This is a genomic window from Curvibacter sp. PAE-UM, assembly GCF_001432305.1.
Lineage (GTDB): Bacteria > Pseudomonadota > Gammaproteobacteria > Burkholderiales > Burkholderiaceae_C > Hylemonella.
The window spans coordinates 110699-167297 of record NZ_KQ483358.1; the positions used below are offsets into that span (position 1 = coordinate 110699).

53 protein-coding genes and 1 tRNA gene (2 of these 54 cut by a window edge) are annotated in these 56599 nt (G+C 63.9%); 27 read left to right on the forward strand and 27 right to left on the reverse strand.

All coding sequences use genetic code 11. The features are described from left to right. The 11 genes from AO057_RS00570 to AO057_RS00620 form a co-directional block, all read right to left on the reverse strand. On the reverse strand, positions 1 to 502 hold the 5' portion of the coding sequence (locus tag AO057_RS00570) for a class I SAM-dependent methyltransferase (RefSeq protein ID WP_057673796.1). 443 nt of this gene lie to the left of the window's left edge; 502 of the gene's 945 nt are visible here — the first part of the coding sequence; the start codon lies at positions 500 to 502; the stop codon falls past the left edge of the window. Continuing rightward, positions 499 to 1116: a DUF1415 domain-containing protein gene (locus tag AO057_RS00575; protein ID WP_057673797.1), complete on the reverse strand. Its 618-nt coding sequence runs from the start codon at positions 1114 to 1116 to the stop codon at positions 499 to 501. Before AO057_RS00575 ends, AO057_RS00570 begins: the two co-directional genes overlap by 4 nt. Next, a complete protein-coding gene (locus AO057_RS00580; RefSeq protein ID WP_057673798.1) occupies positions 1113 to 2333 on the reverse strand; it encodes an MFS transporter in 1221 nt (406 codons plus the stop codon). Before AO057_RS00580 ends, AO057_RS00575 begins: the two co-directional genes overlap by 4 nt. Then, positions 2330 to 3502 (reverse strand): deoxyguanosinetriphosphate triphosphohydrolase, encoded by a 1173-nt coding sequence (locus tag AO057_RS00585; protein ID WP_240480702.1) that lies wholly within the window; start codon positions 3500 to 3502, stop codon positions 2330 to 2332. The genes AO057_RS00580 and AO057_RS00585 overlap by 4 nt, the downstream gene beginning before the upstream one ends. Further along, positions 3480 to 4574, reverse strand: coding sequence for a 3-dehydroquinate synthase (gene aroB / locus AO057_RS00590; protein WP_371258259.1), 1095 nt, complete (start codon positions 4572 to 4574; stop codon positions 3480 to 3482). Before aroB ends, AO057_RS00585 begins: the two co-directional genes overlap by 23 nt. A gap of 91 nt (positions 4575 to 4665) precedes the next feature. Further along, positions 4666 to 5187: a shikimate kinase gene (locus AO057_RS00595; RefSeq protein WP_057673801.1), complete on the reverse strand. Its 522-nt coding sequence runs from the start codon at positions 5185 to 5187 to the stop codon at positions 4666 to 4668. A 24-nt stretch (positions 5188 to 5211) separates the two neighbouring features. Beyond that, positions 5212 to 7356, reverse strand: a complete 2145-nt coding sequence (gene pilQ / locus AO057_RS00600; RefSeq protein ID WP_057673802.1) for a type IV pilus secretin PilQ — start codon at positions 7354 to 7356, stop codon at positions 5212 to 5214. Then, a complete protein-coding gene (locus tag AO057_RS00605) occupies positions 7353 to 7898 on the reverse strand; it encodes a pilus assembly protein PilP (RefSeq protein ID WP_057673803.1) in 546 nt (181 codons plus the stop codon). Before AO057_RS00605 ends, pilQ begins: the two co-directional genes overlap by 4 nt. Beyond that, positions 7895 to 8569 (reverse strand): type IV pilus inner membrane component PilO, encoded by a 675-nt coding sequence (locus AO057_RS00610; RefSeq protein ID WP_057673804.1) that lies wholly within the window; start codon positions 8567 to 8569, stop codon positions 7895 to 7897. The genes AO057_RS00605 and AO057_RS00610 overlap by 4 nt, the downstream gene beginning before the upstream one ends. Positions 8570 to 8581: 12 nt before the next feature. Next, on the reverse strand, positions 8582 to 9211 hold the full coding sequence (locus tag AO057_RS00615; protein WP_057673805.1) for a PilN domain-containing protein: 630 nt from the start codon (positions 9209 to 9211) through the stop codon (positions 8582 to 8584). Further along, positions 9208 to 10287 carry a pilus assembly protein PilM gene (locus AO057_RS00620; RefSeq protein ID WP_057677114.1) on the reverse strand — a complete coding sequence of 360 codons (1080 nt, stop codon included), beginning with the start codon at positions 10285 to 10287 and terminating at the stop codon, positions 9208 to 9210. Before AO057_RS00620 ends, AO057_RS00615 begins: the two co-directional genes overlap by 4 nt. A 318-nt stretch (positions 10288 to 10605) precedes the next feature. On the opposite strand from AO057_RS00620, the gene AO057_RS00625 reads away from it, so the two are divergent. Further along, positions 10606 to 13050, forward strand: coding sequence for a penicillin-binding protein 1A (locus AO057_RS00625; RefSeq protein WP_057673806.1), 2445 nt, complete (start codon positions 10606 to 10608; stop codon positions 13048 to 13050). Here the strand turns inward: AO057_RS00625 and cyaY are convergent, their stop codons facing one another. Further along, positions 13051 to 13380, reverse strand: coding sequence for an iron donor protein CyaY (gene cyaY / locus AO057_RS00630; protein ID WP_057673807.1), 330 nt, complete (start codon positions 13378 to 13380; stop codon positions 13051 to 13053). A 12-nt stretch (positions 13381 to 13392) separates the two neighbouring features. Between cyaY and AO057_RS18140 the strand changes: the two genes are divergently transcribed. The 3 genes from AO057_RS18140 (at position 13393) to AO057_RS00640 (ending at position 15839) form a co-directional block, all read left to right on the forward strand. Further along, on the forward strand, positions 13393 to 13659 hold the full coding sequence (locus AO057_RS18140; protein ID WP_082605353.1) for an LPS translocon maturation chaperone LptM: 267 nt from the start codon (positions 13393 to 13395) through the stop codon (positions 13657 to 13659). After that, positions 13656 to 14930, forward strand: coding sequence for a diaminopimelate decarboxylase (lysA, locus tag AO057_RS00635; RefSeq protein WP_057673808.1), 1275 nt, complete (start codon positions 13656 to 13658; stop codon positions 14928 to 14930). The genes AO057_RS18140 and lysA overlap by 4 nt, the downstream gene beginning before the upstream one ends. Before the next feature lie 93 nt (positions 14931 to 15023). Further along, positions 15024 to 15839, forward strand: a complete 816-nt coding sequence (locus AO057_RS00640; RefSeq protein ID WP_057673809.1) for an oxygen-binding di-iron domain-containing protein — start codon at positions 15024 to 15026, stop codon at positions 15837 to 15839. Here AO057_RS00640 and AO057_RS00645 read toward each other — a convergent pair. The 5 genes from AO057_RS00645 to AO057_RS00665 all read right to left on the reverse strand — a co-directional run bounded on the left by AO057_RS00645 (position 15780) and on the right by AO057_RS00665 (position 21771). After that, entirely contained in the window at positions 15780 to 16427 is a 648-nt protein-coding gene (locus AO057_RS00645) for a protein-methionine-sulfoxide reductase heme-binding subunit MsrQ (protein ID WP_057677115.1), read from the reverse strand. The two genes, AO057_RS00640 and AO057_RS00645, sit on opposite strands and share 60 nt — an antisense overlap. 28 nt (positions 16428 to 16455) lie before the next feature. Then, entirely contained in the window at positions 16456 to 17445 is a 990-nt protein-coding gene (gene msrP / locus AO057_RS00650) for a protein-methionine-sulfoxide reductase catalytic subunit MsrP (RefSeq protein WP_057673810.1), read from the reverse strand. 87 nt (positions 17446 to 17532) lie between these two features. Beyond that, entirely contained in the window at positions 17533 to 18855 is a 1323-nt protein-coding gene (gene ccsB, locus AO057_RS00655) for a c-type cytochrome biogenesis protein CcsB (protein ID WP_057673811.1), read from the reverse strand. Then, positions 18852 to 20969, reverse strand: coding sequence for a cytochrome c biogenesis protein ResB (locus AO057_RS00660; protein ID WP_057677116.1), 2118 nt, complete (start codon positions 20967 to 20969; stop codon positions 18852 to 18854). Before AO057_RS00660 ends, ccsB begins: the two co-directional genes overlap by 4 nt. Positions 20970 to 21150: 181 nt before the next feature. Next, on the reverse strand, positions 21151 to 21771 hold the full coding sequence (locus AO057_RS00665) for a c-type cytochrome (protein WP_057673812.1): 621 nt from the start codon (positions 21769 to 21771) through the stop codon (positions 21151 to 21153). Between the two features lie 72 nt (positions 21772 to 21843). Here AO057_RS00665 and yihA point away from each other — a divergent pair, with 72 nt between their 5' ends. Both yihA and AO057_RS00675 read left to right on the forward strand, forming a co-directional pair. Continuing rightward, positions 21844 to 22548: a ribosome biogenesis GTP-binding protein YihA/YsxC gene (gene yihA, locus AO057_RS00670; protein ID WP_057673813.1), complete on the forward strand. Its 705-nt coding sequence runs from the start codon at positions 21844 to 21846 to the stop codon at positions 22546 to 22548. Beyond that, a complete protein-coding gene (locus AO057_RS00675) occupies positions 22545 to 23453 on the forward strand; it encodes an alpha/beta fold hydrolase (protein ID WP_057673814.1) in 909 nt (302 codons plus the stop codon). The genes yihA and AO057_RS00675 overlap by 4 nt, the downstream gene beginning before the upstream one ends. Positions 23454 to 23457: 4 nt before the next feature. Here the strand turns inward: AO057_RS00675 and AO057_RS00680 are convergent, their stop codons facing one another. Both AO057_RS00680 and AO057_RS00685 read right to left on the reverse strand, forming a co-directional pair. Further along, positions 23458 to 24321, reverse strand: coding sequence for a lysophospholipid acyltransferase family protein (locus AO057_RS00680; protein WP_057673815.1), 864 nt, complete (start codon positions 24319 to 24321; stop codon positions 23458 to 23460). After that, a complete protein-coding gene (locus AO057_RS00685; RefSeq protein ID WP_057673816.1) occupies positions 24321 to 25151 on the reverse strand; it encodes a lysophospholipid acyltransferase family protein in 831 nt (276 codons plus the stop codon). The genes AO057_RS00680 and AO057_RS00685 overlap by 1 nt, the downstream gene beginning before the upstream one ends. A 172-nt stretch (positions 25152 to 25323) precedes the next feature. Here AO057_RS00685 and metK point away from each other — a divergent pair, with 172 nt between their 5' ends. Genes metK through AO057_RS00705 form a run of 4 tightly spaced genes read left to right on the forward strand, consistent with a single transcriptional unit; the run spans position 25324 to position 30067 of the window. Then, positions 25324 to 26508 (forward strand): methionine adenosyltransferase, encoded by a 1185-nt coding sequence (gene metK, locus AO057_RS00690; protein ID WP_057673817.1) that lies wholly within the window; start codon positions 25324 to 25326, stop codon positions 26506 to 26508. 22 nt (positions 26509 to 26530) lie between these two features. Further along, positions 26531 to 27775 (forward strand): glycosyltransferase family 9 protein, encoded by a 1245-nt coding sequence (locus tag AO057_RS00695; RefSeq protein ID WP_057673818.1) that lies wholly within the window; start codon positions 26531 to 26533, stop codon positions 27773 to 27775. After that, entirely contained in the window at positions 27772 to 28266 is a 495-nt protein-coding gene (locus tag AO057_RS00700; RefSeq protein ID WP_057673819.1) for a GtrA family protein, read from the forward strand. Before AO057_RS00695 ends, AO057_RS00700 begins: the two co-directional genes overlap by 4 nt. Before the next feature lie 37 nt (positions 28267 to 28303). Then, positions 28304 to 30067, forward strand: a complete 1764-nt coding sequence (locus AO057_RS00705; protein ID WP_156404440.1) for a glycosyl transferase family 39 — start codon at positions 28304 to 28306, stop codon at positions 30065 to 30067. On the opposite strand, the gene AO057_RS00710 is transcribed toward AO057_RS00705, so the two are convergent. Together AO057_RS00710 and AO057_RS00715 are read right to left on the reverse strand one after the other, a co-directional pair. After that, the gene (locus AO057_RS00710; protein WP_057673821.1) at positions 30064 to 30711 is read right to left on the reverse strand and encodes a hypothetical protein; all 648 of its coding nucleotides are present in this window, start codon (positions 30709 to 30711) and stop codon (positions 30064 to 30066) included. The two genes, AO057_RS00705 and AO057_RS00710, sit on opposite strands and share 4 nt — an antisense overlap. Positions 30712 to 30724: 13 nt before the next feature. Further along, on the reverse strand, positions 30725 to 31894 hold the full coding sequence (locus AO057_RS00715) for an exo-alpha-sialidase (RefSeq protein ID WP_156404441.1): 1170 nt from the start codon (positions 31892 to 31894) through the stop codon (positions 30725 to 30727). Positions 31895 to 32151: 257 nt separating this feature from the next. On the opposite strand from AO057_RS00715, the gene groES reads away from it, so the two are divergent. Continuing rightward, entirely contained in the window at positions 32152 to 32442 is a 291-nt protein-coding gene (gene groES, locus AO057_RS00720; protein ID WP_057673823.1) for a co-chaperone GroES, read from the forward strand. Between the two features lie 60 nt (positions 32443 to 32502). After that, positions 32503 to 34155, forward strand: a complete 1653-nt coding sequence (gene groL, locus AO057_RS00725) for a chaperonin GroEL (RefSeq protein ID WP_057673824.1) — start codon at positions 32503 to 32505, stop codon at positions 34153 to 34155. Positions 34156 to 34357: 202 nt separating this feature from the next. Here the strand turns inward: groL and pgi are convergent, their stop codons facing one another. After that, on the reverse strand, positions 34358 to 35917 hold the full coding sequence (gene pgi / locus AO057_RS00730; RefSeq protein ID WP_057673825.1) for a glucose-6-phosphate isomerase: 1560 nt from the start codon (positions 35915 to 35917) through the stop codon (positions 34358 to 34360). Then, positions 35917 to 36864, reverse strand: a complete 948-nt coding sequence (gene tal / locus AO057_RS00735) for a transaldolase (RefSeq protein ID WP_057673826.1) — start codon at positions 36862 to 36864, stop codon at positions 35917 to 35919. Before tal ends, pgi begins: the two co-directional genes overlap by 1 nt. Before the next feature lie 174 nt (positions 36865 to 37038). Between tal and AO057_RS00740 the strand changes: the two genes are divergently transcribed. Beyond that, on the forward strand, positions 37039 to 37887 hold the full coding sequence (locus tag AO057_RS00740; protein WP_057673827.1) for a MurR/RpiR family transcriptional regulator: 849 nt from the start codon (positions 37039 to 37041) through the stop codon (positions 37885 to 37887). 24 nt (positions 37888 to 37911) lie between these two features. Here AO057_RS00740 and AO057_RS00745 read toward each other — a convergent pair whose 3' ends face one another. Further along, positions 37912 to 38520 (reverse strand): DUF3047 domain-containing protein, encoded by a 609-nt coding sequence (locus AO057_RS00745; RefSeq protein WP_057673828.1) that lies wholly within the window; start codon positions 38518 to 38520, stop codon positions 37912 to 37914. A 270-nt stretch (positions 38521 to 38790) separates the two neighbouring features. Next, on the reverse strand, positions 38791 to 39813 hold the full coding sequence (locus AO057_RS00750) for a porin (protein ID WP_057673829.1): 1023 nt from the start codon (positions 39811 to 39813) through the stop codon (positions 38791 to 38793). A 294-nt stretch (positions 39814 to 40107) separates the two neighbouring features. Between AO057_RS00750 and AO057_RS18055 the strand changes: the two genes are divergently transcribed. Together AO057_RS18055 and coq7 are read left to right on the forward strand one after the other, a co-directional pair. Beyond that, positions 40108 to 40353, forward strand: a complete 246-nt coding sequence (locus tag AO057_RS18055) for a type II toxin-antitoxin system Phd/YefM family antitoxin (RefSeq protein ID WP_205629986.1) — start codon at positions 40108 to 40110, stop codon at positions 40351 to 40353. An 18-nt stretch (positions 40354 to 40371) separates the two neighbouring features. Further along, entirely contained in the window at positions 40372 to 41001 is a 630-nt protein-coding gene (gene coq7, locus AO057_RS00760; RefSeq protein ID WP_057673831.1) for a 2-polyprenyl-3-methyl-6-methoxy-1,4-benzoquinone monooxygenase, read from the forward strand. A gap of 4 nt (positions 41002 to 41005) precedes the next feature. Here the strand turns inward: coq7 and AO057_RS00765 are convergent, their stop codons facing one another. Then, complete coding sequence (locus AO057_RS00765) at positions 41006 to 41455, reverse strand: OsmC family protein (protein WP_057673832.1); 450 nt, start codon at positions 41453 to 41455, stop codon at positions 41006 to 41008. Between the two features lie 59 nt (positions 41456 to 41514). On the opposite strand from AO057_RS00765, the gene ilvA reads away from it, so the two are divergent. From ilvA to miaB, 5 genes are all read left to right on the forward strand, one after another. Next, positions 41515 to 43062, forward strand: coding sequence for a threonine ammonia-lyase, biosynthetic (gene ilvA / locus AO057_RS00770; protein ID WP_057673833.1), 1548 nt, complete (start codon positions 41515 to 41517; stop codon positions 43060 to 43062). A gap of 32 nt (positions 43063 to 43094) precedes the next feature. Next, positions 43095 to 43874 carry an enoyl-CoA hydratase gene (locus tag AO057_RS00775; protein ID WP_057673834.1) on the forward strand — a complete coding sequence of 260 codons (780 nt, stop codon included), beginning with the start codon at positions 43095 to 43097 and terminating at the stop codon, positions 43872 to 43874. Positions 43875 to 43905: 31 nt separating this feature from the next. Beyond that, positions 43906 to 43982, forward strand: a tRNA-Met gene (locus AO057_RS00780). Positions 43983 to 44059: 77 nt separating this feature from the next. Then, entirely contained in the window at positions 44060 to 44443 is a 384-nt protein-coding gene (locus AO057_RS00785) for a hypothetical protein (protein WP_082605356.1), read from the forward strand. Between the two features lie 80 nt (positions 44444 to 44523). Further along, positions 44524 to 45849 carry a tRNA (N6-isopentenyl adenosine(37)-C2)-methylthiotransferase MiaB gene (gene miaB / locus AO057_RS00790; RefSeq protein WP_057673835.1) on the forward strand — a complete coding sequence of 442 codons (1326 nt, stop codon included), beginning with the start codon at positions 44524 to 44526 and terminating at the stop codon, positions 45847 to 45849. A gap of 55 nt (positions 45850 to 45904) precedes the next feature. Here the strand turns inward: miaB and ffh are convergent, their stop codons facing one another. After that, positions 45905 to 47269, reverse strand: a complete 1365-nt coding sequence (gene ffh / locus AO057_RS00795; RefSeq protein ID WP_057673836.1) for a signal recognition particle protein — start codon at positions 47267 to 47269, stop codon at positions 45905 to 45907. Between the two features lie 72 nt (positions 47270 to 47341). Between ffh and AO057_RS00800 the strand changes: the two genes are divergently transcribed. The 7 genes from AO057_RS00800 to AO057_RS00830 form a co-directional block, all read left to right on the forward strand. After that, the gene (locus tag AO057_RS00800; protein WP_057677118.1) at positions 47342 to 48136 is read left to right on the forward strand and encodes a cytochrome C assembly family protein; all 795 of its coding nucleotides are present in this window, start codon (positions 47342 to 47344) and stop codon (positions 48134 to 48136) included. Beyond that, positions 48133 to 48360: a PP0621 family protein gene (locus AO057_RS00805; RefSeq protein WP_057673837.1), complete on the forward strand. Its 228-nt coding sequence runs from the start codon at positions 48133 to 48135 to the stop codon at positions 48358 to 48360. The genes AO057_RS00800 and AO057_RS00805 overlap by 4 nt, the downstream gene beginning before the upstream one ends. A 19-nt stretch (positions 48361 to 48379) precedes the next feature. Next, a complete protein-coding gene (locus AO057_RS00810) occupies positions 48380 to 50092 on the forward strand; it encodes a sensor histidine kinase (protein WP_057677119.1) in 1713 nt (570 codons plus the stop codon). Beyond that, a complete protein-coding gene (locus AO057_RS00815) occupies positions 50089 to 51591 on the forward strand; it encodes a sigma-54-dependent transcriptional regulator (RefSeq protein ID WP_057673838.1) in 1503 nt (500 codons plus the stop codon). The genes AO057_RS00810 and AO057_RS00815 overlap by 4 nt, the downstream gene beginning before the upstream one ends. Continuing rightward, positions 51588 to 52184 carry a 1,6-anhydro-N-acetylmuramyl-L-alanine amidase AmpD gene (ampD, locus tag AO057_RS00820; RefSeq protein ID WP_057673839.1) on the forward strand — a complete coding sequence of 199 codons (597 nt, stop codon included), beginning with the start codon at positions 51588 to 51590 and terminating at the stop codon, positions 52182 to 52184. Before AO057_RS00815 ends, ampD begins: the two co-directional genes overlap by 4 nt. 388 nt (positions 52185 to 52572) lie before the next feature. Further along, a complete protein-coding gene (locus tag AO057_RS00825) occupies positions 52573 to 55473 on the forward strand; it encodes a ribonucleoside-diphosphate reductase subunit alpha (RefSeq protein WP_057673840.1) in 2901 nt (966 codons plus the stop codon). Between the two features lie 127 nt (positions 55474 to 55600). Further along, positions 55601 to 56599, forward strand: partial view of a ribonucleotide-diphosphate reductase subunit beta gene (locus AO057_RS00830; protein ID WP_057673841.1) — the 5' portion only. The gene runs 192 nt beyond the window's last position; 999 of the gene's 1191 nt are visible here — the first part of the coding sequence; the start codon lies at positions 55601 to 55603; its stop codon lies off the right edge, out of view.

Sequence of the window (56599 nt, forward strand, 5' to 3'; positions counted from 1 at the left end):
AGGCCGTCACGATGTCGATATGCGCAGGCAATTCACCAGCCTGCATGGACTCGGCCACGCTGAGGTTGAGAAAAGACATGCGCCCAAAACCCAGACGCGCCGCCAGCTCGCGCGACTTCTGCACCAGGTCCGGCCGGGTCTCGATGCCGTAGACATGCCCGCTCGGGTTCTGCTTGAAAAAGAGGTCGTAGACGATGAAACCCAGATAGGACTTGCCGGCACCGTGGTCTGCCAAGGTGATCCCGCGCTCGTCCGACGCACGGTCTTTCCGCTGCGCCTGCAAGTCCAGCAAGATCTCTTCAATGAAGCGGAAGAGGTGGTAAACCTGCTTGAGCTTGCGCCGGGAATCCTGGTTGAGCTTGCCCTCGCGTGTGAGGATGTGCAGCTCCTTGAGCAGCTCGATCGATTGCCCTGGGCGGATTTCGGAGGCCAGTGGCTGCGCTGGCACCAGCTCACCCTTCGCTTGGCCGGGCTTGCGGTCTTTGACCTGTCCTTGTTTCATGCATCACCTCCGGTTCCGCCTTCGGGCTTGACGTCCTGGGCATGGCGAGCTATCCCCAGGTCGTTCCACCCGGCATGTCCTAGCTGCTCCAGGACCTGCATGTTCTTCTCATAGATCGTCTCCGCCTCTGGAAAAGCCTCGACGGCCCGGTCGATGCTGGCCTCGCGCAAGAGATGCAGGGTGGGATAAGGCGCACGATTGGTGTAGTTGCTGATGTCGTCGGCGGCAGTGCCTGCAAATTGGAACTGCGGATGGAAACTGGCGATCTGCAGTTCACCCTGCAGCCCCAGTGCTGTCAGAACCGCGTCGGCCTGCGCGAGGAAATCATTGAAATCAAGAAAATCCGCGAGACACAAAGGCAGCACCAACACGGTGGTGTCTCTTTGCGCCGGATCGCTGGCCTGCAGCTCCTGCAACTCGCGGACCAGATCGTTTCGAACGCCCGGCACATCGCGGGCGGGACTCACGACCCAGTGGATCTGGCCTTTGACGTGCACGCTCTTGGCAAACGGGCAGAGGTTGAGCCCGATCACGGCACGCTCCAGCCAGATCTGCATGTCCTGCCGGACAGCTTCTGCAAAGGCGGTGGGGAGAACATCCTGCGATGGCGTCATGCCCTGATCCTAAGGCCCAGGCGCCAGGCCAGCAGCAATCCCATGCCTGAGCAGGCGCCCGTCACCGTCCAGGTCCAGTGCCAGCCACCCGCGCTGCTGGCGACCCAGGCCACCAGAGGCGGCCCGACGAATTGACCCAGCGAGGCCCACTGCTGCATCCAGCCGACCGTGGTGGACACCGTTCCCTCTCCTGGCGCCAGGCGTACCGCCAGCGAAAACAAGGTCCCTGGAATCATGCCTCCTACCATCGAGAAGACCAGCACCGCAAGGAAACGTACCGTGACCGGCAACCCCGTACCCTCAGCCGCCAGCGGCCACACAAAAAAGGCCAGCAGTGTCCCCAGGCCCATGACCGCAAAGCCGGTGTAGAGCAGCACTTGCGGTTGCACACCGCGCGCCAGCAGACGCCCCGATGCAATATTCCCCACCATGTTCACGGCCGCAACCAGCGCGGTCAGCACCGCGCTGACACCACCGGCAACACCGGCCTGCGCGTAGATGGTGGGCAAAAACCCGATCACAGCCAGCCACTGCCCCGAGTACACGGCAAAGCTGAGCGCCACCAGCCAGGGACCTGGCGCACTGAGGGTCTGGCTCAGGCGCAGGATCCACGCGCGCTGTGTTGAGGCAGCGACTGAAACCGGGGACGGAGCGCGCAGTTGGTCCGAGGGAACGACGCGCCACACCCACCAGGCCATCCCCAGCGTCAGCGCGGCCAGACTCCACCACCAAAACTCCCACCCGCTCAGCGCGATGACCAAGGGCCCACACAACAAAGCAAGCGCCGTACCCAGCGGCATGTAGGTGCCCCAGAGCCCAAGCATGACACTCATGCGCTGCGGGTCCACCAGATGACGGATCAGGCTGGGCGCCGGCATGGAGACCAGCAGGAAGCCCAAGCCCTCCAGGGCACGCAATGCCAGCAGCGTGTAGGCATCCTGGGCCCAGCCGCCCAGCAGGGAAGCCAGCGACAGCAACAGCAGACCACTGAGCATGCTGCGCCGCAGCCCCAGGCCGTCGGCCGCAAGGCCGACCGCCAGCCCCAGGACCATGCCAGCCAGCTGCACGAGGGAAAGCAGGAAACCGGCCTGCAGCAAGGTCACACCCAGCGCCCGTTCCAGCACAGGCAGGGCCGGCGAAAGCTTGCCCACGTGCAGTGCAGCGGCCACGCCAGCGGCAATCACCACATAGGCCGGTTGAACTCCCTGGTGCTTCATCCCCACAACCTCTTGCCGGTGAGCCGCTCATGTTCACGCCCCGCAAATCGGTCGGTCATGCCGGCAATGTAGTCCGCCACCACACGCAATACAACTCCCTCCGAATCCTCAACACCCTGGGCGGCACGTGCTCGCGCAGCGTGTCCGGACTGCATTTCGCCAGGGAGCTGGCGGTAGCAGTCGAAGAGTTCCTGGATGACCTGCCGCGCCAGTCCGGTGGTCTGCATCACATTTGGGTGGCGGTACAGGTTCTGGAACAGGAATTTTTTGAGCGTCATTGAACGTTCGCGCATTTCGGCACTGAAAGACATCAGCGCAGGCAAATGGCGGACTTCAGCAACGCTCTGCGGCCGCAGGCGTTCCAGCTCCTTTTGAGTGGTCTCGATCACGTCGTAGACCTGTGCACTGAGCATGCGGCGTATGGTCTCGTAGAGAAGCCTGCGCCCCGCATCAGCCTCAGCAAGCCGTGGGTGCTCGCGCAGCGCCTGCAGGCGATACCCCTCGAAAAGGCTGACGGACTCCAGCTGTTCCAGCGTGATCAGACCCGAGCGCACACCATCGTCGATGTCGTGGGCGTTGTAGGCGATTTCATCGGCCAGATTGCACAGCTGTGCCTCCAGGCTGGGTTGTGTGCGATTCAGAAAACGCGCCCCCACCCCCCCCGGCTCCACGGCTTCAATCTGCTCGGCATGGGCGCGCGAGCAATGCTTGAGGATCCCCTCGCGCGTCTCGAAAGTCAGATTCAGCCCGTCAAAGGCCGGATAACGCTCCTCCAGCCGATCCACCACGCGCAGGCTCTGCAGGTTGTGCTCGAAGCCACCATTTCCGGCCATGCACTCGTTGAGCGCATCCTGCCCGACATGTCCGAAGGGTGTGTGCCCCAGGTCGTGCGCCAGCGCAATCGCCTCGACCAGGTCCTCGTTGAGGCCCAGGGAACGGGCGATCGAGCGGCCCAGCTGCGCGACCTCCAGCGAATGCGTGAGACGGGTGCGAAACAGGTCGCCTTCGTGGTTCAGGAAGACCTGGGTCTTGTAGACCAGGCGACGAAATGCGGTGGAATGAACGATACGGTCGCGATCGCGCTGGTACTCGGTCCGTGTGGGGGCAATTGCCTCCGGATACCGACGGCCACGCGTGTTGGCCGGGTCACTGGCGTAGGCAGCAAGCATCAATGACCTCGCGCACCAGCGCATCGGGCGCACCACGCACGCCGGCCCGGCCCGGAGCCTCGATCACGACAAAGCGGATTTCCCCGGCTTCGGCTTTCTTGTCCACGCGCATCAACTCCAGGTAGCGCCCCGCGTTATCCTGCCCGTCCAGCTGCGGACCCGCCACGGGCAAGCCGGCCCGGGCGATCAGCGCCTTGAGCCGCTGCACCAAGGCATGGTCGATCAGACCGAGCCGCTCCGACAGCGTAGCCGCCATCACCATGCCGCAGCCGACAGCTTCCCCGTGCAACCATGCGCCGTAACCCATGCCAGCCTCGATGGCATGCCCAAAGGTGTGGCCGAAATTGAGGATGGCCCGCAAGCCGGCCTCGCGTTCATCCTGGCCCACCACCGAGGCCTTGATTTCACAACTACGCCGCACGGCATGTGCCAGAGCCGACGGATCACGCGCCCGCAGGGCGTCCATGTTCACCTCCAGCCAATCCAGCAGCGCCATATCGGCGATCGGCCCGTACTTGATGATCTCGGCAAGACCGGCACTGAGTTCTCGTTCCGGCAGGGTCTTGAGCGTGTCCAGGTCACAGATCACACGCTGGGGCTGGTAGAAGGCGCCGATCATGTTCTTGCCCAGCGGATGGTTGATCGCCGTCTTCCCTCCCACGGAGGAATCCACCTGCGCCAGGAGCGTCGTCGGCACCTGCACGAAGGGCACGCCTCGCATATAACTCGCGGCAGCGTAGCCCGCCATGTCGCCCACCACACCTCCGCCCAGCGCGTACAGCACGGTCTTGCGATCACACGCCTGGGCCAGCAAGGCATCAAAGATCAGGTTCAGGGTCTGCCAGTCCTTGTGCGCCTCGCCATCCGGCAATTCAACCACTCGCACCTGGCCGTAATGCGCTTGCAGCGCCTGCCTGAGCTTGGCCACGTAAAGAGGCGCCACCGTGGTGTTGCTGACGATCAGCGCCTGTGCTGCGCGTGGCAAGCCGGCATAGCTGTCGGGCTGTGCCAGTAGTCCGCTGCCGATGAGGATGGGATAGCTGCGTTCGCCCAGCTCAATGAGCACCTGCATGAGCGCTGGCCGGGTCAGATCGGTACTTTGTGACATCCCCCGAGTTTAGGGCACCGGCCGAAGCACAAGCGGCCGGCACGGCTTTGGACCATCAGTTCTGGGGCACGATACCAGCCAGCTCCAACTGCATCACGATCATGTTGACCAGGGTGGCGACGGAGGGGCGGCCGGTATCAATGACAAAGTGCGCCGTTTCCCGGTAGAGAGGGTCACGCACCGCATACAGCTCCCGCAGTCGCTGCAAGGGATCACCGACCTGCAAGAGCGGGCGCTGGGTATCGTGCCGCAGCCTGCGCATCAACTCTTCAGGTGTCGACTTCAGGTACACCACCTTGCCACGCATGTGCAGGCGCTGCCTGTTGACCTCCCGGAGTACGGCACCCCCACCGGTCGACAGGACACCCGACTGTTGCGTCAACTCATCGAGCACCTGTTCCTCGATATCACGAAAGGACGTTTCACCTTCCCGCTCGAAGAACTCGCGAATCGGGCAGCCTATGCGTTGCTCGATGACCTGATCGGCGTCGTTGAAGGACAACTGAAGCCGACGGGCAAGCTGACGCCCGACCGTAGACTTGCCGGAACCCGGCAAGCCGACCAGACTGATGATCAAGACAGGACTCGCGAGTGTGGCCGTTCAGCGCAGGGAGGTACGGTCTGTCAGTGTCTTGGGCGTGATGAAGACCAGCATCTCCTGCTTGTTGGACACCCTGGACTTGTTACGGAACAAGGCGCCGATCCCAGGCAGATCGCCAAAGAACGGAACCTTGGTCGTATCTTCGCGCTCCAGCTGGGTAAAGATGCCGCCGATCACCACGGTACCGCCGTTTTCGACCAGTACCTGGGTCTTCACGTGCTTGGTGTCAATGGCAAAACCCGCCGGCGTGGACTGCCCCACCGTGTCCTTGTTGATATCCAGCTCCAGAATCACATTGCCTTCAGGCGTGATCTGGGGCGTGACTTCCAGCATCAGGTTGGCCTTCTTGAAAGCGATCGAGGTCGCACCACTGGCCGAAGCCACCTGATACGGAAGTTCCGTACCCTGCTCGATAATCGCCTTCACCTTGTCCGCCGTGACGACACGCGGACTGGATACCACCTTGCCCTTGCCATCGGCTTCCAGCGCTGATATCTCCAGGTTCAGGAATCGGGCCGCGTTCTCGCCGAAGATCGAGACAGCAAAAGTTGCCGCATTGAAACCGCCCTGCCCACCGCCCGGCAGATTGACAAACGTACCGGAGGTCGTACCGGCTGACGCTGCGTTGTAAGTCGGCCCAAACTGGGCCCCAGCCCCGGTCGAATCGGTACTCGCGTTCATACCCCCACCAAGCCTGACACCCAGCGATTTACCGAAGGTATCGGAGGCCTCGACAATGCGCGCCTCGATCAGCACCTGGCGCACCGGAATATCCAGCTTGCCCACCAGGTCCTGCACCTGCTCCAGCTTGCTGCCAACATCGGTCACGAACAGCTGGTTGGTGCGGGGCTCGGCGATGGCGCTTCCCCTGGGACTCAGGATGCGTGAACTGGAACCCGCGGCACCACCAGCCGCACCAACAGAACCAACAGCACCGACACCCATCAGTTGCCGGGCCACATCGACGGCCTTGGCATAGTTGAGCTGGAAAGACTGGGTGCGCACAGGCTCCAGGGTCTCAAGCGCAGCGTTGGCTTCACGCTCCAGCTTTTCCTTGGCCAGGATCTCATCCTTGGGCGCGATCCACAACACGTTACCGTTCTTGCGCAAGCCCAGGCCCTTGGACTGCAGGATGATGTCCAGGGCTTGGTCCCAGGGCACGTCCTGCAAGCGCAAGGTCACGTTGCCGGCCACCGAGTCGGAAGTCACCACGTTGAAGTTGGTGAAATCGGCAATCACCTGCAACAGGGCACGAATTTCGATGTTCTGGAAATTCAGCGACAGCTTCTGTCCGTTGTAACCGGGCCCCTGGGTCAATTTGGCAGTGTCGACACGCTGGGGCTTGACTTCAACCACGAACTGGTCATCACTCTGATAGGCGCTGTGCTCCCAGGCGCCCTTGGGCTCGATCACCATGCGCACACGGTCGCCCACCTGGAAGGCGGTCACTGTCTGCACCGGCGTGCCGAAATCGGTCACGTCAAGCTTGCGGCGCAAGCCTTCGGGCAAACTGGATTTCATGAACTCGACCACCAGGGTCTGTCCGCTCTGACGTATATCGACACCCACCTGGCTATTGGGCAAGGCGACGACCACTCGACCCGAACCGCTCACACCGCGACGAAAGTCAAGGTCCTTGATCGGCAGGGTTTCACGGCTCTTGCTTTCGGCAAAAGTGGAGGCGGGTGCAACGGGTGCTGTAGTCGCCGCTACGGGATCCAGCGTGACCAGCAGCGACTTGCCCTGCAACTCAGCCTTGTAATTGGTAGCCTGCTTCAGATTCAGGACCACGCGGGTACGGTCTCCGGCGGGAATGAGATTGACCGAGCGCAAATTGCCCTGATTGACCTCGATCGTGGAACGCCCCATGGCGTTTCCCACACCGGGAATATCCAGCGCAATCTTGGCCGGCGACTTGATGGAAAAACCATTGGGCACAGCCGTCAAAGGCTGTGACAGATCGATCTTGACGACTTCCGCCCCACTTTGCAGGGAGCCGGTCACGGCCTCGATGATGGGCTGCGTCGCGGTCGCGGGAACCGTCTCTGACGCTTGCGCACCAGCCGTCTGCGCCAACGCAGAAACACCCAGCATGGCCAAGACCATGGCGCCAGCCCAGCGCGTCCACATAATCTGATTTTTCATTTAGCTTTCTCCTGCAACTGCAGTGTGGCGGGACGCTCGATCCACTCGCCCACGGCGTCTTGCACAATTTCGCGCAAGATGACTTCGGTCTCGGTGATTTTGGTCACACGCCCATAGTTCATGCCCAGATAGCTGCCCAGCCTGACCTGGTAGAGCAAGCGGTCGACCCGGATCAAGGCGGCCGGCTGCCTTTCCTGGATCAGACTTCCAACCATGGACATGGTGTCGAGCGGGAAAGCCTCCAGGGCCTCCTTGCGCCGAGCCAGTTCCGGTGCAATCAGGGCACTGGTGATCGTAGCGGGCTGGACCACGTCCCGCTTGAGGGCGGACGTCAATTTATCCTTACTGAAAGGATCAACGGTCGCCATATCAACGTAATTTTCCGGCTTGTATGGCTTGGGTTCTGAAATCGGGGCGACCCGCGGACGCATCTGGTTGCGCTGCTCCAGCATCCAGGCGCGCAAATCGTCCTCGCTGGACGCCCCACAGCCCGCCAGCACCAAGGCTGTCATCAGCAAGGTCAAAAACCGGATCAGACTCATTTCTTGCCCCCTGCGGGCTTGCGCTGCGCGGCGATTTCGTCTTTGTCGAGATAACGGAACGTCTTGGCTGTTGCATCCATGACCAGTGTCGAACTGTCGCGCCCGGCACCCGGCACCATCGTCAGATTGTTCAGCGTCACGATGCGCGACAGATGTGCAATATCGGAGGTGAAGGAGGCCATGTCATGGAAACGACCGGTCACCCTGATAGCGATCGGCAACTCGGCGTAGTAGTCCCGGATCACCACCGAACCAGGTCGGAACAGGTCGAACTGCAGGCTGCGCCCCAGGCCCGCCTGGTTGATGTCAGACAGCAGCGCATCCATTTCCGCCTTGCTGGGCAACTGTTTCTCCAACTGTGTCACGTACTGCAGGACCTGTTCGCGCTGCTTGCGCAATGCATCGAGGTTGATGGCCTTGGCCAGCTTGGTCTTGTATTCCTCGCGCAGCTTCACTTCCTTCTCGCGCGCCTGGGTGAGGATTTCATCCTCGCCGCTGAGCCAGACGAACCAGAGCGCCACGACCACTGCCAATGCGATGGCGAGGAACAAACCGAAGCGCGGCAGCGGCGGCCAGACGACCGGATTGCGCGGGTCGAGATTGCTGAACTGGGACTGCAGCGTTGTCTTCCACTGCGCAAATTTCAGATTCAAGGATGATGTGCTTGCCATATCGGTATCCCCTTATGGCTTGGCGGGCTGGGAAGCCACCGCCATAGGCGCCGATGCGGCAGTTGCGGGGGGTCTCTGCACCTCGCTGGCACGCAACATGCGCACGCGCACGGTGAAATTGGCCACCCGCCGCTGGTCTTTGCCAAAGGTCACATTGGCTGCCACGATCTCAACCAGTTCCGGCTTGGAAAACCAGGGGGAGTGGTAGGCCAGGTTACGCAGCAGTTCGGAGACCCGCTCGTTGGACTGCGCCGTACCCTGCAAGATAATCAGCTGGTTGTCCTGACGCATATTGGTGATGTACACCCCCTCCGGGAACTGGCGAGTCAGTTCGGTCAGCAACTGCACCGGCATGTTGCGATCGGCCTGCAGGTTTTCCACGGCCTGCTGACGAGCACGCAAAGCGGCAATTTCCGCCTCAAGTGCGGCAATATCCTTGATCTGGTTGTCCAGCTTCCGGATTTCCTGGGTCAGCATCGTATTCAGCCCCTCCTGCGAGGATATCTGGCCCTGAAGCCAGAGAAACACGATGCCGGCGAGCAGGCCGCCGGTCAGAGCAGATGCGCCCAACGAAATGTTGAAAACATCCTGCCTCTTCTTGCGCGCGGCCTCGCGGTGAGGCAGCAGGTTGATCAGTATCACTGCAGAAACCTCCGCATCGCCAGACCACAGGACGTCAGGTAAGAGGGCGCCTCTCGGGTCATCTTCTTGAGGCGGACTCCGTCACCGATCTCCATGCCGTCAAAGGGATTGACCAGGCTGCACGGGAAGCTCAACTGCTGCGTCACGGCATCGGTCAGCCCGGACAAGGCTGCCGCCCCGCCCGCCAGCATGATGTAGTCCACCTTGTGGTGCGGCGTACTGGTGAAGAAGAACTGCAAGGCGCGTCCGATTTCCTGAACCATGCTTTCGATGAAGGGACGCAGCACGCTGCTTTCGTAGTCCTCAGGCAGCTCACCGCTGCGCTTCTTGGACTCGGCCTCCTCCAGCGAGAAACCATATTGACGCACGATCAGCTGGGTGAGCTGGGCACCCCCAAAGGCCTGGTCGCGCTCATACAGCACCTCGTCATCCCGGATCACCTGCATGCTGGTGGTCAGCGCCCCCACCTCGAACAAGGCCACGATAGCCCCCACCCCCTGCTCCGGCAGATTGGCGATCAGGCGCTTGGCCGCCAGGCGGGAAGCATAGGACTCCACATCGACGATGACGGGCTTGAGACCGGCCGACTCGGCCAGTCCCTGAATGTCCTGGACTTTTTCCCGGCGTGACGCAGCAATCAGTACATCGATATCGCCTGCCGTTGTCGCGCTGGGACCGATCACACAGAAGTCCAGGCTAACTTCCTCAAGAGGGAAGGGGATGTATTGGTTGGCCTCGGCCTCCACCTGCATCTCCAGTTCCACCTCGCTCATCCCGCCGGGCAGGACGATCTTCTTGGTGATCACAGCCGACGGTGGCAGGGCCATGGCCACGTTCCTGGTCTTGGTGCCGCTTTTCTTGACCAGGCGACGCACGGCCTCGGCCACTTCATCGAACTTTTCGATGTTGCCGTCCGTGATCCAGCCACGCTCCAGCGGCTCGATCGCGCAACGATCGAGCACATACTGACCAGCTTTGTTCTGGCTCAACTCGACCAGCTTGACACTGGAAGAACTGACATCCAAACCCAGCATGGGCTCAGGCTGGCGACTGAACAAGGATCCCAATGAGATCAAGAGCATCCCCTGAAAGAAACCGGCGACAGGCCGGCAAACCTATGAATTCACTTGAATGCTAGCAGTTAGGTCCTTGTCCTGCAAAGGATTTTTCCCAAATCGGCACGACTGAGCGTTGTCAAAAGCAGACGGTTTGTATGCGATTGCAACAAGCCGGAAGCGGGCGTTTCACTATGGCTGAGGAGCCACGCATGAATAAAAGAACCTTGGCGGCCCTCTTGGTGAGCCCAGATTTTTATAATGCTGACGCGACCTTACAAAGATTTTATGCCCCCTGATTCCCATCCCGAGCCCACCCCCGCCCCCAGCCCAACCGGCATGAAATCCCCTCGCTCTGCCGCCGTGCGCCGGCTCCTTCGCGTCGGCCTGTGGGCCGGCGGCATCGCACTGGCAGGACTGGCCTCGATCTTCATCGTGGTCTCCATCGCCATGGCATTGGCCTACCCGAATCTGCCGGACATCTCCGACCTTTCGGAATACCGACCCAAACTGCCGCTGCGCATCTTTTCAGCCGAAGGCGAACTGATTGGCGAATTCGGCGAGGAGCGCCGCAATTTCACCTCGATCAAGAACATCCCCCAGGTCCTGACCGACGCGGTCCTGGCCATTGAGGATGCGCGCTTCTTCCAGCATGGCGGCGTCGATTACGTGGGGGTCGTGCGCGCCGGCCTGGCCAATGTCGGCAAGGCCAAGAGCCAGGGAGCTTCGACCATCACCATGCAGGTGGCGCGCAACGTCTACCTGTCTTCCGAGAAGACCTTCACGCGCAAGATCTACGAGATCCTGTTGACCTTCAAGCTGGAGCACCTGCTCACGAAGGACCAGATCCTCGAGATCTACATGAACCAGATCTATCTGGGCAACCGCGCCTACGGCTTTGCCGCCGCGGCCGAGACCTACTTCGGCAAGGCGCTCAAGGACATCACCATCGCCGAGGCCGCGATGCTGGCCGGCTTGCCCAAGGCGCCCTCCGCCTACAACCCGATCAGCAACCCCAAGCGCGCGCGCAGCCGCCAGCTTTACATCATCGACCGTATGCTGGATAACGGCTTCATCACTGCCGAAGAGGCAGAAACGGCCAGAAAACAGGATCTGCGGATCAAGTCGGCAGGTAACAACGCTGGCGGAAACGGGCCGACGCGCAGCCACGCGGAGTTTGTGGCTGAAATGGTGCGCCAGCTGATCTTTGCCCAGTATGGCGAGGAAACCTATACACGGGGACTCAACGTTTACACCACGATACGCTCCAGCGACCAGGAGGTGGCCTACCAGGCCCTGCGCCAGGGCATCATGGAATTCGAACGCCGCCAGGCCTACCGGGGGCCCGAGAAATTCATCACCCTGCCCGAAAAAGCCGCCGAGCTTGAGGACGCCATCGATGACGCTCTGGACGAGCATCCCGACAACGGCGATCTGCTGGCCGCCGTCGTGCTCGAAGCCAATCCACGCAAGGTCGTGGTCATGCGACGCGGGGGAGAAATGCTGGAGATCACAGGCGAAGGGCTGCGCATTGCCCAACCCGGCCTGCAACCCAGGGCCGGCCCCAAACTCAAGATCCGTCGTGGCGCCATCATCCGGGTCATGAAGACAGCGAAAAACACCTGGGAGATCCTGCAGTTGCCGGAAGTCGAAGGGGCCTTCGTTTCACTGGACCCGCGCAACGGCTCCATCAAGGCCCTGGTCGGCGGTTTCGACTTCGAGAAGAACAAGTTCAACCACGTCACCCAGGCCTGGCGCCAGCCCGGTTCGAGCTTCAAGCCCTTCATCTACTCGGCCGCACTGGAAAAGGGTTTTACCCCGGCCACCGTGGTCAACGATGCCCCGCTGTTCTTCGAGCCCGAGCTCACCGGGGGCCAACCCTGGGAGCCGAAAAACTACGATGGCGCCTTCGAAGGACCGATGCCCCTGCGACGCGGCATGGCGAAGTCCAAGAACATGATCTCCATCCGCGTGCTGGACGCCATCGGCGCACGCTACGCCCAGAGTTGGATCACCCAGTTCGGCTTCGATGCCGAAAAACACCCGCCTTACCTGACCATGGCGCTGGGCGCTGGCTCGGTCACGCCCATGCAGCTGGCAACCGGCTATTCGGTCTTCGCCAACGGTGGCTACCGCATCAATCCCTGGATGATCAGCAAGATCACCGAACAAAAAGGCAAGGTCCTGGCCCAGGCCAAGCCGGTCGTGCCCGATGAGTCCATGCGTGCCGTTGACGCGCGTAACGCCTTCGTCATCTCCACCCTGCTGCAGGAGGTCACGCGCTCGGGTACAGCCGCGCGGGCGCAGGCCACACTGAAGCGCCCGGATATCTATGGAAAAACGGGTACTACGAACGATTCGATGGATGCCTGGTTTGCCGGCTATCACCCCACTCTGACCGCCATCACCTGGATCGGCTACGACACGCCGCGCAAGCTGGGCGATCGTGAGACCGGCGGCGGCCTGAGCCTGCCGGTCTGGATCAGCTACATGGAGCATGCTCTACGCGACGTTCCAATTCTGGAACTGGCACCGCCCGAAGGCGTCGTTCATGCCGGCATTGACTGGCTTTATACCGAGCACGCCAAAGATGGCGGCGTGCTGTCGCTGGGGCTGGATGACATGCCAGCTGTCATGCCCCCACCCGGAGGCATCGTGCCTGCACCCGCCCCCGTAGCGCCGGCCCCTGCACCAGCGCCGGCGGCGACGCCCCCACCGGCTCCAGCGCCCAATCCTCCCGCGGAGGAAAAACTGCGCATCCTCGACCTGTTCAAGAACAACTGATCAGGCGGAGAACTCGAGTGCCGTGGCGGCCTGCTCGCTCGCGTAGCGCGACAGGCTGGCAAAGAACTCCCCCTGCCCCTTGGTGTCGAGCCACTGGCTGCCATCGAATTTGTAGTGGTACCCGCCCGAACGGGCCGCCAGCCAGATTTCGTGCAGGGGTTTCTGCAGGTTCACCACGATCTGGCTGCGATTGCGAAACACCAAGGTCACCATGCCGCCGACGCGCTGGTTATCGATATCCACATCGCTTTCCTCGTTGATGCGGTCGCAACTGGTTTCGATGGCACGCAGGACACTCTCGGCGCGGTCCATGAATTCGGTGTCGGTCATTACAATTCCGTGATGTTGGAAACCCCTCGAATTCTAGTCAGGCCTCTAAGCCATGCCGCGTTTGCTGTCATTGCGGCAAGTGCCTTGCTTGGCATGACGGGCTGCGGCCAGACCGGCAGTCTGTACCTGCCCACCGAGCCCGCCGCCGCCAATCGCGCCTCCTTGCCCCAGTCCATGTGGCCAGCGATGCCTGACAAGAAGAAATCCGACACACCCGCCACACCAGCCCCCGGTGCGACGCCAACCCCCGCATCCGCCCACGTACCCGCCCCCCAATGACCGCCAAACCACTCCCGGGTCACCCCCACATCGCCTACCGGGGCGATGAGCTCTTCATCGAAAACGTACGCTTGGCTGATCTGGCCCGCCAGCACGGTACGCCGCTGTTCGTCTACTCCAAGGCTGCCATGCTGGCCGCCCTGGGCGCCTACCAGCGCGGCTTTGCCGGCCGCAAGGCGCAGATCTGCTACGCCATGAAGGCCAACTCCTCGCTGGCCGTGCTGCAGCTGTTCGCTCAGGCCGGCTGCGGTTTCGACATTGTCTCCGGCGGCGAACTCGAACGCGTGCTGGCTGTAGATGGTGATGCCGCCAAGATCATCTTCTCCGGCGTCGGCAAGACACGCGCCGAAATGCGCCAGGCGCTTGACGCAGGTATCGGTTGCTTCAACGTCGAGAGCGAAGCTGAAATCGACGTGCTCAACGAAGTTGCACTGACCGTGGGCAAACGCGCGCCCATCAGCATCCGCGTCAACCCCAACGTCGATCCCAAGACCCACCCCTATATTTCGACCGGCCTCAAGGGCAACAAGTTCGGCATCGCGCACGAACACACGCTGGCCACCTACCAGCGCGCCGCATCCCTGCCCGGCCTGAACGTCGTAGGCATCGATTGCCACATCGGTTCGCAGATCACCCAGGAGGCGCCCTACCTGGACGCCATGGACCGCGTGCTGGATCTGGTTGCGGCCATCGAGGCAAGCGGCATCCCGCTGCACCACATCGACTTCGGTGGCGGCCTGGGTATCGATTACAACGGCGACACCCCACCGGCCGCCGATGCCCTGTGGGCCAAGCTGCTCGCCAAACTGGATGCGCGCGGCTACGGCCAGCGCCAGCTCATGATCGAGCCCGGCCGTTCGCTGGTGGGCAATGCCGGCGTCTGCCTGACCGAGGTGCTCTACCTCAAGCCCGGGGAACAGAAAAACTTCTGCATCGTCGATGCCGCGATGAACGACCTGCCGCGTCCCGCCATGTATGAGGCCTACCACCAGATCGTGCCACTGGCACCACGCGCCGGCGCCGGCGCGACCTGGGACGTGGTCGGGCCGGTGTGCGAAAGCGGTGACTGGCTCGGTCGTGACCGCAGTCTGAACGTGCAGCCCGGCGATCAGCTGGCCGTGCTGTCAGCCGGCGCCTACTGCATGAGCATGGCCAGCAACTACAACACGCGCGGTCGCGCCGCCGAGATCCTGGTTGATGGAAGTCAAGCCAACCTGATACGTCGACGAGAAACTCCGTCGGACACGTTCCAGCACGAACGACTGCTTTGATCGCACCAATCCTCCATGGTTTGACTCACATCAAACCATGCAGCGGCGACATTTCCTATAGTCGCGCCTTGTCATTTCATAAAGGCGCCCTCCGTGTCGATCGAACTCTACCGGGACCCCAACCATGTCTGCCTGATGTTCACCGACCTGGTGGAGGAGGATGGCGATACCGTCCAGGCCAACCAGTTCCTGATCGTCGACCATGACCATGGCGCCATCATCGACCCGGGCGGCAATCTGGCCTTCAACGAACTGCTGCTGACCAGTTCGCGCTTCTTCACGCCGCAGCACCTGTCCTACATCGTTGCCTCGCACGCCGATCCGGACATCATTGCCTCTCTGGACCGCTGGCTGACCTCAACCCCGGCCCAGCTCGTCATCTCGCGCATCTGGGAACGCTTCGTCCCGCACTTCACCAAGGCCGGGAAAACCCAAGGCCGGGTCATCGGCGTCTCTGATGCCGGCGGCATCCTGCCCCTGGGCAAGAGTGAGCTGCATCTGCTGCCAGCCCACTTCATGCACTCCGAAGGCAACTTCCATTTTTACGACCCGATCAGCAAGATCCTGTTCACGGGCGACTTGGGTGTATCCATGATGTCAGGCGAACAGGCAAAGAAACCCGTGACCGACTTCAAGGCGCACGTGCCGTTGATGGAGGGTTTCCACCGCCGCTACATGGTCTCCAACAAGATCCTGCGTCTGTGGGCAACCATGGCGCGCAAGCTGGAGATTTCCCTGCTGGTACCACAGCACGGCGCACCACTGGCCGGCCCGGCCATCCCCGCCTTCTTCGACTGGATCGAAAACCTGCAATGCGGTGTCGACCTCTTCGACGAACGCATGTACCAGCTACCGCGGACCCTGATCGATCCGCGCCTGACCAACAGCCGCCCCGCGGCGCTGGCCTGACCAGAGGCGCCAAAGGCGCCAGCCCAGCAAGAGGCCGAGCACACCTGCATAGACCTGGACCTCGGCAAAATTGTTCTTCCCGGCGCGCATCCAGAAGAAGTGGAGGACAGCCAGAACAGCCACGGCGTAGACCAGCCGATGCAGGGCCTGCCAGCGGGCCGCCCCGAGCGCGCGAATCGCGCGATTCCACGAGGTCGCAGCCAGCAGCGTCAGCAGCACGAAGGCGGTGAACCCCACCAGGATGAACGGTCGCTTGGCGATATCGCGCGCGATGTCGCCAGGCTCCAGGCCCATGTCGAGCCAGGCGTAGCACAGCAGGTGCAGCACAGCATAGGAAAAGACGAAGAGCCCCAGCATGCGGCGCAGCCGCGCCAGCGCCGGGAGTTTCAGCTGGATGCGCAGGGGTGTGACTGCCAGCACCAGACACAGCATGCGCAAAGTCCAGTCACCCGTGGATCGGATCAATGCTTCAGCCGGGTTGGCCCCCAGCTGATCACTCGCCGCTGCATAGACCAGCCAGAGCGCCGGCAACAGGCAGGCCAGGAACAGAACCGGCTTGACGGCAGGGCCCAGCAGCCAGCGGTTCAGGCGCGCCGTGTCCACTTGGAGCTGTCTGTCAGTAATACTTTTTCAGGTCCATGCCGGCATACAACTGCCCCACCTGGGGCTCGTAGCCGTTGAACATCAAGGTCTTGCGCTTCTTGGCAAAGAGCCCATCCTCGCCAATGCGGCGTTCGGCAGCCTGACTCCAGCGCGGGTGGTCTACCAGCGGGTTGACGTTGGAATAGAAACCGTATTCCTGGGGTGCAGCCACGCTCCAGGCCGTGGCCGGCTGCTTGTCGGTGAAGCGGATCTTCACCAGGCTCTTGCCACTCTTGAAACCGTACTTCCACGGCACCACGAGCCGCAGGGGTGCACCGTTCTGCTTGGGCAGCACCTCGCCATACATGCCAAAAGTCAACAGGGTCAGGGGATGCATGGCCTCGTCCATGCGCAGGCCCTCGACATAAGGCCAGTTCAGCACGCGCGAGCCCACATAGGGCATGGTCTTGCTGTCGGCCAGGGTGACGAACTCGACGTACTTGGCGCCGGGCTGCGGCTCGACTTTTTTGATCAGCTCCGCCACCGAGTAGCCCACCCAGGGAATCACCATGGACCAGCCCTCGACGCAGCGCATGCGGTAGATCCGCTCCTCCATCGCCGACAGCTTGAGCAGGTCTTCCAGTGCGTAGTTGCCGGGCTTTTTGACCAGCCCCTCGATGGCCACGGTCCAGGGCGCGGTCTTGAGCGTGTGCGCGTTGCGCGCCGGGTCGCTCTTGTCCATGCCGAACTCGTAGAAGTTGTTGTAGCTGCTGGCGTCCTTGAATTCAGTGAGTTTTTCCATGGTGCTGGCACCACTCACCGTCGACTTCCGGCCCACCAGTTTGGCGCCCTGGCCGGGCATTTGGGCACGCGCATCGCGCGTCGCCCAGCTGGCCAGAACGGCGCCGGCGGCGCCACCGGCCATCAGGCGCATCAGCTGACGCCGGTCCTGGTAGACAGCTTGCGAGGTGATCTCGCTGGGTTGCGGATGGGTGTAACCATCGTCACGGGTCTTGATCAACATGATGCGATCCTCCTAGGAACTCAGTCGCAGAACTGGGACCCATTCTTACAAAGATCGTGCCCGGCAGTGCGGGCTGGCTGCATGGCCCTACAGCGCACCGTAGCTGTGCAGGCCGCTGAGGAACATATTGACGCCGATGAAGGCAAAGGTCGTCACGCCCAGGCCGGCCAGCGCCCACCACGAAGCGACCGTGCCGCGCAGGCCCTTCATGAGGCGCATGTGCAGCCAGGCCGCGTAATTGAGCCAGACGATCAGGGCCCAGGTTTCCTTGGGGTCCCAGCTCCAGTAACCACCCCAGGCCTCGGCCGCCCACAGGGCGCCTAGCACGGTGGCGATGGTGAAGAAGGCGAAGCCCACCGCGATGGACTTGTACATCACGTCGTCCAGCACCTCGAGCGAGGGCAGGCGCTCGGCGATGCGACGGCGACCCAGCAGGATGCCGCCGACGATCAGCGCGGCGATGATGAAATAACCAAGCCAGTAGCTGCCGCCAGCGACGGCGGAGCTTTGACGGAACGCCAGCGGCACGAAACACAGCACGATGCCGAAGATCCACAGCGGCGCCAGCTTGTACCAACGCGTTTCCTGCGACTGGCTCTTGATCAGATAGGCAAACGCCACCATGGCCGCCAGGGCAAAGGTGCCGTAACCAACGAAGTTGGCTGGCACATGGAGCTTCATCCACCAGCTCTTGAGGGCCGGCACCAGGGGCTGGATCTCGTGCGCCCCGCGCACGACGGTGTACCAGAGCAGGAAACCCACGGCCGCGCTGACCACCAGCATGACGAAGGCGCCCATGCCGCGAGTACCGTACTGCTGCTCGAAGTACAGGTAGAACACTGCCGTCATCCAGCAGAACAGGACGAACACTTCGTACAGATTGCTGACCGGAATGTGGCCGATGTCCGGACCAAGCAGGTAGCTTTCGTACCAGCGCACCATGGTGCCGATCAGGGCCATGCCCACGGCCACCCAGGTCAGGCGCGAGCCGATCAGCTCCATGGTGGCGCCCTGCGCACGGCTGAACATGCCGATCCAGTAGAACACCGTGCTCATGAAAAACAGCACGCTCATCCACAGGATGGCCGACTGGCTGGACAGGAAGTACTTGAGCCAGAACACGCTCTCGGCGCGCGCCAGCTGGCCCTGGTAGGAGAAGATGCCCAGCAGCGAGAAAGCTGCCACTAGCAGCATGAGCACACGCAGCGGCCGCCAGAACCAGCCCAGCGCCACCACAGAGGGGATGGCCAGCAACAGGATGCCCTTCTCGTACACATCCATGAAGGCGTGGTAGTTGGCATAGGCATACAGGCCGCCCACAGCCACCAGCAGGGCAAACAGCCAGTCAAAGAGACTGCGCTTGGCAAAGTAGCCCTCGTTGAGGGTCAAAGTGGTCGTGGCGGTGTTCATGCAGGACTCCTAGTCAACAACTTGTCGCGCAGCTGTTCGAATTCACGATCGGTATCCAGGGTCTGGCGGTTGGATGACAAGGCCATGCTGGCCTGGGCACCCTGACCCTGCGGCGTCAGCCATATCCAGAGGCGGCGCTCACGCACATAAAGCATGGCGAAAACGCCAAGGATCAGCAGGGCGCAGCCCAGGTAGACGATGGTCTTGCCCGGAGCCCGTGCCACCTGGAACACGCTGGCCTGCAGCTGGGTGAAATCCGTCAGCTGCAGGGCCATGGGCGCCGGGTAGAAATAGGCATCGCTGAGCGCCAGCACGGCCTGCATCATGAAGGCCTGGGTGCTTTCGTCGGAGGCCAGGGGCTTGAGCCCGGCACGTTCGCGTGCCACTTGCAGCAGTTCGAACAAGGCACCGTTGAGGATGCGCACCAGCATCTCGCCGGCACGCTCGCGTTCAGCCTCGGGCACGTTGTTCTCCATGAAGTCGGCCACGGCCTGCAGGCCGCCCGGCGCACGGCTGCCCGGCACCGGCTCGGCCCCCGAGAACAGGCCCAGTGCCCGCAAGGCCGAGGCACTGAGCTGGGGCAACAGATCCTTGCGGGAAGGATCGACCATGCGCGCGGCATAACGGCGCACGGCCTGTGCGCGCAGGGCCGGGTCAGCGAGCGCGGCGCGCAGTCGGAAGAATTCATCGGTCGACCCCTGGGCGTCGGCCGGCACCCGCAGATAGCGGTAGGGCTCGGAGGGCGTCTCGCGCATGCCCATCAGGAAGACAGGGACCCCGTCACCCAGATCGACCGGCAGCATGTAGTTGTGGAACTCGCGCGCCTGGCCGGCTTCGTCACGCAACTTGTAGCTCACGCTGGGGCCCACATTGCGCTGGGTCTTGGGGGCGTCCGCCTTGTTGGCCGCGCCCAGCCGCTGGTCCAAGGACGCTCGCAGGTCGACCTTGCGCACGTCCACGCCCGAAGGGCCGCTGGCAGAAAAATTCTCGACGTTGATGACGCGCAGACCGGTGTACTCCAGGGTGAGTTTCTGGTTGCCATTGCTCAACTGCGAGCTGCCGCCGATCACGCCCTCGATCTCGAAAGGCTTGGTCGCCGCATTCATGGGCTGTGCCTTGAGGCGCACGGTGGAGCCACCATCGTCGAAGCTGGACTGGTAGATCTCGATGCCCTTGTAACTGGCCGGGTGGTTGACCTCGACCCGGGCCTCCTTCTTTTCGCCCGTGGCCTTGTCGTGGATCACGATCTCGCTGGCGAACAGCTTGGGCATGCCGGTCGAGTAATGCTCGACGATGAATTTCTTGAGCTCGATGGCAAAGGGGAGATCCTGCAGCAGGATGCCATCGGACTGGTTCAGGATGGCGGTGCTCGACTGGGTGCCTTCGGCCACCAGCAGGTTGCCCCGGAAGGTCGGGTTGCGCTCGCTCAGGCGATGCTCGGGTTTGACGTCGGCAATCAGGCCGCCGCCGTTGTAGACCGTCTTGCCGCCCCACCACATCTGGGCGCGCACGATCAGGTCGCCATCGAGCAGACCCCCCAGGCAGACCAGCACGATGGCGCTGTGCGCCGCCAGGTAGCCCAGCTTGTTGGCGGCACCGGCCTTGGCCGCCAGCATCCAGCCGGGGCCGGCGGGCGTCTCGCGCTGCTGCAACTTCACCTTCCAGCCACCGGTGGCCAGCAGACGGCCCAGGCGCTGCGCGGCGGCTTCGGGCGCTTCGCCCAGACTCGCCTGGGCGCGATGGTGGAAGGCCTGCAGCGATTGCTCGCGCATGTTCTCCTTGTAGGCCTTGAGGTCCGCCAGGATCTTGGGCGTGTTGCGGGCAATGCACAGCGAAGTGCTGGTGACCAGGAAGGCCAGGATCAGCAGGAACCACCAGGCGCTGTAGACCGCGTACAGGTCCAGCTTGCCGAAGACCTCGGCCCAGAAAGGGCCGAACTGGTTGATGTAGTTGTTCAGCGGCTCGTGCTGCTTGAGCACCGTGCCGATGACCGATGCGATGCAGATCACCGTCAGCAGCGAAATGGAAAAGCGCATCGACGACAGCAGCTCCACCGCCGCACGCAGGGTGCGGGAGGATGCGGGCAGCTCCAGGCCCTGGGTGGAGACGGTCATGGCGATAGTGACGGTGGACTGTAGAAAATAAAAAGGCGGGTCTTCATGCAAAGACCCGCCTGGGTAGGAGTGCCTGGGGACTGCAGGGTTCCGTCAGCGGGCGTCTAGCCGGCATTGTGAACCAAACATCACCCACGACTTATTCATGCCGGGATAACCGGGCAGCTTGCCGGTGTATTGCTTAACGCAGGCCCGCAATGTAGTCAGAAACGGCCTTGATCTCGCGATCGTTCATCTTTGCTGCGACCTGTGCCATCTGCACGCTGTTCTTGCGCACACCGTCTCGGAAGGACAGCAGCTGGGCGCCGGTGTAGTCGGCATGCTGGCCGCTCAGGCGCGGGTACTGGGCCGGAATGCCAGCACCATTGGGGCTGTGGCAACCGGCGCAGGCCGCGATCTGGCGGTCCGGAATGCCGCCACGGTAGATGCGTTCACCCAGGGCCACCAGATCCTTGTCCTTGGCGAAACCAGGCTTGGCTTTCTGCGCGGCCAGCCAGCCCCCGATATTCTTCATGTCCTCATCGCTGAGCACGGCAGCAAAGCCCTTCATCACGGCGCTGTTGCGCTTGCCGGATTTGAACTCCTGCAACTGCTTGGCCAGGTAATCCGGGTGCTGCTGGGCCAGTTTCGGATTGGCCGGAATACCGGAGTTACCGTCGGCGCCATGGCAGGCCGCGCAGACCGCGGCGTACTTGGCTTCGCCCTTGGCCAAATCAGGCTTGGCGGGCGCCTGGGCATCCTGGGCTGCAAGGGCGGGTGCTGCCAGCATGGCAGCCAACATCAGGGGGGCAAGCAACTTCATGGTGGTTCGGGTGTGGTTGGAGCAAAACTGCCCGATTCTACAATGCAGGTCCGGGCACTTCACCACCACTCCATGACTCCCCCCTCCAAAACTGCCGTCCCACCCCACCTGGGCGGCAAGCCCGCCCCCCCCAATCCACTGGCCGTCCAGGCCCTGGGCTGGCTGCACACGGCCCGTTTCCTGACCACGGCCCCGGAGCTGCACTTCCTGCCCGCCCTGGACGTGCCGGAAATCGCCTTTGTCGGCCGCTCCAACGCCGGCAAATCGACCTGCATCAACACCCTGACCCAGCAGAACCAGCTGGCCTTCGCCTCCAAAAAACCCGGGCGCACACAGCACATCAACCTGTTCGCCCTGGGCAAACAGGGCATCACCGACGCCGTGCTGACCGATCTGCCAGGTTATGGCTATGCCGCCGTGCCCAAGCAGGACAAGATCCGCTGGCAACAGGTCATGGCCAATTACTTGGTCACACGCGAGAACCTCAAGGCCATTGTGCTGATGTGCGACCCGCGCCACGGCCTGACCGAACTGGACCAGGTCCTGCTCGAAGTGATTCGTCCGCGCGTCGAGGAAGGCCTGAAGTTCCTGGTCATCCTGACCAAGGCCGACAAACTCACACGCAGCGAAGGGGCCAAGGCCCTGTCCATCATGAAGCTGCAGGCCGGCGGCGGCGAGGTACGCCTGTTCTCGGCCACCAAACGAACAGGCATCGAGGACGTTGCCACGCTGCTGTGGTCTTGGGCGCACCCTGACGCCGTGACCGACCCGGCATGATCGAAACCTGGCAACAGCCGCTGCCGCACGGCATCACCCTGAGCTGTCGCGCTGCGGGCGAACGCGGCCGACCGGTCCTACTCTTCCTGCATGGTTTCCCCGAAGCCGCTTTTGTCTGGGACGAGCTGCTGGTCCATTTCGCCCGGCCAGAAAACGGCGGCTACCGCTGCGTGGCCCCCAATCTGCGCGGCTACGAGCGGTCCAGCGCCCCCTCTGACGTGGCCGCCTACCGCGCCAAGCACCTGGTACAGGACATCGCGGCGCTGGCTGCCATTGAAGCCGGCGCTGCCCCTCTGGCCTGCCTCATCGCGCACGACTGGGGCGGCGCCGTGGCCTGGAATTTCGCCAACCAGCTGCCGCAGTTGAGCGCGAAGCTGGCCATCATCAACTCGCCGCACCCGGGCACCTTCCTGCGCGAGCTGAAAAGCAATCCGAAACAACAGGCCGCCAGCGCCTACATGAACTTCCTGATCCGGCCCGATGCCGAAAAGCTGCTGGCCGAGAACGACTACCGCCGGCTCTGGGACTTCTTCCTGGGCATGGGTGCCGGAGCAGACAGCTTTGGCTGGCTCACCGACGAGGTGAAAGCGCGCTACCGCGCCGTCTGGGACCAGGGCCTGACCGGTGGCTGCAACTACTACCGCGCCTCACCCTTGCGCCCGCCGCGCGCCGAGGACCCGGCCGCCAGCACCATCGAACTGCCGCGCGAGATGCTCACCATCTCCCTACCCACGCTCGTGCTCTGGGGCCTGGGCGATACCGCTCTGCCGCCCGAATTGATCGAAGGGTTGGACGACTACATCCCGCAACTCACGCTGGAAGCCGTGCCGGACGCCACCCACTGGATCGTGCATGAGCAGCCGCAGCGCGTGATCGCCTCGCTGCAGCGCTTCCTGCAGAGCTGAGTCGTCAGTAAACGCCCGGCTCACCCGGCGGCCGGGTCTTGAAGCGCTTGTGCACCCAGTAGTACTGCGAGGGCATGGTGTTGATGACACCCTCCAGCCAGCGGTTCATATAGGCCGTGTCCGCCTGCACATCGGCACTCGGATAGTCCTTCCAGGCCGGATGCACCTCGATGTCGTAGCCCTGCGGCGTCAAACGCGCCGTCACCGGCACGACCTTGGCTCGACCCAGACGCGCGAAGCGCGGCAACGAGGGCACCGTGGCCGCTTGCACGCCGTAAAAGGGTACGAAGATCGACTCTTCGGGTCCGAAGTTCATGTCGGACAGCAAGTACAACAGCGCGCCTTCGCGCAGGGCAGCGACGATGCCCTTGACGCCTTGGTCGCGGTAGAAGAGCTGCAGATTGCCAAAGCGCCGGCGCCCGTCGTGCAGCCACTGGTCCACGGCTGCGCTGCGCTGCGGCGTGTAGATGCTGACCATGGGCCGGCGGATCTGGTCATTGATCGCCGTACCCGCGGCATCCAGGCCAAAGAAATGCGGTGCGAAGATCACCGTGGGCGTATCGCCCTTCAACTCCTCGACCGCACCAATGATGCGCAGGCGCGGCCGCAGCACCTCGAGCTTGCCGTTCCAGAGCCAGCCGCGGTCGAACCAGGCCTGAGCAAAATGCACCACGCACTCGCGCGCCCAGCGCCGCCGCACGGCCAGGGGCTCCTGCGGAAAACACAGGGCCAGGTTGGTCATCACCACACGGCGACGCGGCACGGCCAGTACATAGAGCACCCAACCCACCAGCGTGCCCAGGGCCCGCACCCAGGACAAGGGCAGGGGCGCGATCAGGCGCATGAAGAGAACACCGGGATGTTGCATCAGAGTCGTTCCTCGCGCGGTTGCTTGTAGCGGGCGTAACCCCAGAGGTATTGCTGCGGACAGGTGGCGATCACCTGCTCCATGGCAAGGTTGATCACCGCTGCGGCGGCCTGCGGATCGGACGGCAGTGGCGTGCCCAGGGGCTGCACATGCACGGTGTAACCACGCCCCCAGGACAGGCGTTCGCCCCAGGCCAGCAGCACCACCGCACCCGTCTGCTGCGCCAACCGGGCCGACAGGGTCATGGTGTAGGCCTCGCGGCCGTAAAACGGCGCCCAGACACCCAGGCCCTGCGGCGGCACCTGGTCCGGCAGCAAACCGACCGACTGGCCCTGCCGTAGCGCCTTGATCAACTGTTTGACACCGGCCATCGTGGTGGGTGCCGTCAGCAGACCCGGCCTGCTGCGCGCCGAAGCCACCAGGGCACGCAGGCGTGGCTGGCGTGAAGGGCGGAACAGGACCGTGATGGGTTGGCGTGCGCCAAAGCGGGCCGCATAGGCCTGAGCGGTGATCTCGAAGCTGCCCAGGTGTGGCGTCAGGAACACGATGCCACGGCCCTGGGCCAAGGCATGCTCGATGTGCTGGGCGCCGTCCCATAAGACATTTGCCGGCCGTCCAAACCACAAGCGCGGCAATTCCGCCACCAGCTGGCCAGTCTGGCCAACCGCACCGCGACACTCTCTCCAATCGTGGCCGGCCTGCTGCAGATTGGCGACAAAACGCCGACGATAGGTAGGAGACAGGGCAAAGACCACCCAACCCAGGCCCCAGCCGATGCCATGCAACAACCACAGGGGCAGCCAGGACAGGATGCGAAAAAGGACCATCATTCGGATAAAATGCGGGCGTCGCCGAGTTACGGAACTACTTGCAGGGCGACAGGCACAGGCCGCCACCCGAAAGGGAACGATTGTGCCGTCATTCATGACACCTCTGCTAAAGCGTTCGCCGAAGCTCCCAGCCCAGGCAACGCGCCTGACAAACAATTTTGGAGTTTATTCAATGGCGAACGACTATCTCTTCACTTCCGAATCCGTTTCCGAAGGCCATCCCGACAAGGTCTCGGACCAGGTCTCCGATGCCATCCTGGACGCGATCTTCAAGCAGGACCCGCGCAGCCGCGTGGCCGCCGAGACCCTGTGCAACACCGGCCTCGTGGTGCTGGCCGGCGAGATCACGACCAACGCGCACGTGGACTACATCCAGGTCGCGCGCGACACCATCAAGCGCATCGGCTACGACAACACCGAATACGGCATCGACTACAAGGGTTGCGCCGTGCTGGTGGCCTACGACAAGCAGTCCAATGACATCGCCCAGGGCGTGGACCACGCCAGCGACGACCACCTCAACATCGGCGCCGGCGACCAGGGCCTGATGTTCGGTTACGCCTGCGACGAAACCCCCGCGCTGATGCCCGCGCCCATCCACTACGCGCACCGCCTGGTCGAGCGCCAGGCCCAGTTGCGCAAGGACGGCCGCCTGCCCTTCCTGCGTCCTGACGCCAAGAGCCAGGTCACCATGCGTTATGTGGACGGCAAGCCGCACAGCATCGACACCGTGGTGCTCTCCACACAGCACAGCCCGGACCAGTCCGAGACCGCCACCAAGCTCAAGGCCAGCTTCTACGAAGCCGTGATCGAAGAGATCATCAAGCCCGTGCTGCCCAAGGAATGGCTCAAGGACACCAAGTACCTGGTCAACCCGACCGGCCGTTTCGTCGTTGGCGGCCCCCAGGGCGACTGCGGCCTGACCGGCCGCAAGATCATCGTCGACACCTATGGCGGCGCCTGCCCGCACGGTGGTGGCGCCTTCTCCGGCAAGGACCCGTCCAAGGTGGACCGCTCGGCCGCCTACGCCACCCGTTATGTGGCCAAGAACATCGTGGCCGCCGGCCTGGCCAAGAAGTGCCAGATCCAGGTGGCTTACGCCATCGGCGTGGCCAAGCCCATGAACATCACGGTCAACACCATGGGCACCGGCGTCATCTCCGACGAGAAGATCGCCGCCCTGGTGTCTGAGCACTTCGACCTGCGTCCCAAGGGCATCATCCTGATGCTGGACCTGCTGCGCCCGATCTACGAGAAGACCGCCGCCTACGGCCACTTCGGTCGTGAAGAGCCCGAGTTCACCTGGGAACGCACCGACAAGGCTGCCACCCTGCGTGCAGCGGCCGGTCTGAAGTAAAAAAGAAGAGAGAACGCGCCGCATGAAGCTGCAGACACAACGCTGGATCGATCGCTGGGTCGGCCAGCTTCTGTGTTCTGCGGTTTCCTTGTGGGCGCGTCTGCTCGGAACGCGCGCGCCGAAAGTCGATCGCCAGCGGGCGCCGCGCCACATCCTGGTCATCCTCTTGTCCGAAATGGGCAGCATCGTGCTGGCCGGCCCCATGTTCAAGGCGCTGCGCGAACAATATCCCGGCGTCACCCTGCATGTGCTGCAGCTGAAAAAGAACCAGGAAGTCGCGCGCATGCTGCGGCTGACGGAAGACGCCCACTTTCACGGCATCGACGACAGCTCCCCCATCAGCCTGGTACGCGACATCTGGCGCGTGAGTCTGGCCATGCGCCGTCTGCCGCTGGATGCCGTCATCGACTGCGAGTTGTTTTCCCGTGTCAGCAGCCTGCTTTGCTATATGAGTGGCGCGCCGCGGCGCGCGGGCTTCACGCCACACACGCAGGAAGGCCTGTACCGCGGCAGCTACATCAACTGCGCGATTCCCTACAACCCCTACCAGCACATCAGCAAGCAATTCCTCTCGCTGGTCGATGCGCTCGAAAGCAATGGCGGCCCGCGCCACAAAGCCGCACCGATCCGCGAACTGCCCGCAGAAACCGGCCTGTCCGTGCCTTTCACTCCCGAAGAGCTGGCGGCCTACCGCGAAAAACTGCTGCGCGATCACCCTGTGCTCGTTGACCGCAAGATCGTGCTCATGTATCCCGGCGGCGGCATCCTGCCCGAGCGGGCCTGGCCAGCCGCGCATTACGCCCGCGTGGCTCAGGGCCTGTGTGCGCAAGGCCATGCCGTGGGTTTCATCGGCCTCAAGGAAGACATGGCCCTGGCCCAGGACATCAAGCAGCAGGTCGGCAGCGAGCAGTGCATTGCGCTCACGGGCTACACGCGCAGCCTGCGCGAACTGCTGATGCTTTTCCACGCCAGCGACCTGCTGCTGACCAACGACGGCGGCCCCGGCCACTTCGCCAGCCTCACGCCCATCCGTACGCTGATGTTCTTCGGCCCCGAGACCGGCAAGCTCTACGGCCCCCTGCCCGGCCCCTTCGGCCCCAAGGCCACGGTCTATGAATCGGGCATCGCCTGCTCGCCCTGCCTCTCGGCCTACAACCACCGCCTGACCTTCTGCGACGGCGACAACCAGTGCCTCAAGCGCATCGCCCCCGACCCGGTGCTGGCCGATGCCCTGCAGGCGCTGCGCGAAGAACCCGCTACCGCATGAACAAACCTTCCCTGCGCGAACGATTCTGGCAACTGATCGACTGGCTGCACGGTTTCCGTTACATCCGCTTCGGCCTGGTGGGTGCCAGCGGCACGGTGGTCAATCTGGCCGTGCTCTACACGGCGCACGAGTTCCTGTTCAATGCCATCGAGCCGACCGGCAGCAAGCCTTACTTCTCGCTGGCCCTGGCCATTGCCGTGGCCACGGTCAACAACTTCACCTGGAACCGGCTGTGGACCTGGTCCGACCGCCTGCACGCCACGGCCGTCGAAGAAGGCCAGCGCCTGAGCAAACGCAGCCTGCTGGCCCAGGTGGGCCAGTACGCCATGGCCTCCTGGCTGGGCATCCTGCTGCAGTACGCGCTCACGCTGTGGCTGACCCACATGGGCATGCACTACCTGCTGGCCAACGTGATCGCCATCGTGATCGCCAGCGTCAGCAACTTCATTGCCAACGATCGCTGGACCTTCCGTCACAAGCGCGAGCCATAATGACCACGGCCCTGCTACACGGGGCCAGGTGATGCGCATGCAAGCTTCCGGCATTTCTTCCGACAAAAACTCCATGGCCTTCTGGCTGGCCCTGCTGCTGCTGGCCGCTTTCGCCTACGTCTTCGGTCTGGACGGGCAGTATGTGCCCAGCAACGGCGACGAGATGGTCTACGTGCACATCGCGCGCGAGACCGCAGCCACGGGCCAGTGGTTGCCCCTGGCCTCGGAGCTGGTCGATACCCGCAACACCAAACCCCCGATGCTGTTCTGGCAGGCCATGGTGGCCGGAAACTGGGGCGAGCACTGGAACATGGCCGCGCTGCGCACGCCCAGCCTGCTCTACCTGCTGCTGGTCAGCGGCGCCATCGTGCTGTGCCTGCGCGCCGTCACGCAGCGCTGGCGCGAAGGGCTCATGGCGGCCTGCATCTTCCTGGCCTTCCTGAGCACCTTTCGCTACGGTCGCCCCTACCTCACGAGCGCACCCGAGACCTTCTGGTTCAGCCTGCCGCTGTTTGCCCTGCTCTGGCAACGTGCGCGCCTGCCGGCGGCCAGCCCAGGCTGGCTGGCACACCTCCTCTTCGGCCTGGGCCTGGGGCTGGGCCTGGCCTACAAATCCTTCGCGCTGATCGCCCCGGCCGCAGCGGCCTGGTGGCTGGCCCTGGTGGCCAGCGAATCGCATCTGAGCTGGCGAGCCATCTGGCAGCACACGCTGAAGACCGGTGTCAGCGCGGTACTCGCCCTGGCGGTGTTCGGTCTCTGGTTCGTACTCGATCCCGATCCGCAAGCGGTCTGGCGCGAGTTCATCGTCGGCGAGAACGCGGCCAAGTTTTCCGACGCGCGCGGCTGGTGGCAGGAGGCCTTCTCGCTCAGCGGCTCCAGCATCTGGTCGCAGTTGCTGGCCTATGCGGTCAATGCAGGCCTGCTCTTCTTCCTCATCCCCGGTCTGGCCTGGCTGGGTCTCAAACGCCTGCCGCAGCTGCGCAAGAACTGGCCGCTGTCGCCGCACCAGGCCATCCTGCTGGCCTGGGCCCTGGTGTGGCTGCTGGTCTTCCTGTTTCCCAGCCAGCGCTCGGCGCGCTACGTGATCCCGGCCATGCCGGCCGTGGCCATGCTGTTGGCCCTGCACTGGCGCGACATAGCGCGCGCCTGGTTCCTGCCCACGCTGCTGATTTCCGGCGTGGCGCTGCTCATGATCGCGCGCATCGCCTGGATCGGCTACAGCCTGGGCCTGTCTTCCACGCTGGAACTGGGGCTGCCTCTGTTGGTGGTGGCCACTGGCTCCGTGGTCATCGCAGCCGGGCTCTGGCGCTCGATCTGGAGTCGCGGCGCCGCGGTGCTGGCCAGCCTGCTGGTCTACGCCGCCTTCAACCTGAGCGTTGCCCCGATGGATGGCCCGGTGGGCCGTTATGGCGCGCAGGCCATCGCCGCGACACCGCAAGGCAAGATCGCCGTACCCAACGGCTTCAACAGCCAGTTCGAGCGCTTCCAGTTCCTGCTGCCGGGCGGGCACCAGTTCCTGCCCTACGAGACCGGTGCACGCGCCATGGCACGCCGGGCACCAGGCGTGCCACCACCGACGGCGGCCGACGAGATGCAACAACTCTTGGCCACGCATGCCGCCGTCGTCTGGATCCAGTCGGACAGCGCGCAGACCATGCCGCCCTGCCTGCCGGCGTGCCGCGTGCTGGGCGAGCGCTGGCTGCTCACCAGCCGGCATCTGCCCGGCGAAGTACGGCTGGACAACCTCTGGTACCCGCAGCAGTGGCTGTACCGGCGCGAGTGGCTGCTGGTTCCGTCCTAGGCGCGCCGCAGCTTGCGCCGCAGCCAGTCGACCTGCAGCAGGATCCACAAGCAGGGATCAAGCAACGCGTCCCAGACGTTTCCGCTGGGCAGGCGCAGCAGCACGTACAAGGCCAGCACCGCCACCAGCAGGGCCGACAGACGAGCGGCATCACGCAGCAGCCAGGGCAACATGCCCAACAACACCAGCACACCGAGCGTGAGCGGCGCAAAACCCAGGCTGTAGAGGCTCACCGGCCAGAGCGCCAGGGTATCGAGCAGCAGGGCCCAGCCGAGCACCACCAGCACCCAAGCCTGGTGCCGCAGTGCCTCCACGGGCACGGGCGTCCACCGTGCAGGTTTGTAGTGCGCCAGCAAAGCCCAGGTACACAGGAGCGTGAGCAGGAGACTGGGGGCACGGAACGCCAGTCCCAGCCAGTAGGCCGGTGATGCCGGTCCTGGCCACAGGCACCACAGGATGAGCAGGAGTGGCAACCACGATTTCAGCTTTGAATTGGGCGCGCCCCGGCGCTCCAGGAGCCAACTCGCCCCCCAGGCCAGCACCAGCCCCCAGGCCAGGGGCAGATAAAGGCGCTCCCCCCAGGGCAAGGGCAACAAGGGGGTCTGCGTGGAGATCAGCGCGAGGAAGAAGGAATGGGTGTCCATGCTCGGTCGATACTCAACGCGCCTGCTGCGGCAGAAAGATGAAACGCTGCCAGGCAATCGCCTGCCGCTCTTCGGTGTAACTCACCCACAAGCTGTCGTCGGCCCAGGCCATGGAGGGGTAGGAGTACTCACTGCGCTCGCCCCCCTGGGCCAGCAACTCCAGCTGGGTCCAGTGCAGGCCGTCACGTGAATGGCTCAATGCCAGCTGCGCGCGGGATTCGGCACGCGGGTTGTGCGCCAGGAACATCAGACCGGGTTGCAGGCTCAGGCCCGCCACCGAAGCGTCGGGGTTGGGCATGCCTGGGTCGGGCAGGTCCTGCCAGTGCAATCCGCCGTCTTTGGTTTGCACCGCACGCAATTGCCGCTGCGCACGGTTGTCACGCAGCAGGGCAAGCCACTCGGTCTCACTGCGCGCCAGCAGTGTGGGCTGCAGCAGGTCACGGCGTTGTGACATGCGTACCATGCCGCGGAACTCGCCCGCCGCATCGAAACGCAGCGCCACCGGGTACTTGATGCCGAGTTCGAAATAAACCGGCAGCACCATGCCGCCATCGGCCAGCGGCAGCGGCATGGCGCGTACCAGGTGGCTGGTATTCCACAGCCAGGACAGCGGCAGCACGCGCAACGGCTGGAACGGCTCCTGTGGTCCATCCTGGCGCAGGTGCAGGATGCGGCCGGCCGCCCAGCCGCCCAGGCCGGTGGCCACGACAAAGAGATGTGTGCGGCCCTGCGCATCACGCCAGGCCACCGGATTGCCTATGCGACGCAGGCCGAAACCCAGCTGCGCGCCCGCAAGATGACGGTTCACCACATAGCTGGCCGGGCTCCATTGCTGGGTCGCCCGGTCGAACTGGGCACTGGCGATCTGCACATCGGGACCGCTCTCACGCGAACCGGCAAACCAGTAGGCCTGCAAAACAGCCGGATGCTGCGAGGGCATGGCCAGCAAGGTGCTGGCATGCGCCGCCGGGGCATGGGCCGGCATCGGGATGCGGCCGGCGGCCTGCAGCACCGGGGTGGCGCCGGGTGGCAATGAGCTTGCAGGCCATGTGGCCAGCGGGGCCAGCGGTTCAGCCGGGCGTAACCACAGGTCCAGACCCACCAGACCCACGCACAGGGCCAGACCTGCAATCCAGCTCCAGAGGCCACGGCACATGCACCCAGGGTTTGTCAGTGTGGTCACGAAAGATGCAGGAATGGAGCGTTAAGGACGAAAAGCAGGCCCCGTGCAGTGTAGCGAATCAAGCCACAGCCTCGCCGCTGGTGCCTACGGCGCCTTCAAAGTACCCTTCCCGGCTTGAAAGAAGGCAAAAAAGCCTTATGATTGGCACTCTCTGGATTCGAGTGCTAACAACCTGAATCCTAGACTAGGTTAATGAGCACCAACTTTATGGTGCTTTCTCATTTCAAACCCCTGTTTCAAACTCAAGGAGATTCCTGATGAAACTGCGTCCTCTGGCCGATCGCGTGATTGTCAAGCGCGTTGAAAACGAAACCAAGACCGCCTCCGGCATCGTCATCCCCGACAGCGCCGCCGAGAAGCCCGACCAGGGCGAAGTCCTGGCGGTGGGTCCCGGCCGCAAGAACGACAAGGGCGAGATCGTCGCCATGAACGTCAAGGTCGGCGACCGCGTCCTGTTCGGCAAGTACAGCGGCCAGACCGTCAAGGTCGGCGGCGACGAACTGCTGGTCATGAAAGAAGAAGACCTGTTTGCTGTTGTCGAGAAGTAAATCGCAACGCGATTGATCCATCCGACTTAATCGTTTGAACTTGAATCTGGAGTAATACACATGGCAGCTAAAGACGTAATTTTCGGCGGTGAAGCCCGCGCCCGCATGGTCGAGGGTGTGAACATCCTGGCCAACGCGGTCAAGGTGACCCTGGGCCCCAAGGGCCGCAACGTGGTGCTCGAGCGCTCTTTCGGCGCCCCCACCGTGACCAAGGACGGTGTGTCCGTGGCCAAGGAAATCGAACTGAAGGACAAGCTGCAGAACATGGGTGCGCAGATGGTCAAGGAAGTTGCTTCCAAGACCTCTGACAACGCTGGCGACGGCACCACCACCGCCACCGTGCTGGCCCAGGCCATCGTGCGCGAAGGCATGAAGTACGTGGCCGCCGGCATGAATCCGATGGACCTGAAGCGCGGCATCGACAAGGCCGTGACGGCCCTGATCGAGCAGCTGAAGAAGGCTTCCAAGCCCACCACCACCTCCAAGGAAATCGCCCAGGTCGGCTCCATCTCGGCCAACAGCGACGTGAGCATCGGCGAGATCATCGCCAATGCCATGGACAAGGTCGGCAAGGAAGGCGTGATCACCGTGGAAGACGGCAAGAGCCTGCAGAACGAACTCGACGTCGTTGAAGGCATGCAGTTCGACCGTGGTTACCTGTCGCCCTACTTCATCAACAACCCCGAGAAGCAGGCCGCCCTGCTGGACAACCCCTTCGTGCTGCTGTACGACAAGAAGGTGTCCAACATCCGTGACCTGCTGCCCACGCTGGAAGCCGTGGCCAAGGCCGGCCGTCCGCTGCTGATCATTGCCGAAGACGTCGAAGGCGAAGCCCTGGCGACCCTGGTGGTCAACACCATCCGCGGCATCCTGAAGGTCGTGGCCGTCAAGGCCCCGGGCTTCGGCGACCGTCGCAAGGCCATGCTGGAAGACATCGCCATCCTGACCGGCGGCAAGGTCATCGCTGAAGAAGTGGGCCTGACGCTGGAAAAGGTCACCCTGGCCGACCTGGGCCAGGCCAAGCGCATCGAAGTGGGCAAGGAAAACACCATCATCATCGACGGCAACGGCGCTGCCGCTGACATCGAAGCCCGCGTCAAGCAAGTGCGCGTGCAGATCGAGGAAGCTACCTCCGACTACGACCGCGAAAAGCTGCAGGAACGCGTGGCCAAGCTGGCCGGCGGCGTGGCCGTGATCAAGGTTGGCGCTGCCACCGAAGTCGAGATGAAGGAAAAGAAGGCCCGCGTGGAAGACGCCCTGCACGCCACCCGCGCTGCCGTGGAAGAAGGCATCGTGGCCGGTGGCGGCGTGGCCCTGCTGCGCGCCCGTCAGGCCGCTGGCACCATCAAGGGTGACAACGCTGACCAGGACGCCGGCATCAAGCTGGTCCTGAAGGCCATCGAATCGCCCCTGCGCGAAATCGTGTTCAACGCCGGCGGCGAAGCCAGCGTGGTGGTGAACGCCGTGCTGGCCGGCAAGGGCAATTACGGCTTCAACGCCGCCAACGACACCTACGGCGACATGATCGAGATGGGCATTCTGGACCCGACCAAGGTGACCCGCACCGCGCTGCAGAACGCTGCATCGGTCGCTTCGCTGATGCTGACCACCGAGTGCATGGTGTCCGAGTCCCCGAAGGACGAGGCGGGTGCCGGCGGCGGCATGCCTGGCGGCATGGGTGGTATGGGCGGCATGGGCGACATGGGCATGTAAGTGCTCCTTGCCTGAGGGCACATGGCGGCGTTGCAAACGCTTGCCGTGCTTGTGAAGCACTGTCAGCGCGTTTGCGCCTTGCCCTGTGCCCTCATGCTGCGTCGACGAGCCTCACCGCTCTCGAACAGAAAACAAAAAACCCGCAGTGCTAGCACGCTGCGGGTTTTTTCATTCTCCCTCTCCCCCTGGGTGAGGGCCGCGCTCAGTCCCGCAATCTTTTGAGCAGGCCGGCGGTGGAAGCGTCCAGGCCGGTGGCATCCCCGCTGCTCAGACGCGGCTCGATGGCCTTGGCCAGCACCTTGCCGAGCTCCACACCCCACTGGTCGAAGCTGTTGATGCCCCAGAGCGACCCCGCCACGAACACGCGGTGTTCGTACAGCGCGATCAGCGCGCCCAGGCTGGCCGGCGTCAGCTCTTCCAGGACCAGGAAAGTACTGGGCCGGTTGCCCGGCATGTGACGGTGGCCACCCATGTCGTCCTGCCCCAGCATCAGCGCCTGGGCCTGGGCCAGGCCGTTGGCCAGCAGCTTGTGGTGGTGCTCGGGCAGGTCGTGCGCGACCTTCTTCACGGCGATGAACTCGACCGGGATCACGTCGCTGCCCTGGTGCAGCATCTGGAAATAGGCGTGCTGCCCGTTCGCCGCCGGCTCGCCCCAGATCACGGCTGACGTGGCGTAAGGCAGGGCCTGCCCGGCCTCATCGACACGCTTGCCGTTGCTCTCCATCTCCAGCTGCTGCAGATAAGCCTGCATACGACGCAAGCCGCTGTGATAAGGCGCCACGCTACGGCTGCCGAAACCGTGGAAATTGCGGTACCAGACATCGAGCAGGGCCAGCTGCACTGGCAGATTTCGCTCCAGCGGCGCGGTACGGAAATGCTCGTCCATGGCGTGCGCACCGGCCAGCAGTTCGCGGAAGCGCTGCGGGCCGACGGCAATGGCAATTGGCAAACCGATCGCCGACCACATGGAATAGCGCCCGCCCACCCAGTCCCAGAAACCGAAAGTGGTGCTGATGCCGAACTCGGCCGCCGCCTGCACATTGCTGGTCAGCGCGCAGAAGTGACGCGCCACATCACGCCCGCCCTGCGCTTCGAACCAGGCCTTGGCGGAGCGGGCATTGGTCATGGTCTCCAGTGTCGTAAAGGACTTGGACGCCACCAGGAACAAGGTGTTCTCAGGCCGCACCTGGCGCAACACGCTGCTGAGTTCATGCCCGTCGACGCTGGAGACAAAGTGGTAGCGCTTGCCATGATCGACGAACTCGTCCAGTGCCAGTACCGCCATCTGGGGCCCCAGGTCGGAGCCACCAATGCCGATGTTCACCACATCGGTAATGGCCGCATCCTCACGCACGGCCTGAACGTAAGTCAGCATGGCGTTCAGCACGTCATGTACTTCATGCAGCTCGCCCTGTACGTACGGTGTGAGCTGGCTGGTGGCGGCTCCGCCGGGGTGGCGCAGCAAGCAATGCAGGGCGGCCCGGCCCTCCGTGCTGTTCACAGGCTCGCCGCGGAGCATGGCATCACGGTGCTGCTCCATCCCGCACTGGCGTGCCAGCTCGGTCAGTTGGGCCTGGATCGCGGTGGTGATCAGGTTCTTGGAGAGATCGGCGAACACATGGGGTGCCTGCAGGCTCAAACGCTCGAAGCGTCCCTCATCCGTGGAAAAGGCCTGCCGCAGATCCAGGGACCGGCCCTGGGCCTCGTACAAGGCACGCAAGGCCGGCCAGGCCGGCGTGCGGTCGCATCGGGTGCGTGTCATCAGGCAGAGCGTATCAGTTGCTCGAGCTTCACCGTGTCGGCAGCAAAGGCACGTATGCCTTCGGCCAGTTTTTCGGTGGCCATGGCGTCTTCGTTGAGGGCATAACGGAAGCTCGTCTCGTCATACTGCACGGCCGGCAGGTCCAGTGCGCGTGCAGTTTCGGGCTCCAGGGCACGCTTGATCGGCGCCTCGCTGCCCGCCAGCTGCGCCAGCAGTTCGGGCGAAATGGTCAGCAGGTCACAACCCGCCAGCGCCACGATCTGGCCCACGTTGCGAAAACTCGCCCCCATGACCTCGGTGCTGATGCCATGGCATTTGTAATGCTTGTAGATGGCGTGGACGGATTTCACACCCGGGTCGTTGACACCGCTGTTGGCCACCTCGTCCCAGGTGTTGCCAGCGGCTTTCTTGTACCAGTCGTAAATGCGGCCCACGAAGGGCGAAATCAGCTGCACCTTCGCCTGCCCGCAGGCCACGGCCTGGCAAAAGGAAAACAGGAGCGTGAGATTGGTATGGATGCCGCGCTTCTCCAGCAACGCGGCCGCCTGGATGCCCTCCCACGTGGCAGCGATCTTGATCAACACGCGGTCGATATGGATGCCCTGGGCCTGGTACAGCTCGATGATGCGCTCGGCGCGCGCCACCGTGGCCTGCGTGTCGAAGCTCAGGCGGGCATCGACTTCGGTCGAAACGCGTCCCGGGATGAGCGCGAGGATCTCGCAACCGAAGCGCACCAGCAAGCGGTCGATGATTTCGTCCAGCGCCCGGCCGCGGAACTGGTCCACGGCCTGCTGCAGCAAGGGCTGGTAATCGGGCTTTTGCACTGCCTTGAGGATGAGCGAAGGATTGGTCGTCGCGTCTTGCGGTTTGACAGCCGCCAGCTGGTGGAAATCGCCCGTATCGGCCACCACGGTGGTGAACTGGCGCAGCGCATCGAGTTGGTTCATGGGTTTGAATTATGAGTGAAATAAAATTACGCTTTTTCGAAAATCCATGTAACCTGCATATCTCACCCCATCCGTTCGGACTGAGCTTGTCGAAGTCCTGGTTTTGCTGGCGCTGCGCTTCGACAGGCTCAGCGCGAACGGGGTTGCAGTACCAGACGCACTATTGGAGACCTCATGCTCGACCGCATTCGCGCTTCGCTCCCCTCGCTGGCTCCGGCCGAACAGCGCGTGGGCCAGCTTGTCCTGGCCGATCCGCGCGCCTTTGCCAACCTGCCCGTCAGCGAACTGGCCGACCGCTCGCACGTGAGCAAACCCACCGTGGTGCGTTTTTGCCGCAGCATGGGCTACGACGGCCTCTCCGACTTCAAGCTCAAGCTGGCCGGTACCGTCAGCGAAGGCGTGCCCTTCATCCACCGCAGCGTGGACGTGGACGACAAGACCAGCGACGTGGTGGTCAAGGTGATCGACAACACGGTATCGGCCTTTCTCAAGTACCGCAACAACGCCAGCACCGCAGCGATCGACAAGGCTGTGGCCGTGCTGGCCGCCACCTACAAGACCGGCAAGCGCATCGAGTTCATCGGCGCGGGCAACTCGGGCATCGTGGCGCTGGACGCGCAGCACAAATTCTTCCGGCTGGGCGTGAACACCGTGGCCTACAGCGATGGCCACATGCAGGTCATGAGCGCCTCGCTCATGGGCCCGGGTGACTGCATGGTGATCATCTCCAACTCGGGCCGCACCCGCGACCTGATGGATGCCTGCGATATCGCGCGCAAGAACGGCGCCACCACCATCGTCATCACGACCAGCGGCTCGCCGCTGGCCCTGGCCGGCCACATCCACCTGGCCGCCGACCACCCCGAAGGGTATGACCGCTACAGCCCCATGGTCTCGCGCCTGCTGCACCTGATGATCGTGGACATCCTGGCCACCTGCGTGGCGTTGCGCATCGGCGGCAACCGCCTGCAGCCCATGCTCAAGGAAATGAAAAACAACCTGCGCAACAAACGCTACGCCTGAGACGCAGCCCGCCCCATTGGCACCCTAGGGATGGCGCGCCAGCAAGGCACCATCCAGTTCCACCGGGCCGTACCAGGCGCGGGCTTGTGATTGTGTGTTGTCGCTGTCGGTCATGATGGCCACGCCGATCAGCCGGCCGGGCTCTTCGCCAAACACCTGGCGGTAATCGGCGCGTATATCGCGCTCATAGTCCAGCCACTGGTTCAGTCGTGCCGGGCCGGATTCCACCACCAGCTTGCGGATGCGCTCGGTACGCGGGTTGGTGATGACGCTGCCGGCTTCGCGTGTCGGGCACCAGACATACATCAGCGTCGCGTAGGGCAGCGGTTCGCCCGTCATCAACTGGACCAGTTCGGACAGCATGCTGTCGCGCAGCGAGAATTGTGCGCGGTCGCCATCAAAGCTCAAGACCACACGCACCACGGAATCCGCCCTGTCACGCCGCGCCAGGTCCGCCGTCGGCATCAAGGCCGGTACTCGCCACGAAAAACGGATCTGCCCCAGATCCTCAGGCGCGATACCCAGCTTGCGCCGCAAGAGACTGGCCGAGGACAGGGCCTGCACTTCCATGGCCTCCCGCCCGGCAACGTGTACGGGCAGATAAGCCGTGGCCGCCTTGCCAGGCAGTGACATGTGCTGCCAGCCATGAAAGGCCGGCGCCTCACTTGAGGCCCGCTCAAACGATGTTGTCGTTGAACTGCAGGCCGTCAAGCCAAGCAGCATCACGGCCATTGCACCAAAAGCAGGAAATACCCCCAGGGCGCCCACCCCCCGTCGGCATTTCCATCGCATCACAAGCTGAGTTCTATTCATTGAAAACAACCATTCCATAAAAAAACCCCGCCACGTTGCCGCGGCAGGGTTTTTAGTTCTTATCGTCAGCTGGCTTGCGCCAGCGTCAGATCAGAAGTTGTGGCGCACGCCGACCAGGTACTCGCTGCCGGTCTTGATTTGAGCGGCGGTCGTGGCGTTGTCAGCCTTCTCGCTCACATAACGCACATAGGTCGACGTACGCTTGCTCAGAGCGTAGTTCAGGCCAATGGCCATCATCGTCTTGTCCAGATCGGCCACAGCCTTGTCGTCCACCTTCACCAGGTGAGCGGACAGGGTCAGAGCGGGCGACAGGGGCACGTCCACGGCTGCACCGTAGCCGGAGTCATCGATGCCAGCGCTGTCTTGCTTGCGCTGATGACCACCCAAGGTGGCCTTGGCCACGCCGAAGTTGTAGGAACCGTAGTAGCTGGTCAGGCCCAGCTCGCTGGCCGCGCCGGCAGCGGCGACGGTGTAGCGGGTCACGCCGGCAGCGATGGGGCCGTTGGCATAGAAGGCACCGAGGTCGGTGGTGGCACCGGTTTCGGCGATACCAGCCTCAGTCTTGGCGCCGGGAGCGTAGTCCAGCTGAGCGCTGAAACCGGAGAAGTTCGGCGTGGTGTACAGCAGGGAACCAGCGGTACGGGTCACGGACTGGCCCATGACGGAGCCGCCCGACGAGGTGGCGATGTTAGCCGAGGTAGCCACGCCAACACGGCCGCCGTCCTTGGTGCCGAAAGCGGAACGCGAACCCTGGACCGTCAGGGTCGGGGAGTTGGGCATACCAGCCTTGATGGAGCCGAAGGCGCCTTCCAGACCGACAAACAGCTGACCGCCACCGATGGGGCCTTGAGCAGTCTTGTTGGAGGGGTCGAAGTCAAATTCGGCATTGAAGATGGCCTTCAGACCGCCGCCGAGGTCTTCGGTGCCGATCAGGGTGAAGTTGGACGTGCCCGAACCGTTCTGGCCGATGGCGTTCTGGCCACCGGAGGTGCCGTTGCCGTAATCAACGGTGGTCGAACGGTAGGTGGCGTCCACGGTACCGATCACGGTCACGTTCTGGGCGAAAGCGGTGGTGGCAGCCAGGGCGGCCACGGCAATCAGGGTCTTTTTCATGTTGAAAGTTCTCCAAAGGTTTAACAAGGGGTCCCGAAGGGAGTTTCCGGATCCCCGGGCCAACCTCCTCTAGCAAGGAAGTTGGATGTATTGCACCAGAGCCCGGTAGCCGGGTCAAAGGAAAACCCCGGAGTCCTCCCGATTCGCACCGGGTTTCGTTGTGACCCTGCAACAATGCACAAACAACAGGCAATGCGACTGAGGTCCGGCCGCCCCCCCACACAATAAGCTCTAAAATAAGAGCTTATAAAAGAGCCATCTATGCAGACCTTGCTGGTTGATCGGGCCGTGAGCATGTCCCAATTCAAGAAGAACCCGGCCGCCGTACTGCGCCAGGCCGAAGGCCGTCCGGTGGCCGTGCTGAACCACAACCGGGTCGGGTTCTACTTGCTGGAGCCCCCCCTGCTCGAAGCCGTGCTGGAAGAGCTGGGCCGGCTGCGTCATGTCGCCGCCCAAGCCGACGGGGCCCCGCCAGAGGCAACACCCTACCGACAGCTGATCGAAGCCTTGTTGAGCCAGGCCAAGGCAGCCCGTGGCTGAATTCAGGACAATCCAGCCATGATCACGCCCATCGACGCCCTGCTCAGCGCCGCCGACACGGCCCTGCGCACCCTGTTTGCCCCGCCTCGGGCTGCACACCCAACACCTCGCCCGGCCGCCCCGGACCGGGAACTGACGAGCGAGGACAAGCGCCTTTCGGCCGCACTGATGCGCGTGAACCACGTGGGCGAGGTCTGTGCCCAGGCGCTTTACACCGCCCAGGCCCTCACCACGCCCAACCCTGCCCTGCGCGCGCACTTCACGCGCGCCTGCGCCGAAGAGACCGATCACCTGGCCTGGACCCAACAGCGCCTGGACGAACTAGGGTCACGCACCTCGCTGCTCAACCCGCTCTGGTACGCCGGCGCCTTCGGCATCGGCCTGCTGGCCGGGCGCCTGGGCAACGCGGTCAGCCTGGGTTTCGTGGTGGAAACCGAGCGCCAGGTGGAAGCCCACCTGATGAGCCATATGGACCGGCTGCCCGCAGGAGACCAGACTTCGCGCGCCATCGTGACGCAGATGGCCGCCGACGAGGTGAAACACGCCGTGGATGCACAGAAGGCCGGGGCGGTGGAACTGCCCGGGCCGGTGAAGGAATTGATGCGCGCGGCGGCCAAGGTCATGACAACCACCGCGCACCACATTTAGGGGCTCAGCCCTCGATCACGTCAAAACTGGTCGTGATCTCGGCCGTCTTGCCCAGCATGATGCTGGCCGAACAGTACTTGTCGTGGCTCATCTTGATGGCACGCTCCACGGCGGCGGCCGGGATGCCTTTGCCGGTCACGGTGAAGTGCATGTGGATCTTGGTGAAGACCTTGGGATCTTCCATGGCCCGCTCGCTGCTGAGCTTGACGCTGCAGCCGCGCACCTCGTGCCGGCCACGTTTGAGGATGAGCACCACGTCATAAGCCGTGCAGCCGCCCGTGCCGGCCAGCACGGTTTCCATGGGCCGCGGGGCCAGGTTCTGGCCGCCGTTCTCGGGCTTGGCCGTATCGGGCGCGCCGTCCATCATCAGAACGTGGCCGCTGCCGGTTTCGGCCACGAAGCCCATGTTGGAGCGCGCGCCGGTGGCGCCGGCCCAGCTGACTGTGCATTCCATGTTCTGTTCCTTGTCAAAATGGGGGTCTGGCGCAAATTATCCCCACACCGCCAGCCTCCATGAAAAACAAAGCACTCCAGCCCGCCGATTACCTGAAAAAGATCCTGACCGCACGTGTCTACGACGTGGCCGTGGAATCGCCCTTCGAGCCGGCCAAGGCGCTGAGCCGTCGCCTGCACAACAAGGTGCTGCTCAAGCGCGAGGACCAGCAGGCAGTGTTCAGCTTCAAGCTGCGCGGCGCCTACAACAAGATGGCGCATCTTTCTCCGGATGAGCTCAAAAGGGGAGTGATCTGCGCCTCGGCCGGCAACCATGCCCAGGGCGTGGCGCTGGGCGCAAACCGCCTGGGCACACGCGCGGTGATCGTGATGCCCACCACCACGCCGCAGCTCAAGATCGATGCCGTCAAGGCGCTGGGGGGCGAGGTGCTGCTGCACGGCGACAGCTATTCCGATGCTTACAACCATTCCCTCACCCTGCAGAAGAAGCAGGGGCTGACCTTCGTCCACCCTTTCGACGACCCGGACGTGATCGCCGGCCAGGGCACCATCGCCATGGAGATGCTGCGCCAGCACCAGGGCCCGCTGGACGCCGTTTTCGTGGCCATCGGCGGCGGCGGGCTGATCAGCGGCGTGGCGGCCTACATCAAGGCCGTCCGTCCGGAGATCAAGGTCATCGGGGTGCAGATGAACGACTCAAACGCCATGATCCAGTCGGTGCGCGCGGGCAAGCGCGTCACGCTGCAGGACGTGGGCCTGTTCTCCGACGGCACCGCCGTCAAGCTGGTGGGCGAGGAGACCTTCCGCCTGACACGCAAGCTGGTGGACGATTACATCGAGGTCGACACTGACGCCGTCTGCGCCGCCATCAAGGACGTATTCGTGGATACGCGCAGCATCGTGGAGCCCGCCGGCGCGCTGGCCGTGGCCGCCATCAAGCAGTACGTGGCGAAACACAAGACCAAAGGACAGACCTACGCTGCCATCCTGTGCGGCGCCAACATGAACTTCGACCGCCTGCGTTTCGTGGCCGAGCGCGCCGAGGTGGGTGAGGAGCGCGAGGCGCTGTTTGCGGTGACCATCCCCGAAGAACGCGGCAGCTTCCGCCGTTTCTGCGAACTGATCGGCACCCTGCCGGGCGGGCCGCGCAACGTGACCGAGTTCAACTACCGCATCAGCGACGACCGGCAAGCCCATGTGTTCGTCGGCCTCACCACCTCGACCAAGGGCGAAAGCAGCAAGATCGCGACCAACTTCAAACGCCACGGCTTCGCTGCGCTGGACCTGACGCACGACGACCTGGCCCAGGAACACATCCGCCACATGGTGGGGGGCCACTCGGCGCTGGCGAAAGACGAGCGACTGCTGCGCTTCGTCTTCCCCGAGCGGCCGGGTGCGCTGATGAAGTTCCTGAACCTGATGCGTCCGGGCTGGAACATCAGCCTGTTCCACTACCGCAATCAGGGCGCCGATTACGGTCGCATCCTGGTGGGCATCCAGGTGCCCAAGACCGACGACAAGGCTTTTGCCAAATTCCTCGACACTCTTGGGTATGCCTATGTGGAGGAGACCCGCAACCCGGCCTACCGCATGTTCCTGCAGGCCTGATCACCCTTTTCAGCAGATACGAAAGAGACGCCATGAGCTACGAACTGATCCAGGTGCGCACCGAGGCCGACAAGGTCGGCATCATCACACTGAACCGCCCCAAGCAGCTCAATGCGCTGAACGACCAGTTGATGGACGAGCTGGGCGCAGCGCTCAAGGCCTTCGATGCCGACGCGGCGATAGGCTGCATGGTCATCACCGGCAGCGAGAAAGCCTTTGCCGCCGGCGCCGACATCGGCGCCATGGCCAGCTACAGCTTTGCCGATGTCTACAAAGGCGACTACATCACGCGCAACTGGGAGACCCTGCGCAGCATCCGCAAGCCGGTGATCGCCGCCGTCAGCGGTTTTGCCCTGGGCGGCGGCTGCGAGATGGCCATGATGTGCGACTTCATCATCGCCGCCGACAACGCCCGCTTCGGCCAGCCTGAGATCAAGCTCGGTGTCATCCCCGGCGCCGGCGGCACGCAACGACTGCCACGCGCCGTGGGCAAGGCCAAGGCCATGGACATGACACTGACCGGGCGCATGATGGACGCGACGGAGGCCGAGCGCGCCGGCCTGGTCAGCCGGGTCGTGGCGCTGGACAAACTGATGGAGGAAACGCTGGCCGCCGCCCTGATGATCTGCGAGTACTCGCAAGTCGCCGTGATGGCCGCCAAGGAGGCCGTGAACCGGGCCTTCGAGGGCTCGCTCAACGACGGCATCATGTTCGAGCGCCGCCTGTTCCACGCCCTCTTTGCCACGGCCGACCAGAAGGAGGGCATGGACGCCTTTGTCAACAAGCGCAAGCCTGCTTTCCGGAATTGCTGATGCGGCAAAAAACGCTATAATTTGCCCCGTTGGTGATATAGCTCAGTTGGTTAGAGCGCAGCATTCATAATGCTGATGTCGGTGGTTCAAATCCACCTATCACCACCAAGATAAACCTGAAAAGCCACTGTCCCTGTACAGTGGCTTTTTGTTTACGCACCGATTTCAGCCTCTGGATAAACACCATGAACCGCTGCCCTGCATCTCACCGCTTCCGCGCCCTCTGCCTGGCTTTGGCCTTCGGTAGCACGCTTGTCACCCAAGGCGCCTCGGCCCAGGTGACCGAACCCCAACGCATCCCACCCATCTCGGCCAAGGCCCAGCGCGGCGTCCTGCGGGTGCTTGCACCGCCCGAGGTTCTGATGGACGGCCAACCGGCACGGCTCGCACCCGGCGCGCGCATCCGTGACCGCAACAACCTGATGGTCGTCTCGGGCGCATTGCTCGGACAGGAGCTGGTGGTGCGTTACACACGTGACCCGCTGGGGCTGGTGCACGAGGTCTGGATCCTCAGGGCCAGCGAGGCCGCCGCCGGCATGCCGCCCCAGCCGGCCCCCACGCCGTACTGACCCCTCATCTGCCAGCCACTGCAAACCCGTCGGTCAGCTGTCAGGCTTTCCGTCGGCGCGGTCGGTTTCAGGAACGCACCATGAGCAAAAAAGTTTTCATCAAGACCTTCGGTTGCCAGATGAACGAGTACGACTCGGACAAGATGGCCGACGTGCTGGGCGCTGCCCAGGGTTACGAGCCGACGCAAGACGTGGAGGAGGCCGACCTCATCCTCTTCAACACCTGTTCGGTACGCGAAAAAGCACAGGAAAAGGTGTTCTCCGATCTCGGTCGCGTGCAGCACCTGAAAAAGAAGGGCGTGAAGATCGGCGTGGGCGGCTGCGTAGCCAGCCAGGAGGGTGCCGAGATCATCCGGCGCGCGCCCTATGTGGACGTGGTGTTCGGCCCGCAGACCCTGCACCGCCTGCCCGAGCTGCTGAACGCGCGCGATGCACAGAACCGCCCGCAGGTGGACATCAGCTTCCCCGAAATCGAGAAATTCGACCACCTGCCCCCGGCCAAGGTGGAAGGCGTGACCGCCTTTGTCAGCATCATGGAAGGCTGCTCCAAGTATTGCAGCTACTGCGTCGTGCCCTACACCCGTGGCGAGGAAGTGAGCCGCCCCTTCGAGGACGTGCTGGTGGAAATCGCCGGCCTGGCCGACCAGGGGGTCAGGGAAGTCAACCTGCTGGGGCAGAACGTGAATGCCTGGCGAGCCCCCATGGGCGGCACGGCCGAGACCGCCGACTTCGCCACCCTGCTCGAATACGTGGCCGAGATCCCCGGCATCGAGCGCATCCGCTACACCACCAGCCACCCCAACGAGTTCACGCCCTCATTGATCGCCGCGTACGAGAAATGCCCGAAGCTGGTCAGCCACCTGCACCTGCCGGTGCAGCACGGCAGCGATCGCATCCTGATGGCCATGAAACGCGGCTACACGGCGATGGAATACAAGAGCACGGTGCGCAAGCTGCGCGCCATCCGGCCCGACATGTCCATCAGCAGCGACTTCATCGTCGGCTTTCCGGGTGAGACGGAGGATGATTTCAGCAGGATGATGAAGCTGATCGAGGACGTGGGCTTCGACAACTCCTTCAGCTTCATCTTCAGCCCGCGCCCGGGCACCCCCGCGGCCAACCTGCACGACGATACGCCGCACGAGGTCAAGCTCAAGCGACTGCAGCTGCTGCAAGCAGCGATCGAGGTCAATCTCAAGCGCATCAGCGCCAGCCGCCTGGGCACGGTGCAGCGCATCCTGGTGGAAGGGCCGTCCAAGCGGGACGCGGAGGAACTGATGGGCCGCACCGAGTGCAACCGGGTGGTGAACTTCAAGGCCCCCAAACGCCTGATCGGCCAGATGCTCGACGTGAACATCACCGAGGCCCTGCACTACAGCCTGCGCGGTGAGGTGCTGACGGCCTGATCAGTTGAGGACAGAGCAAAATCGCTGCGCGATTCTTGGTCTGTCCCGCAAGGTCTCAGAAAGGCATCTTGGGCATGCCTTTCATGCCCCCCATACGCTTCATGAGTTTCATCATGCCGCCGCCCTTCATCTTCTTCATCATCTCCTGCATCTGCTCGAATTCCTTGAGCATGCGGTTGACGTCCTGAACCTGCACACCTGCGCCGGCGGCGATGCGGCGCTTGCGCGTGGCCTTGATGAGTTCGGGCTTGCGGCGCTCGAGCTTGGTCATGCTGTTGATGATGCCTTCCTTGCGGCGCAGGTCGCGCTCGACCTTGTCGGTGTCCACCTGGCCGGCCTTGGCCGCCATCTGGGCCGGCAATTTATCCATCAGGCTGGAAAGCCCCCCCATCTGTTTCATCTGCTGCAGCTGGGCCAGGAAGTCGTTGAGATCGAAACCGGCGCCGCTCTTGACCTTGGCGGCCAGTTTCTGCGCGGCCTCCATGTCCACACCGGCCGTGACCTGCTCGACCAGGGCCACAATATCGCCCATGCCCAGCACACGGCCCGCATGGCGCTGGGCGTCGAAGACCTCCAGGCCGTCGAGCTTCTCGCTGGTGCCGGCAAACTTGATGGGCACGCCGGTGACGGCGCGCACCGAGAGGGCCGCACCGCCGCGTGAATCGCCGTCGGTCTTGGTCAGGATGATGCCGGTCAGCGGCAGGGCTTCCTTGAAGGCCCGGGCGGTGTTGATCGCATCCTGGCCCTGCATGGCGTCGACCACGAACAGCGTTTCCACCGGGTTGAGCACGGCGTGCAGCTCGCGGATCTCGCGCATCAGCGCTTCATCAATGGCCAGGCGGCCGGCGGTGTCGACCAGCAGCACGTCGAAGAAATGCTTCTTCGCATAGTCCAGCGCCGCACGCGCGATGTCAGCCGGCTTCTGCTCCGGCGTGCTGGGGAACCACTCGGCCCCGGCCTGCGCGGTCACGGTCTTGAGCTGCTCGATGGCGGCCGGGCGGTAGACGTCGCCGGAGACGGTCAGCACCTTCTTCTTGCGCTTCTCGATCAGGTGGCGGGCCAGCTTGGCCGTGGTGGTGGTCTTGCCGGCGCCCTGCAGGCCCGCCATCAGGATCACGGCCGGCGGCTGGGCCGCGAGGTTGATGTCGGCCACGCCCTCGCCCATGGTGGCGGCGAGTTCGCGGTTGACGATGCCCACCAGGGCCTGGCCAGGCGTGAGCGAGCCCATGACGGCCTGGCCCAGGGCCTGGTCCTTGACGCGGGCGATGAAGTCGCGCACCACGGGCAGGGCCACGTCGGCCTCCAGCAGGGCCATGCGCACCTCGCGCAGCATGTCGGCCACATTGGATTCGGTGATGCGGGCCTGACCGCGGATTTCCTTGACCAGGCGGCTGAGTTTGTCGGTGAGGGCGGAGGCCATGGAGGTATTCCGGTGGGCAAGAAGAAGCGGCACGCCAACCGGCGATTGGCAAGGGGCTAAACTGTAACCATGATGATTTTACCCAGTGCCTCCCCCACCGGCATGGCCCTGGCCCTACTGGCCGCCGCGGCCTATGCCGCCCCGGCCGCCGGCCGCCTGCCCCCCGTGGCAGCACGCCGCGCCGTGCTGCTGGCCTGGCTGGCGCACGGCCTGTTGCTCGGTTGGAGCCTGCTGGGGGACAGCCCCCGCTTCGGTTTCGCGCCGGCGCTCTCGGTCACGGTCTGGCTGGTCGCTGCCGTTTATGCCATCGAAAGCCAGCTCTATCCGCAATTGCAGACCCGCTGGGCGCTCTCCATCCTGGGCGCCGGCGCCGTGCTGCTGGCCCTGTTCTACCCCGGCCAGCCCCTGCAGGCCAGTGCCTCGGCGTGGCTGCCGCTGCACTGGGCGCTGGGCATCGCCTCCTACGGCCTGTTTGCCGTCGCCGTGGTGCACGCCCTGTTGATGCTGCGCGCTGAGGCACGCATCCGCCATGCGGCCGAGACCGACAGCGGGCTGCCGCTGCTGACGCTGGAGCGCCTGACCTTCCGCTTCGTCACCGCCGGTTTCGTGCTGCTGTCGGCCACGCTGCTGGCCGGCCTGCTGTTCGACGAACAGCTCTATGGCACGGCCTGGAAATGGAGCCACAAGACGGTGTTTTCCGTGCTGTCCTGGGGGGTCTTTGCCGTGTTGCTGATCGGCCGCGCACGCTTTGGCTGGCGCGGCTGGCGTGCGGCCCGCCTGCTGTTTACCGGCGCCGGCCTGCTGCTGCTGGCCTACGTAGGTTCGCGTTTCGTGCTCGAAATCGTCCTGGGGCGCAGCACCGCATGAAGTTCCTGCTCTTCCTGGCCATCGCGCTGCTGGTCGTCTGGCTGTGGCGCTCGGGCCGCCGCAGCGAGAAACGCTCCGACCAGGCCGCCCCTCCACCGCCACCCGGCCCGCAGGAGATGGTGCGCTGTGCACACTGCGGCGTGCACCTCCCACATGCTGATGCCGTCGTAGGCCGCATCGGCCTGTATTGCAGCCCCGAACATCGGCAGCTCGCGGAGAACTAGCTTGTCCGAGCACGACAGCATGCATTCCTGGTTCGGCCCTTCGCTGCTGGACGAGCGGCTGGAGGCGCCCGAGGAACAGCAGGAATTCAAACGGCTGTGGCTGGGCTTCATGACGGCCCGCGTCATGCTGGGCCTGGTGCTTCTGCTGCTGCAGGTGACCCTGTACGTCCTGGGTCAGGCGCCCAATGTCTGGCTTGCACTGCTCTGCGGCGCTTATTTCGCCGCCACACTCATGGTGCGTGTGGCACCGCGCCCGCGCCGCATGGGCCATACCTTCGACCAGTCCTGGCTGTCCAGCATCGGCGTAGACGTGCTGGTCTTCACGGCCCTGCATCTGCTGCACGGCAGCAGCATCAACTACACCCCCCTGTACGCCCTGCCGGTGCTGCAGGCCGCCGTGCTGGGCTCCTTGACCCTGGCCATGGGCACGGCCGCCGGCGTCACCCTGCTGCTGCTGCTGCACAGCACCTGGCAGGCGCTGCGCGGCCCGGGTGATGCCACGCCTTTTTTCATCCAGGCGGCGCTCACCGGCGCGGGCAGCTTCGTCATCGCCTTCCTGGCCCACCAGCTGTCGGCACGACTGGCCAGCGAACAGCAGCGCGCCCGACGCAGCCAGCACGCCATGCGCATCCAGCAGCAGGTCAACGACCTGGTGATCGAAGCCCTGACCGACGGCATCCTGGTGGTGGACGTGCGCGGTACCGTGCATGCGGCCAATCCGGCGGCACGCCAGATGCTGCAGGCCGACGACCGACCGATCAGGCATACGCCCTTCAGCCTGGCCGACGAACCCGGCTGGCAGGCGCTGGCCGAGCTGGCCTTCCAGGTCTTCACCGGCCGGGGCGACTTCCACCACGCCGACATCGGCATCGAGCATCTCGGGCAGGGCAACCGGCGCATGCGCGTGCGCACGCGCATGACCACGGCCCACTGGGGCGAGTCCGAGATCCTGTGTGTCATGTTCCTGCAGGACCTGCGCGAGATGGAAGCGCGCATGCGCACCGAGAAGCTGGCCAGCATGGGCCGCATGTCGGCCGCCGTGGCGCACGAGATCCGCAACCCACTGGCGGCCATCGCCCAGGCCAATGCCCTGCTGGAAGAGGACATCCAGGAGCCGCGCCACATCCGTCTGACCCAGATGATTCGCCAGAACGCCAAGCGCCTGGATCGCATCGTCGACGACGTGCTCAACATCTCGCGTGCCGGCAAGCAGGCCACCGCCTTCGCGTCGCGCGTCCTGGAGCTGACCCCCTCCGTGCAGCGCATCGGCCAGGACTGGGCCCAGCAGACCGGCAACAGCGCCATGCTCGCCCTGCACCTGGCGCCGCAACCGTTGCCGGTGCACTTCGACCCCGAGCACCTGCGTCGTGTGCTGGTCAACCTGCTGGACAATGCGCGCCGTTATGCCCGCCAGTTGCCTGATGCGATCCAGGTGCATGCCCGCGCCGATGCCAGCGGGCAGGCCCTGCTGGCCGTCTGGAGCGATGGCCCGCCCATGGAACCTTCGGTGGAACAGCATCTGTTCGAACCCTTCTTCTCGTCGGAAAGCCGCTCCAGCGGTCTGGGCCTGTATATTTGCCGTGAATTGTGCGAAGGGCATGGCGCCGCCATCGGCTACCACCGCGCCCGCCGCATCGCCCGCGACACCCTGATGGACGGCAACGAATTCTTCATCACCCTGCGTCAGGCGGCCGTCCCGTCGCCGGCCTCCAGATCGCCTGCCACCCCATGAACAACCACGCCCCCGCTTCTCCAGCGCATATCCTGGTCGTGGATGACGAACCCGACCTGCGCACGCTCTACGAACTGACCCTGCTGCGCGAGGGTTACCACGTCGACGTGGCGGAAACCGTGGCCGATGCCTGGAAACACCTGCAGGAGCGCCGCTACGAGGTCCTGATCACCGACATGCGCCTGCCCGACGGCCTGGGCATCGAGCTGATCCAGCGCCTGCGCGCCCAGCAGCGCGGCGAGCGCTGCGTGGTCATCACGGCCTATGGCTCGGCAGAAAACGCCGTGGAATCGCTCAAGGCTGGCGCCTTCGACTACCTGACCAAGCCGGTCGACCTGAAACAGTTTCGTACCGTCATCGCTTCGGCCGTTCAGGACGCCCTCATCCCCCGGGCCACGCCCCTGCCCCTGCCCCCTCCCGCTGCGGCAGCCGCACCACGCACGGCAGCACCGACCCTCGCAGGTGACGCTGCGCTGCAGCGTCTGGTCGGCAGTTCGCCCGCCATACGCCAGGTACGCGAACGCATCGTCAAGGTGGCCCGCAGCATGGCGCCCGTGCTGATCTGCGGCGAGTCCGGCACCGGCAAGGAGCTGACGGCACTGGCCCTGCACGCGAACAGCCACCGGGCCGGCGGCCCGATCGTGGCGGTGAACTGCAGCGCCATCCCGGAAAACCTGCTCGAAACCGAGTTCTTCGGTGTGCGCAAAGGCGCCTACACCGGCGCCAACCAGGACCGCGACGGCTATTTCCAGGCTGCACGCGGCGGCACCCTGTTCCTGGATGAAATCGGCGACCTGCCGCTGTCCATGCAATCCAAGCTGCTGCGCGCCATCCAGGAGCGCTGCGTGCGCCCGGTCGGCGGCACGCAGGAAGAGACCGTGGACGTGCGCGTCGTCAGTGCCACGCACAAGCATCTGGCGCGCGAGGTGCAGGAAGGGCGCTTCCGCCAGGACCTGTACTACCGGCTCAATGTGATCGAGATCGACATCCCCCCGCTGCGTGAGCGCCGCGAGGACCTGCCCGTCCTGTGCGACGCACTGCTCAAGCGCATCAGCCAGGAGTCCGGCCTGCCCCTGCCCCGCCTGCCGCCCGAGACGCTGGCCCAGCTGGCCAAGCACCCGCTGACCGGGAATGTGCGCGAGCTGGAAAACCTGCTGCACCGCGCCGTGGCACTGAGCGACGGTAGTGAATTGAGTTTCGACAGCATCGACACGACACCGGCCATCCTGGATCCGACGGCGTGGGACCTGGCGCCCACCATTCCCGGGGTGCTGCCGCCCAGCCTGGCCCCGGCCCCGCTGGAGCACCCGGAGCTGCCCGCCGACCTGCAAGGCCACCTGGACCGCCAGGAGCGCGAGATCCTGATCAAGGCGCTGCAGGAAACCGGGTTCAACCGCACGGCGGCGGCGGCCAAGCTGGGCCTGAGCCTGCGCCAGATCCGCTACCGGATCGCGCGTCTGAACATCGACACGCCGCAGGGCAACGACCCCGGCGCATGAGCAAACATCCCACCCCAGAACGCAACCGCCTGTGGGACGGCGGCTGGTACCGCTTTGCGCGCCGGCTGGAATCACCCAACTTCGGACCACGTCCGGCAGATGCCGTTGTGGACCTGCTGCTCATCCACTCCATCAGTCTGCCACCGGGCCAGTACGGCGGCGACGAGGTGCAACGCCTGTTCACCAACACGCTGGACTGGAACGCCCACCCCTATTTCAAGAGCATCGAGGGCATGCAGGTGTCTTCGCACTTCTACATCCGCCGCAACGGCGAACTCTGGCAGTTCGTCAGCTGCAACGAGCGCGCCTGGCATGCCGGCGTGTCCTGCTACCGCGGGCGCGACAACTGCAACGACGACTCGGTCGGCATCGAGCTCGAAGGCCTGGAAGGCGAGTCTTTCGAGGCCGGGCAATACGAAACCCTGGGCAGCCTGTGTGCCGCCCTGGGCCAGCGCTACCCGGTGCAGCACATCGCCGGGCACGAACACGTGGCCCCCGGGCGCAAGGCCGACCCCGGCCCCGGGTTCCAGTGGGCCGTGTTGCAACAGTCCCTGGGCTGGCCGTCTCGGTATTTTCCCGAAGAGCCCGCCTGAGCCGGACCAAGCGGCGGCGGCGCGCCGACCGCGTGCACATCCCCCGGAAAAGCCGCCGCGCAGACTGCATGCGGTCTGGCACGGAAAATACGCTGCCGTGCCGCATGCTTGCTGGCCTTCGGCCAGAAGATAACGTGACTTCAAGCGCCGCGCCGCGCCAGCGCTGGACCTCCCGCTCACTGTTTCCGCAACCAGATGCGGTACTTTTTTTAGGCCGGATACGCCGTGTGCTGTATGCCCAACGCTACACTACCTGTAGTGGCTTGTATTCACCAGACACACCATATATAGTGCTTTCCGCTGGCAGTGCTTTTCTCCGACAGATCGCATCGCGAGCCAGAATACGGACCCAAGAACCAACAACAGATTTGCTGACGACGAGGAAATAATGCAAACCGCTCTGAACCCCGCCACCCCCCCTCTTCACACCGGTGTCCTGACCATGCAAACCCAGGAAAACACGGCCGCCACCCCCCTGAACAACTACCAGATCATCCGCCGCAACGGCGCCGTGGTGCCCTTCGAGCCGAGCAAGATCGCTGTGGCCATGATGAAGGCCTTCCTGGCCGTGCACGGTACCCAGGGTGCCGCTTCGGCCAGCGTGCGCGAGGTGGTGGACGCCCTGACGCAAAACGTCGTGCGCGCGCTGATGCGCTCGCGCCCGGGCGGCGGCACCTTCCATATCGAAGACGTGCAGGACCAGGTCGAACTGGGCCTGATGCGCGGCGGCCACCACGAGATTGCCCGCGCCTACGTGCTCTACCGCGAGCGTCGCACCCAGGAGCGCGCCCAGCAATCCGCCCAGGTCGCGCCGAAAGCCCCCCAGCTGCATGTGATCGATGGCGGCCAGCGCGTCACGCTGGATCTGGGCAACCTGCAGCAATTGATCGAGAACGCCTGCGCCGGCCTGGGTTCCGACGTCAAGCCCGACCCCATCGTGGCCGAGACCATGCGCAATCTGTACGACGGTGTGCCGATCGACGAGGTCTTCAAGGCCGCCATCCTGGCCGCCCGTACCCTGATCGAGAAAGACCCCGACTACACCTACGCCACTGCGCGCCTGCTGTTCCACACCATCGCCCGCGAGGTGCTGGGCCGCGATGTGCCGCAAGCCGAAATGGGCCAGGCCTATGCCGACTACTTCCCTGACTTCATCAGGAAGGGCGTGGACAACGAGCTGCTCAATCCGGACATGTTGCAGTTCGACCTCAAGCGCCTGGGCGCTGCGCTCAAGGCCGATCGCGACCTGCAGTTCGACTACCTGGGCCTGCAGACCCTGTACGACCGTTATTTCCTGCACGTGCGCAAGAGCCGCATCGAACTGCCGCAGGCCTTTTTCATGCGCGTGGCCATGGGCCTGTCGCTGGGCGAGATCGACCGCGAGGCGCGCGCCATCGAGTTCTACGAGGTGCTGTCCTCCTTCGACTTCATGTCGTCCACGCCCACCCTGTTCAACGCCGGCACCCTGCGTTCGCAGCTCTCCAGCTGCTACCTGACCACCGTGCCGGACGATCTGGACGGCATCTACGAGTCCATCAAGGAAAACGCCCTGCTGTCCAAGTTTGCCGGCGGCCTGGGCAACGACTGGACCCGCGTGCGCGCCCTGGGCTCCCACATCAAGGGCACCAACGGCGAATCGCAGGGTGTCGTACCCTTCCTCAAGGTGGTCAACGACACCGCCGTGGCGGTGAACCAGGGCGGCAAGCGCAAGGGCGCGGTCTGCACCTACCTGGAGACCTGGCACCTGGACATCGAGGAGTTCCTGGAACTGCGCAAGAACACCGGCGACGACCGCCGCCGCACGCACGACATGAACACGGCCAACTGGATCCCCGACCTCTTCATGCGCCGTGTGATGGAAAAGGGCGAATGGACCCTGTTCTCGCCGTCCAACGTGCCGGACCTGCACGACCTGTTCGGCGCCGACTTCGAGAAGGCCTATGTGGCCTATGAAGCCAAGGCCAAGCGCGGCGAGATCAAGCCCAGCAAGACCGTGCCGGCCACCGACATGTGGCGCAAGATGCTCTCCATGCTGTTCGAGACCGGCCATCCCTGGATCACCTTCAAGGATGCCTGCAATGTGCGCTCGCCGCAGCAGCACGCCGGCGTGGTGCACTCCTCCAACCTGTGCACCGAGATCACGCTCAACACCAGCGACACCGAAACCGCGGTCTGCAACCTGGGCTCCGTCAATCTGCGCCAGCACCTGAAAAACGGTGCCATCGACCAGGACAAGCTGAAGAAGACCATCTCCACGGCCATGCGCATGCTGGACAACGTGATCGACATCAACTACTACGCCGTCAAGAAGGCACGCGACTCCAACCTGCGGCATCGCCCGGTGGGACTGGGCATCATGGGCTTCCAGGACGCGCTCTACGAACTGCGCATCCCCTACGCCAGCCAGGCTGCCGTGGAATTCGCCGACCAGTCCATGGAAGCCGTCTGCTACCACGCCTACTGGGCCTCGACTGAACTGGCGCGCGAGCGCGGCCAGTACTCCAGCTACAAGGGCTCGCTGTGGGACCAGGGCATCCTGCCGCTGGACACGCTGGACCTGCTGGCCAAGGCCCGCGGCGGCTACGTGGAAGTGGACCGCTCCGCCACCCTGGACTGGGATGCGCTGCGCCGCAAGATCGCGGCCGACGGCATGCGCAACTCCAATTGCGTGGCCATCGCCCCGACCGCGACCATCTCCAACATCATCGGCGTGGATGCCTCGATCGAACCCTGCTTCGGCAACCTGTCGGTCAAGTCCAACCTGTCCGGCGAGTTCACCGTGATCAACAGCTACCTGGTGCGTGACCTCAAGCGCCTGGGCCTGTGGGACGACGTGATGGTCATGGACCTCAAGCATTTCGACGGCTCGCTGGCCCCCATCGACCGCGTGCCGCAGGAGATCAAGTCCCTGTATGCCACGGCCTTCGAAGTCGAGACGCTCTGGCTGGTGGAAGCCGCGGCACGCCGCCAGAAGTGGATCGACCAGGCCCAGTCGCTCAACATCTACATGGCCGGCGCCTCGGGCAAGAAGCTGGACGACACCTACAAGCTGGCCTGGCTGCGCGGTCTCAAGACCACCTACTACCTGCGCACGATGTCGGCCACGCACGCCGAGAAGTCCACCGTCACGGCCGGTCGTCTCAACGCGGTCTCCTCTGGCGGCACAGCGAGCGGTGGCATGAGCGCCCTCGACGCAGCAGCAGCTGCAGCGCAGGCACAGATGGCCACGGCCGCCACCGACATCAAGTTCTGCGCGATCGATGATCCGGGTTGCGAAGCCTGCCAGTGATCGCAGCTGACATGTCGCAGAGCCTTCATGCATGCGATGTTATTGAGCAACAGAATCGGGCGGCGATGTGAATGAATACTTTCCATTTCACGTCGTCGCTCCCATAATTCGCTGATTGGAACCTCCTATGTTGTCCTGGGACGAAGAAGTCAAGCCCACATCGTCAATGTCTTATGCCGGCGCTGCTGCGAGCAGCCGCCCGACTGAGCTTCCCTTGCAAACTCCCCAGCTGCGCATGGCGCAGCACCATGCGACACCTGTCGCCGCCGCTCCTGCCGCCAGCGTGCCCCCCGCCGCGGCACACCGCATCAAGGCCGCCGACAAACGCATCATCAACGGCCAGACCGACGTCAACCAGCTGGTGCCCTTCAAGTACAAGTGGGCCTGGGAAAAATACCTGGCCACCTGCGCCAACCACTGGATGCCGCAGGAAGTGAACATGAACCGCGACATCGCCCTGTGGAAGGACCCCAATGGTCTGACCGAGGACGAGCGCCGCATCGTCAAGCGCAACCTCGGCTTCTTCACCACCGCCGACTCGCTGGCCGCCAACAACATCGTGCTGGGCACCTACCGCCACATCACGGCGCCCGAGTGCCGCCAGTTCCTGCTGCGCCAGGCTTTTGAAGAAGCCATCCACACCCACGCCTACCAGTACATCGTGGAATCGCTGGGCCTGGACGAATCCGAGATCTTCAGCGCCTACCTGGAAGTCCAGTCCATCCGCGACAAGGACGAGTTCCTGCTCCCGTTCATCAACGCGATCATGGACCCCAACTTCCACACCGGCACCCTGGAAACCGACCAGACCCTGCTCAAGAGCCTGATCGTCTTCGCCTGCCTGATGGAAGGCCTGTTCTTCTACGTCGGCTTCACGCAGATCCTGGCCCTGGGCCGGCAGAACAAGATGACGGGCGCGGCCGAGCAGTACCAGTACATCCTGCGCGACGAGTCCATGCACTGCAACTTCGGCATCGACCTGATCAACACGATCAAGCTGGAGAACCCGCAACTGTGGACGCCCGAGTTCAAGGCCGAGATCAAGGCCCTGTTCGAGAAGGCCGTCGAGCTTGAATACCGCTACGCCGAGGACACCATGCCGCGCGGCGTGCTGGGCATGAACGCC

Coding starts and splice junctions, on each gene's coding strand:
- lysA (WP_057673808.1), top strand. CDS start 13,656: ATGACCGCCAAACCACTCCCGGGTCACCCCCACATCGCCTACCGGGGC.
- yihA (WP_057673813.1), top strand. CDS start 21,844: ATGACTCCCCCCTCCAAAACTGCCGTCCCACCCCACCTGGGCGGCAAG.
- AO057_RS00710 (WP_057673821.1), bottom strand. CDS start 30,711: ATGGACACCCATTCCTTCTTCCTCGCGCTGATCTCCACGCAGACCCCC.
- AO057_RS00765 (WP_057673832.1), bottom strand. CDS start 41,455: ATGGAATGCACAGTCAGCTGGGCCGGCGCCACCGGCGCGCGCTCCAAC.
- AO057_RS00685 (WP_057673816.1), bottom strand. CDS start 25,151: ATGATGGTCCTTTTTCGCATCCTGTCCTGGCTGCCCCTGTGGTTGTTG.
- ffh (WP_057673836.1), bottom strand. CDS start 47,269: ATGGCCTCCGCCCTCACCGACAAACTCAGCCGCCTGGTCAAGGAAATC.
- groES (WP_057673823.1), top strand. CDS start 32,152: ATGAAACTGCGTCCTCTGGCCGATCGCGTGATTGTCAAGCGCGTTGAA.
- AO057_RS00810 (WP_057677119.1), top strand. CDS start 48,380: ATGCATTCCTGGTTCGGCCCTTCGCTGCTGGACGAGCGGCTGGAGGCG.
- AO057_RS00700 (WP_057673819.1), top strand. CDS start 27,772: ATGAACAAACCTTCCCTGCGCGAACGATTCTGGCAACTGATCGACTGG.
- cyaY (WP_057673807.1), bottom strand. CDS start 13,380: ATGACCGACACCGAATTCATGGACCGCGCCGAGAGTGTCCTGCGTGCC.
- AO057_RS00705 (WP_156404440.1), top strand. CDS start 28,304: ATGCAAGCTTCCGGCATTTCTTCCGACAAAAACTCCATGGCCTTCTGG.
- msrP (WP_057673810.1), bottom strand. CDS start 17,445: ATGTTGATCAAGACCCGTGACGATGGTTACACCCATCCGCAACCCAGC.
- AO057_RS00825 (WP_057673840.1), top strand. CDS start 52,573: ATGCAAACCGCTCTGAACCCCGCCACCCCCCCTCTTCACACCGGTGTC.
- AO057_RS00695 (WP_057673818.1), top strand. CDS start 26,531: ATGAAGCTGCAGACACAACGCTGGATCGATCGCTGGGTCGGCCAGCTT.
- ccsB (WP_057673811.1), bottom strand. CDS start 18,855: ATGAACACCGCCACGACCACTTTGACCCTCAACGAGGGCTACTTTGCC.
- AO057_RS00680 (WP_057673815.1), bottom strand. CDS start 24,321: ATGCAACATCCCGGTGTTCTCTTCATGCGCCTGATCGCGCCCCTGCCC.
- AO057_RS00575 (WP_057673797.1), bottom strand. CDS start 1,116: ATGACGCCATCGCAGGATGTTCTCCCCACCGCCTTTGCAGAAGCTGTC.
- AO057_RS00610 (WP_057673804.1), bottom strand. CDS start 8,569: ATGGCAAGCACATCATCCTTGAATCTGAAATTTGCGCAGTGGAAGACA.
- AO057_RS00750 (WP_057673829.1), bottom strand. CDS start 39,813: ATGAAAAAGACCCTGATTGCCGTGGCCGCCCTGGCTGCCACCACCGCT.
- AO057_RS00585 (WP_240480702.1), bottom strand. CDS start 3,502: ATGCTTGCTGCCTACGCCAGTGACCCGGCCAACACGCGTGGCCGTCGG.
- AO057_RS00785 (WP_082605356.1), top strand. CDS start 44,060: ATGAACCGCTGCCCTGCATCTCACCGCTTCCGCGCCCTCTGCCTGGCT.
- AO057_RS00740 (WP_057673827.1), top strand. CDS start 37,039: ATGCTCGACCGCATTCGCGCTTCGCTCCCCTCGCTGGCTCCGGCCGAA.
- ampD (WP_057673839.1), top strand. CDS start 51,588: ATGAGCAAACATCCCACCCCAGAACGCAACCGCCTGTGGGACGGCGGC.
- metK (WP_057673817.1), top strand. CDS start 25,324: ATGGCGAACGACTATCTCTTCACTTCCGAATCCGTTTCCGAAGGCCAT.
- AO057_RS00815 (WP_057673838.1), top strand. CDS start 50,089: ATGAACAACCACGCCCCCGCTTCTCCAGCGCATATCCTGGTCGTGGAT.
- AO057_RS00580 (WP_057673798.1), bottom strand. CDS start 2,333: ATGAAGCACCAGGGAGTTCAACCGGCCTATGTGGTGATTGCCGCTGGC.
- AO057_RS00800 (WP_057677118.1), top strand. CDS start 47,342: ATGATTTTACCCAGTGCCTCCCCCACCGGCATGGCCCTGGCCCTACTG.
- AO057_RS00665 (WP_057673812.1), bottom strand. CDS start 21,771: ATGAAGTTGCTTGCCCCCCTGATGTTGGCTGCCATGCTGGCAGCACCC.
- AO057_RS00625 (WP_057673806.1), top strand. CDS start 10,606: ATGAAATCCCCTCGCTCTGCCGCCGTGCGCCGGCTCCTTCGCGTCGGC.
- AO057_RS00660 (WP_057677116.1), bottom strand. CDS start 20,969: ATGACCGTCTCCACCCAGGGCCTGGAGCTGCCCGCATCCTCCCGCACC.
- AO057_RS18140 (WP_082605353.1), top strand. CDS start 13,393: ATGTTGGAAACCCCTCGAATTCTAGTCAGGCCTCTAAGCCATGCCGCG.
- pgi (WP_057673825.1), bottom strand. CDS start 35,917: ATGACACGCACCCGATGCGACCGCACGCCGGCCTGGCCGGCCTTGCGT.
- pilQ (WP_057673802.1), bottom strand. CDS start 7,356: ATGAAAAATCAGATTATGTGGACGCGCTGGGCTGGCGCCATGGTCTTG.
- groL (WP_057673824.1), top strand. CDS start 32,503: ATGGCAGCTAAAGACGTAATTTTCGGCGGTGAAGCCCGCGCCCGCATG.
- AO057_RS00675 (WP_057673814.1), top strand. CDS start 22,545: ATGATCGAAACCTGGCAACAGCCGCTGCCGCACGGCATCACCCTGAGC.
- miaB (WP_057673835.1), top strand. CDS start 44,524: ATGAGCAAAAAAGTTTTCATCAAGACCTTCGGTTGCCAGATGAACGAG.
- coq7 (WP_057673831.1), top strand. CDS start 40,372: ATGATCACGCCCATCGACGCCCTGCTCAGCGCCGCCGACACGGCCCTG.
- aroB (WP_371258259.1), bottom strand. CDS start 4,574: ATGCAGGTGCTCATTGAGCTGGGCGAACGCAGCTATCCCATCCTCATC.
- AO057_RS00775 (WP_057673834.1), top strand. CDS start 43,095: ATGAGCTACGAACTGATCCAGGTGCGCACCGAGGCCGACAAGGTCGGC.
- AO057_RS00805 (WP_057673837.1), top strand. CDS start 48,133: ATGAAGTTCCTGCTCTTCCTGGCCATCGCGCTGCTGGTCGTCTGGCTG.
- ilvA (WP_057673833.1), top strand. CDS start 41,515: ATGAAAAACAAAGCACTCCAGCCCGCCGATTACCTGAAAAAGATCCTG.
- AO057_RS00605 (WP_057673803.1), bottom strand. CDS start 7,898: ATGAGTCTGATCCGGTTTTTGACCTTGCTGATGACAGCCTTGGTGCTG.
- tal (WP_057673826.1), bottom strand. CDS start 36,864: ATGAACCAACTCGATGCGCTGCGCCAGTTCACCACCGTGGTGGCCGAT.
- AO057_RS00745 (WP_057673828.1), bottom strand. CDS start 38,520: ATGTCACTGCCTGGCAAGGCGGCCACGGCTTATCTGCCCGTACACGTT.
- AO057_RS18055 (WP_205629986.1), top strand. CDS start 40,108: ATGTCCCAATTCAAGAAGAACCCGGCCGCCGTACTGCGCCAGGCCGAA.